The sequence below is a fragment of the Candidatus Krumholzibacteriia bacterium genome, assembly GCA_035268685.1.
In the GTDB taxonomy this organism is placed as follows: Bacteria; Krumholzibacteriota; Krumholzibacteriia; order JAJRXK01; family JAJRXK01; genus JAJRXK01.
Genome location: DATFKK010000038.1, coordinates 1 through 41,916, shown reverse-complemented (window position 1 = coordinate 41,916; position 41,916 = coordinate 1). Strand labels below are relative to the sequence as shown.

General features: G+C 68.9%; 31 protein-coding genes and 1 tRNA gene. 10 read left to right on the top strand and 22 right to left on the bottom strand.

Annotated features, from left to right (window positions below):
• From VKA86_04415 to VKA86_04395, 5 genes are all read left to right on the top strand, one after another.
• Nucleotides 1–409 (top strand): hypothetical protein (locus VKA86_04415; protein HKK70437.1); only part of this gene is annotated, 409 nt, incomplete at its 5' end.
• 70 nt (nucleotides 410–479) lie between these two features.
• The gene (locus VKA86_04410) at nucleotides 480–2,228 is read left to right on the top strand and encodes a serine hydrolase domain-containing protein (GenBank protein ID HKK70436.1); all 1,749 of its coding nucleotides are present in this window, start codon (nucleotides 480–482) and stop codon (nucleotides 2,226–2,228) included.
• A gap of 171 nt (nucleotides 2,229–2,399) precedes the next feature.
• Nucleotides 2,400–3,221, top strand: coding sequence for a type VI secretion system tube protein Hcp (locus VKA86_04405; GenBank protein HKK70435.1), 822 nt, complete (start codon nucleotides 2,400–2,402; stop codon nucleotides 3,219–3,221).
• Nucleotides 3,222–3,262: 41 nt separating this feature from the next.
• Entirely contained in the window at nucleotides 3,263–4,105 is an 843-nt protein-coding gene (locus tag VKA86_04400; protein HKK70434.1) for a type VI secretion system tube protein Hcp, read from the top strand.
• Nucleotides 4,106–4,232: 127 nt separating this feature from the next.
• Nucleotides 4,233–6,374 carry a glycosyltransferase family 2 protein gene (locus VKA86_04395; GenBank protein ID HKK70433.1) on the top strand — a complete coding sequence of 714 codons (2,142 nt, stop codon included), beginning with the start codon at nucleotides 4,233–4,235 and terminating at the stop codon, nucleotides 6,372–6,374.
• Between the two features lie 87 nt (nucleotides 6,375–6,461).
• Here the strand turns inward: VKA86_04395 and VKA86_04390 are convergent, their stop codons facing one another.
• The 8 genes from VKA86_04390 to VKA86_04355 form a co-directional block, all read right to left on the bottom strand.
• Complete coding sequence (locus tag VKA86_04390) at nucleotides 6,462–6,671, bottom strand: helix-turn-helix transcriptional regulator (protein HKK70432.1); 210 nt, start codon at nucleotides 6,669–6,671, stop codon at nucleotides 6,462–6,464.
• On the bottom strand, nucleotides 6,664–6,903 hold the full coding sequence (locus VKA86_04385; GenBank protein ID HKK70431.1) for a hypothetical protein: 240 nt from the start codon (nucleotides 6,901–6,903) through the stop codon (nucleotides 6,664–6,666). Before VKA86_04385 ends, VKA86_04390 begins: the two co-directional genes overlap by 8 nt.
• Before the next feature lie 167 nt (nucleotides 6,904–7,070).
• Nucleotides 7,071–8,288 carry a hypothetical protein gene (locus tag VKA86_04380; protein HKK70430.1) on the bottom strand — a complete coding sequence of 406 codons (1,218 nt, stop codon included), beginning with the start codon at nucleotides 8,286–8,288 and terminating at the stop codon, nucleotides 7,071–7,073.
• A 61-nt stretch (nucleotides 8,289–8,349) separates the two neighbouring features.
• Nucleotides 8,350–9,786 (bottom strand): 4Fe-4S dicluster domain-containing protein, encoded by a 1,437-nt coding sequence (locus VKA86_04375; GenBank protein ID HKK70429.1) that lies wholly within the window; start codon nucleotides 9,784–9,786, stop codon nucleotides 8,350–8,352.
• Nucleotides 9,783–11,066, bottom strand: coding sequence for an FAD/NAD(P)-binding oxidoreductase (locus VKA86_04370; protein ID HKK70428.1), 1,284 nt, complete (start codon nucleotides 11,064–11,066; stop codon nucleotides 9,783–9,785). Before VKA86_04370 ends, VKA86_04375 begins: the two co-directional genes overlap by 4 nt.
• Nucleotides 11,067–11,361: 295 nt before the next feature.
• Entirely contained in the window at nucleotides 11,362–12,567 is a 1,206-nt protein-coding gene (locus tag VKA86_04365) for a multidrug effflux MFS transporter (protein ID HKK70427.1), read from the bottom strand.
• A 266-nt stretch (nucleotides 12,568–12,833) separates the two neighbouring features.
• Nucleotides 12,834–14,903 (bottom strand): chloride channel protein, encoded by a 2,070-nt coding sequence (locus VKA86_04360; protein HKK70426.1) that lies wholly within the window; start codon nucleotides 14,901–14,903, stop codon nucleotides 12,834–12,836.
• 100 nt (nucleotides 14,904–15,003) lie between these two features.
• Nucleotides 15,004–17,697, bottom strand: a complete 2,694-nt coding sequence (locus VKA86_04355; GenBank protein HKK70425.1) for a serine/threonine-protein kinase — start codon at nucleotides 17,695–17,697, stop codon at nucleotides 15,004–15,006.
• Nucleotides 17,698–18,778: 1,081 nt separating this feature from the next.
• Here VKA86_04355 and VKA86_04350 point away from each other — a divergent pair.
• The 3 genes from VKA86_04350 to VKA86_04340 all read left to right on the top strand — a co-directional run bounded on the left by VKA86_04350 (nucleotide 18,779) and on the right by VKA86_04340 (nucleotide 23,153).
• Nucleotides 18,779–21,277, top strand: a complete 2,499-nt coding sequence (locus VKA86_04350; protein HKK70424.1) for a hypothetical protein — start codon at nucleotides 18,779–18,781, stop codon at nucleotides 21,275–21,277.
• A 164-nt stretch (nucleotides 21,278–21,441) separates the two neighbouring features.
• On the top strand, nucleotides 21,442–22,332 hold the full coding sequence (locus tag VKA86_04345; GenBank protein ID HKK70423.1) for a radical SAM protein: 891 nt from the start codon (nucleotides 21,442–21,444) through the stop codon (nucleotides 22,330–22,332).
• Entirely contained in the window at nucleotides 22,320–23,153 is an 834-nt protein-coding gene (locus VKA86_04340) for a metallophosphoesterase family protein (protein ID HKK70422.1), read from the top strand. The genes VKA86_04345 and VKA86_04340 overlap by 13 nt, the downstream gene beginning before the upstream one ends.
• Nucleotides 23,154–23,176: 23 nt before the next feature.
• Here the strand turns inward: VKA86_04340 and VKA86_04335 are convergent, their stop codons facing one another.
• The 5 genes from VKA86_04335 to VKA86_04315 all read right to left on the bottom strand — a co-directional run bounded on the left by VKA86_04335 (nucleotide 23,177) and on the right by VKA86_04315 (nucleotide 29,803).
• Nucleotides 23,177–23,938 (bottom strand): uroporphyrinogen-III synthase, encoded by a 762-nt coding sequence (locus tag VKA86_04335; protein ID HKK70421.1) that lies wholly within the window; start codon nucleotides 23,936–23,938, stop codon nucleotides 23,177–23,179.
• A complete protein-coding gene (gene hemA, locus VKA86_04330) occupies nucleotides 23,935–25,194 on the bottom strand; it encodes a glutamyl-tRNA reductase (GenBank protein ID HKK70420.1) in 1,260 nt (419 codons plus the stop codon). Before hemA ends, VKA86_04335 begins: the two co-directional genes overlap by 4 nt.
• A gap of 5 nt (nucleotides 25,195–25,199) precedes the next feature.
• Entirely contained in the window at nucleotides 25,200–26,033 is an 834-nt protein-coding gene (gene ccsA / locus VKA86_04325; GenBank protein HKK70419.1) for a cytochrome c biogenesis protein CcsA, read from the bottom strand.
• A gap of 173 nt (nucleotides 26,034–26,206) precedes the next feature.
• The gene (locus VKA86_04320; GenBank protein ID HKK70418.1) at nucleotides 26,207–27,436 is read right to left on the bottom strand and encodes a PP2C family protein-serine/threonine phosphatase; all 1,230 of its coding nucleotides are present in this window, start codon (nucleotides 27,434–27,436) and stop codon (nucleotides 26,207–26,209) included.
• 90 nt (nucleotides 27,437–27,526) lie between these two features.
• The gene (locus tag VKA86_04315; protein HKK70417.1) at nucleotides 27,527–29,803 is read right to left on the bottom strand and encodes a GWxTD domain-containing protein; all 2,277 of its coding nucleotides are present in this window, start codon (nucleotides 29,801–29,803) and stop codon (nucleotides 27,527–27,529) included.
• A gap of 141 nt (nucleotides 29,804–29,944) precedes the next feature.
• Here VKA86_04315 and VKA86_04310 point away from each other — a divergent pair, with 141 nt between their 5' ends.
• Both VKA86_04310 and rpmB read left to right on the top strand, forming a co-directional pair.
• Complete coding sequence (locus tag VKA86_04310; GenBank protein HKK70416.1) at nucleotides 29,945–30,379, top strand: hypothetical protein; 435 nt, start codon at nucleotides 29,945–29,947, stop codon at nucleotides 30,377–30,379.
• A gap of 116 nt (nucleotides 30,380–30,495) precedes the next feature.
• Complete coding sequence (gene rpmB, locus VKA86_04305) at nucleotides 30,496–30,732, top strand: 50S ribosomal protein L28 (GenBank protein ID HKK70415.1); 237 nt, start codon at nucleotides 30,496–30,498, stop codon at nucleotides 30,730–30,732.
• 94 nt (nucleotides 30,733–30,826) lie between these two features.
• Here rpmB and VKA86_04300 read toward each other — a convergent pair whose 3' ends face one another.
• From VKA86_04300 to VKA86_04260, 9 genes are all read right to left on the bottom strand, one after another.
• Complete coding sequence (locus VKA86_04300) at nucleotides 30,827–31,888, bottom strand: fatty acid desaturase (protein HKK70414.1); 1,062 nt, start codon at nucleotides 31,886–31,888, stop codon at nucleotides 30,827–30,829.
• 71 nt (nucleotides 31,889–31,959) lie between these two features.
• Nucleotides 31,960–32,637 carry a hypothetical protein gene (locus VKA86_04295; protein ID HKK70413.1) on the bottom strand — a complete coding sequence of 226 codons (678 nt, stop codon included), beginning with the start codon at nucleotides 32,635–32,637 and terminating at the stop codon, nucleotides 31,960–31,962.
• 77 nt (nucleotides 32,638–32,714) lie between these two features.
• Nucleotides 32,715–35,273: a DUF3536 domain-containing protein gene (locus tag VKA86_04290; GenBank protein HKK70412.1), complete on the bottom strand. Its 2,559-nt coding sequence runs from the start codon at nucleotides 35,271–35,273 to the stop codon at nucleotides 32,715–32,717.
• Nucleotides 35,263–36,528, bottom strand: a complete 1,266-nt coding sequence (gene glgC / locus VKA86_04285) for a glucose-1-phosphate adenylyltransferase (GenBank protein HKK70411.1) — start codon at nucleotides 36,526–36,528, stop codon at nucleotides 35,263–35,265. Before glgC ends, VKA86_04290 begins: the two co-directional genes overlap by 11 nt.
• 435 nt (nucleotides 36,529–36,963) lie before the next feature.
• Nucleotides 36,964–37,040: transfer RNA gene (locus VKA86_04280), tRNA-Asp, on the bottom strand.
• 39 nt (nucleotides 37,041–37,079) lie between these two features.
• Nucleotides 37,080–38,465, bottom strand: coding sequence for a glycoside hydrolase family 3 N-terminal domain-containing protein (locus VKA86_04275; protein HKK70410.1), 1,386 nt, complete (start codon nucleotides 38,463–38,465; stop codon nucleotides 37,080–37,082).
• Nucleotides 38,462–39,760 carry a SpoIID/LytB domain-containing protein gene (locus VKA86_04270; protein HKK70409.1) on the bottom strand — a complete coding sequence of 433 codons (1,299 nt, stop codon included), beginning with the start codon at nucleotides 39,758–39,760 and terminating at the stop codon, nucleotides 38,462–38,464. The genes VKA86_04275 and VKA86_04270 overlap by 4 nt, the downstream gene beginning before the upstream one ends.
• Complete coding sequence (locus VKA86_04265) at nucleotides 39,753–40,892, bottom strand: anhydro-N-acetylmuramic acid kinase (protein ID HKK70408.1); 1,140 nt, start codon at nucleotides 40,890–40,892, stop codon at nucleotides 39,753–39,755. The genes VKA86_04270 and VKA86_04265 overlap by 8 nt, the downstream gene beginning before the upstream one ends.
• 25 nt (nucleotides 40,893–40,917) lie before the next feature.
• Nucleotides 40,918–41,916 (bottom strand): hypothetical protein (locus tag VKA86_04260; protein HKK70407.1); only part of this gene is annotated, 999 nt, incomplete at its 5' end.

Sequence of the window (41,916 nt, the reverse complement as noted above, 5' to 3'; positions counted from 1 at the left end):
CGACACCGAGGCCCTGCGCGCCGACCTGGCGTCGCGATTCGTCGCCCTGCGCGACGCCGACGTCACGATCGAGCGACTGCACACCGAGGTCCAGGAATCCCTGTTCGCGAAGCTGAGCCGCGAGGTGTTCGCGATCGAGGTTTCGGGTGCGAGCGACGAGGAGCGCCGTGCGGCGATCATGCAGCAGCTCCACGATGGGGGTCACGGCGACGTCAGCGACGTCCGTGTCGAGACCGGCGGGGGTCGACAGACGTACCAGATCGACATCGAGGGCGACGGTTTCACGGAGGAGACCACCATCCGGATCCTCGGTGACGAGGCACCCACGTCGATCGATCTGCCGACCGGCGAAGTCGAAGGCAAGGGCACGGTCGAGGCCATCGAGGTGAGGAAGAAAGGCCCGGAGTAGGGCATTGCTCACAATCCGGGCAAGTGTGCTTCGCCGCACGCGACCCAGCCACCCACGAACCAGGAGTCCCATGGTCCACTTCGTTCTCACGCTCGTCCTGCTGTGCTCCCCCGCCGCCCTGACCCCACTGGCCCGTTGCGCGGCCGTCGCGAGCCCGCGGGATCCAGCCACCGTCGCATCGCCCGACGCCGCCACCATCGGCGCGCGGATCGACCGCTACCTGTCGGCCATGGAGGCCTTCGGGTTCTCCGGGTCGATCCTCGTGGCCCACGAGGGAGAGGTCGTCCTGCGGGCGGGCTACGGGCTGGCCGATCGCGAGGCGCGCCGACCCTGTACGCCCGAAACGGTCCAGAGCCACGGCTCGATCACCAAGCAGATGACCGCGGCCGCGATCCTGTTGCTCGAGCAGCGGGGCGAGCTGTCGGTCGACGACACGCTCGATCGCTTCTTCGACGACGTGCCCGCCGACAAGCGCACGATCACCCTGCACCAGCTCCTCACGCACACCGCGGGCCTGCACGGCGGCATCGGAAGCGACGAAGATCCGATCGGAGCCGACGCCTACGTCGCGCGCGCGCTGGCCGAACCCCTCGCGCGCGCGCCGGGAACGGACTACGGCTATTCGAACATGGGGTATTCGCTGCTGGGGATCGTGGTGGAGCGCGTGTCGGGGCAGGACTACGAACAGTTCCTGCGCGAGGAACTCCTGCTGCCCGCCGGCATGCGTGACACCGGCTACGTATTGCCCGCGTGGAACGAAGACCGCCTCGCGAAGGGCTACCACAGGGGCGAGCCGTGGGGCCGGGTGTACGGACGCGGATGGCGCGACGACGGGCCGGGCTGGCCCCTGCGCGCCAACGGCGGAATCCACACCACCGTCGACGACATGTACCGATGGTTGAACACGGTCCGTGGCGAGGGAGCGCTCGACGCCGAGACCGCGCGCCGCTGGACCACGGGCGTCGTCGACCAGGGCTACGCCTATGGTTGGGTGGAACGGGACACGGAGTGGGGAACGATGATCTCCCACAGCGGCAGCAATCGGATCTTCTCGGCCGACTACGTCTGGCTGCCCGAAATCGAGTTCTTCGTCTACATCCAGGGCAACACGTCGACGGTTCCGGCCGACCGGCAGCGTGGGCGTCTGCTCGACGCGGCCTTCGATCCCGCCTTCTCGATGCCGCCACTCGTCGACCCCGCCGACGACGCGCGGCCGGAGGTGGCAGCGGAGAGGGTCGGGACGTACCGCCTCGGCGAAGGATCGCTCGAGGTGACGGCCGACGACACGCGGTTGATCGCGAAGCTCTGGGGTCAGTCGACCCTGGACCTGCTGTTCGATTCCACCCATGCACAACGCGCCCGGGCCGGCGAATTGAACGGACGAGTACGTGAGGCGATGGAAGGCCTGGAGGCAGGACGAGAGGATGCCATTGCGACGTTGATCGGCCCCGACGAGGACGCCGTCGAGGCCACCCGTCCGTTCCTCCAGCGCATCGAGCAGATCGGCGATCTCGAGGAGCTGCACGTGATCGGCTCCTTCGAGAACACGCCGGGCTCGCGCCTCGCGCAGTACGGACCGTGGACCACCTTCGTCTACGCGGAATTCGCGAACTGGAACCAGTACTGGAACCTGATCTGGAACGAAGACGGCACCCATCGCGGGAACGCGAGCGGCCCGTGGCCGTCGTTCACCCTGGTTCCGGTCGGCGAAGGCCGTTACCGCGCCGTGCAGCAGGAGACTCCGTGGCGTACCGTGGACCTGCGTTTCGAGGACGGGTGTCTGGTGGTCGGAACGCAACGCGCCTGTCCGGAGGAGTGAGCGCGCGGCTCGAGAACGGCGATCCCTGCTCCGGGGGTCGTGCTGCGACGCGGCGACCGGGACGGACAGCAGGGCGTTTTTTGTCGCCCTTCTTTCCTCACCGATGCGGTACGCTCGCTCGTCGCGTCCGGACTCGATCCGGGCAACCCGTACCCAAGCCCGGAGGCTTTCATGCCCCGCTCGGTCTTCTTCTTGCTGCTCGCCGCGCTCCTTCTGGGCGTCGCCCCGCCGGCGACGGCTCAGCTGTATCTCCGCCTGGCGGGTGAGACGCAGGGGCCCATCGACGGCGACGTCGACCTGGGGCCACTCACGGGCACCATCGCCACCACCAGCTTCCAGGTCGGGTTCTTCGTGCCGATCGATCCCTCGACGGGACTCCCCAGTGGGCCCAGTCAGACCTCGGAGTTGTCGATCACCAAGCAGACCGACGTGGCGACGATCCCGATCCTCCGGGCGTTCGGGAACGCCGAACGCATGACCACGTGCTTCCTGGAAGCCTTCCGCCCCGACGACGTGGGAGGGTCCCAGCTCTATCTGCGTATCACGTTGACCGACGCCCGTATCACGTCCTGGTCCGTTTCCGGGGCGGCGGACGGAGCTCGCGCCGTCGAGGCCCTTTCGCTCACCTACACCGGATTCGAGTGGAGGGACTTCGACACCGGCGAAGTCTACACCGACACCGGCGGAGCGTCGTCGGTCCTGCCGGACGCGCTCGCGGAGAACGTCGCGGTGGCGTCGATGCCGAATCCCACGTCGGGGGCGACGGACTTCCGCTTCCGGGTGCCGGAACAGGGCTCGGTCGCCATCGATGTCTTCGACTTCCGCGGCCGGCACGTCGTGACGGTCTTCGAGGGCGAGACCCGCGGATCGGAGGGCAGCATCTCCTGGGACGGACGCGACAGCGTCGGACGTCCCGTCGCCAGCGGGGTCTACCTCGTGAAGATGCGCTCCGGCGCCTGGCTGACCACCCACAAGATGTCGGTGATGCGATGAGTGCGCGCCGAGACACCCACACCCGCCCCATGGAGGCGCCCGTGCTTCGCATCTTCGCTCTCGTCGTCCTGATCCTCCTGACCGCCGTGCCGGCGACCCACGCCCAGATCTTCCTCGATCTCGATGGGCGCTTCCAGGGACCGATCGACGGTGACGCGACCTTCCCCGGCGAGGAGGGGACGATCGAGATCACGTCGTTCCAGTGGGGAACCGGTCGTGCCATCGAGCCGGACGGCGGACCCGCCGGTCCGATCTCCAGCGCGGACCTCTTCCTGAGCAAGGCGTGGGATTCCTCGTCGATCAAGCTCCTGAGGGCCCAGAGCAATGCAGAGGAGTTCAGCCGGTTCGTCCTCCACGTGTACGAGCCCTTGCCGAAACTGACGACCGGCGGGAGCGACGCGCTCGGGCGTCGCATGTTCCCGCCGGGGGTCTACATGGCGATCGAACTGGTCGGGGCCAGGCTGTCGAGCTACAACGCCTCGAGTGGAGAGGTCGGTCCGGCCGCCGAGAGCCTCGGCCTGGCCTACGATTCGATGCGGATCTTCTACGGCCCCAACGCGGACCTGTACGTCGACTCGCGGCGGACCCCGGCCCGAATGGCCTTGCCTGCGGTCGACGCATCTCCTCCCGGGTCGCGGCCGGCGGCGACGAGCAACGGATTCGACTTCGTCCTGCCCGAAGGCGGCGGCATCGGGATCGACGTCCACGACGCGAACGGCCGGCGGGTGGCAACGGTGATCGGTGACGACACCGACCGCGCCGACGGCGTCGTCCGCTGGGACGGAACGGACGACGCGGGTCACCGGCTTCCTCCGGGCGTGTACGAAGCGAGGATCCGGACCGCCGATGCCGAGATCACGCGGCGCATGGTGATCGGCGACTGAGAGGTGCGGCCGAGAGTTTCGCCCGTGCCATGCAACGCCGTCGATTCCTTGTTATCGTCCTGCGCCTCCCGGCGCGAGGTTCGGATGCCGGGGAGATCCTCCTCCCGAGGGAATCGAATCGCGAGTGGTGAGCACGTTCCGTGGATCCGGACTCCTGGACACGCCTGGAAAGCGCGTCCACGCGGCGATGATCGTCTTCGCCCTGGTCTACCTGGTCGGCCACCTCGCACTGGGGGCGTGGCTGTGCGGCCTGCTCGTGCAGGCCCACTCTCCGGTCATCGCGCTCATGGTCGCGGTGACCGTGATCGTCGCGCTCGGCAACGTGTTCGTCGCCGCGCCCCTGTGGGTCTACGCGGGCGTCGCGCTCGTGCGCGGGCCGCGGCCGATCGTCGAAGCCCCCGAGCCGGTCGAGGAAGAACGGCTGCCCCGGATCATCGTCCAGGTGCCCGGACGCAACGAACCGACCGATCTCGTGGTTCGCAGCATCGATTCCGTCCTGAACGCCGACTATCCCTCCGAACGGATCGCGGTGCAGTTCGTCGACAACAGCGACGACGACCGTTGGCAGGAGGTCCAGGGGATCTACGCCGACGATCCGCGCGTGCAGGCCGTGCATCGGGAGGGCACGGTCGGATTCAAGGCCGGCAACCTGAACCGTGGCTTGCGCATCATCGAGGAGGATCTTCGCGGGCAGGACGTCCTGGTCGGCCTTCTGGACGTGGGCGACACCTTCGCACCGAAAGTGCTGCGTCCGATGGCCACCGAGTTCGTGCGCGACCCGAAGCTCGGCTTCGTGCAGGGCATGTTCCGGATCGGCAATCCCCGCGACTCGATCATCAACTGGTCGGACAGCCACGTCGGTGACGCGGCGCGCCGCTTCACCGAGGGCTACATCGCGCACTACGGTATCCCGACGATGAACGGCCACTGCGCCCTGCTGCGCCTGCCTGCGATCGAAGAGATCGGAGGCTGGAACGAGGCCCGGGTCGCCGAGGACTGGAGCACCGGGATCACGATGATGATCAAGGGCTGGCGGGGGAAGTGGGTCGACTACGCACCCGACGATCCAGCCATGGTGTCGACCGAACTGAGCCCTCCCCACGTCGCCGGACAGCAGAAGCAGAAGCGCCGGTGGGCCACCGGCGGGACCGAACTGGCCAGGCTCCACCTCGTCGAATGGTTGCGTTCGGACCTGCCGTGGAACATGCGTCTGTCGCTCTTCCTGCGCTTCGCCGCCAACGCGAGCGTCCTGCCCGGGCTGGTCGCGCAGTTGCTGTTTCCGCTCTGGATCCTGTTCGTGCTGACGGGCGATGTGTCGCGAAGTGTGCTGGGCTTCGGCATCGTGTCCGTGGTGTTGCAGAGCCCGTTCCTGGTGATCAACAGCGCGTCGGCGATCAACTACGTCCGCGGGGGGGACCCTTCGAAGGCCCTGCGCGTGTTCGTCGCCTACCCGGTGCAGGCCCTGTGGCGTCTTCCGCTGTTCGCGCACGCGGGGATCGGCGTGGCCGAGGGACTGCACCGCGGCCTGAAGGACTTCGTGATCACGCCGAAGGGTGCCCACGGCACGTCGATCGGGGGCATCGTCCGGGCGCAGAGCCTGGTGCTCGTGGTCTCGTTCGTCACGGCGTTCCCACTGTTGATCGCGCTCACGGCCTTCGGCGGCGAGCTCGACCCGACGCTGATGGCCACCGTCGCACTTCCCGTGCTGACCCTCGCCGCGCTCTTCCTGGTACCGATCACCGAGTACGTCCGGCAGACGATCCTGCCCCTTTTCCGGCTGCCGCGGACCGTCTACGCCGATGGCCGTCGCGGCCTGTGGGCACCGTCGGGATGGATGGGCAACTTCGATGCACTCACCGTGGACCCGGTGTGTACCGAATCACCGCACAGCGGCCCGACCTGCCTCGAAGTCACCTACTCGAGCCCGGACGGCTGGGTCGGTGTCGTGTGGCAGCATCCTGCCAACGACTGGGGCGATCGCCCGGGGGGCCTGGACCTGACGGGCGCCAAGCGCCTGACGCTGTGGGCACGCGGCGCAGAGGGCGGCGAGATCATCGACTTCGGCATCGGTCTGCTGGGACGCGGCAAACTCTATCCCGACACCGTCCGGGAGGTCCTGAAAGGCGTCGCGTTGACACGCGAGTGGCAGCGCTACACGATCGAGTTGAAGGGTCGAAACCTGACCCAGGTCAAGTCGCCCTTCTTCTGGCGACTCGAGGGTCAGGGGCGGCCGATCACGTTCTATCTGGACGACGTGAAGTTCGAATGAGGGCCGGTCCGGTAGGCCCCGGTGAAGACGAATCCGCTTGGGAGACCTGGCGCCCTCATGACGTTCTGCCCTCGCGGAGATCGGGTCTCAGTCCTCGATCGAGAAGAGTTCCTCGACCGTGGTGTCGAACTCGCGTGCGATCAGCAGCGCGATGATGGTGGACGGAACGAAGCGCCCCACCTCGATCGTGCTGATCGTCTTGCGGGAGACGCCGATGCGTTGGGCCAGATCGGTCTGACTCCACCGTTTCTCGGCGCGGAAGACGCGAATACGGTTCCGGAGACGGACCTCACGCATGATCGTCTTCCGGGATGCCGTCTTCGTCCTCCGAGCGGTTGAGGACGAAGAACACGACCCCGTGCACCAGCGACATCACCGCGAGCACCGTTTGCAGGAAGAACTCGGCGGGCAGGCCGGTGTCGGTCGCCGATCTCGGCGGGAGTGGGGAGTGCGTGTGCGTCCAAGGATCCTCCTCGGGGGCCAGGGGCAGGGGGCCACGGACTCGCCGGGGCCAAGAATTCACGGACATCTTAACGATACCCTTAGGTGTCATTATATAACCAAAAGGTGTCGCTTCAAGAGTCCGCGCCGCACTGCCCCGGAGCAGCGCTCTTCACGGGGAGCGTCGGTGGCGGGACCCTCGGCCCGCAGCTCCACGGCCTGCTGCGGTCGGACGCGCGCTCGTCGGCATCGGACTCAGTGCTCGGCGTGGTCTGCCGACGGGACCGGAGCGCTCACGGTGGCCTCGGGTCCGTAGATCGCCACGGGAAAGAGGAGAGGGAGAACGTCCCCCGCGATCTGACGCCGTTTGTAGGCCCGGTGCGAGGCGCCGTGGTCGTCGTGGAGCGTCGCCAGATAGGACTCGACCGGGTAGATCTGGAACTCGGCCGCGACGTGATAGGAGGTGCTCCCGTCGACCCCGGCGACGAGGAGGTCGGCCGTGTACTTCAGCACTTCGAAGCCCCGCGCCGAGCGGCCCGACAGCAGACCACGATCGCCTTCGCCGACCAGCGTGTCGGTTCGATCGCGGATCCACAGGGGGCCTCCACAGAGATCGACGAGGCGACGCTCGAGGGCGTAGGCCTGCGCGTGGCTGCCCACGATGAACAATGCGCCCAGCACGTCCTGCACCGCACCGGGGTCGCCGAGACCGCGGGCGAGCATCTTCGACACGATCGACCCACTGCGCCGGCGCGCGGTGGATCGGCCGGGCGTATCGGGACCGGGACTCCGCGAAGGCATCTCGTGCGGAGCGCAGGTCATCGGATCACGCTTGAAGCGCACGTGATGGTGGAAGATCTCGATCGGTTCCTCACCGCGCCGCGCCGGGAGGACCCGCACCTGGAAGTGCCAGCACTGCGCATCGGCGCCGGACGCGTGGATCCTCTCCAGTCTCCCGGCGCCCGCACGATCGGGCACGAACCGGCAGCAGACGTCGACGCCACCGCCGACCTCCGCACCGCCGAGGAGATTGCGTTCCAGGTGCTCCGCGATCAGATCCTTGTGTCGCTGCCCGTCACGCACCGAGGGCCAGTGATCGATCGCGAACAGGAGTCTGGCCAGGTAGAGCTTCCGCTGTGCCTCGAAGCGGATCCGTGGCGCCCCGTGGCGGAAGCAGGCCTGGAGCAGCGAGCGCGCGTCCCGCATCGCGCGCACCTCGGGCCGGACCTCCAACTCCCCGGCCGCGGCACCGGGGACGAACTCGAGCAGGTCGTCGAGATAGGCGTCGGCGTCGACCAGACACGCCGCGAAGGCCGCGACCTCGCGATCGGCACCCCGGCCGTCGGACGGTAGACGCGCGAAGAGATCGTGCTCGGTGATCTCTTCGCGCCCGAGCCGACGGGAGAGCGATCTCCAGAATCGCACCGCCCCGGGATCGGTCCGCGGCAGGAAGGGGTCGAGCAGTCGGTGCACCGGAGGAACGACCGTCGAAGGCCGGACCCGGTGGGCAGAGTGCTCGGACGACCGGCCTCGATCATCGGGACTCATTGTCGTACCGGCCAGCGCTGGGATCGTTGCGCAGACTCGTCAGGAACTCGTCCAGAGGGCGATCGGCCCCGGGATAGCGCGCGGTGACGTCGCCGCCGTTCTCGAGCTTCAGGACACCCCGGGGGCAGACCGCGGCACAGACGCCACAGCCGACGCACGAGGCCCGGACGATGTTCTCCCCCCGCTGCGCGTAGGCCCTGACGTCGATTCCCATCTCACAATAGGTCGAGCAGTTGCCGCACGACATGCACTGGTCGCCATTGGTCGTGATCCGGAATCGCGAGGCGAACTTCTGGAAGATGCCGAGGATCGCGGCCATGGGACATCCGAAACGACACCACACCCGGCTCCCCAGGATGGGGTAGAACCCCACGCCGATCACACCGGCGAACAGGGCCCCGATGTAGAACCCGTACCACTCCCGCAGGCTCGACGACAACGACCCGAAGAGGCCGCCTTCCGTCGCGAAGTCGATCCACAGCGACACGGTGGTCACGGTCACCAGCGCGAGCACCGGGTAGATGATCGCTCGCTCGACCTTCCACGAGAGCGTACTCTTGCTCGAGAGCTGGCGGAACGGATCTCCCATCGTCTCGGCCAGACCACCGCAGCCACACACCCACGAGCAGTACCATCGTTTGCCGTAGCGGTAGGTGAGGATCGGCGTGAGCACGAAGGTCGCGATCGCGCCCCAGAAGATCATGAACACGCCGAGACGCCCGGAATCAAGGATCCATCCCATGCCGGCGCCCGCCGGCCACAGGTACTCGGGCTTCAGCGGCCAGAAGTAGGTGAAGTAGAACTCCGGCTCGTTGAAGGCCTTCAGGATCTGCGGAAGCAGAAAGGCGAAACCGAGCTGGAAGAACATGACCGAAGCGGTCCGGATCTGGTGGTAGCGGCTGTGGCGGTACTTCCCGAACATCCGCACACCGAAGACGAGCACGGCCACCGTGTACAGGAAGCCGTAGAGGAACCACTGGTCGGCGGGTTGCCCTGTGAGCATCCGCGACAGCGGATCGACCAGGTCGATGACACGCGACAGTTGCCCGGGGAACCAGTACAGCAGCACGTAGAATCCGGTCAGCCCTACGCCCAACAGCCACGCGGACAGCCCCCGCGCGCTGATGTGATCGAAGAACACCCCGTCGTGTCGAATTCCCTCGGACTGGGTCCGGTAGCGGTCCCAGAAGTACACGGCCGTCGCGGCACCGAGAACGGTCCACCCCGCCACCAGCATCGCGGGAAGGTCCCACGGACTGCCGGCCGTGGCGCCGAGGACGAGCTCGGTGATCGCGAGGGCGATCGCCGCGAGCGCCACCCGACCCACCAGGGTCCCGTGCGATGGCTTCTGCCTCCGTGGCGGTCGCGAGAAGCCTTCGGCCTCCTCGTCGAAGTCGTGCTGAAGCATCCGCGCGTCGATCATGCCATTGCTCCCTGGAATTGCTCGCGGAGGGATCTGCGGATCTCGGACTCGTGCCGGACGAAGAACTCGGGATCGAAGTTGCCCTCGTGCAGGTGGTCGAGCACGTACTCCACGTCTCGTCCGTCGCGGATCCATTGCTCGCAGGTCCGGTGTCGGTATCGGATCCCCATGAAGTTGAGACCGGTCACGCTCCCGGCGACGTGGACGATCCGCACTGCGTGCATCCCGTCGTCGTGCTCCCAGTAGAGGTTCTGCTCGCCGTCGACGTTCAGGTTCACCCGCCCGTAGACCTGGTACTCGAGATCCAGGAACTTCGCGGAGTTGTACCAGGTTGCGGGCTCGTATCGACGTTCTCGTCCGGCGATCACGTCGCCCACCACCTCGCCCTGTGCCTTGCCCGTGTACCACACCTGCTGGATGAGATTACGCCCTTCGGTGCCGTCGTCGATTTCGGCACAGTCACCGGCCGCGAAGACGTTCTCGACGTTGGTCCGCAGGGAGGGGTCGACGATGATTCCGCGGCCCGTCGCGATCCCGGTGTCGCGCACGAGGTCGAGGTTCGGCGAGACACCCGCCGTCAGACCCACGACTTCACAGGCGATCACGTCGTCCTGATCGGTCACCACCGAGGCCACACGGCCGTCCTCGCCGGCGACGATCTCCCGGAGCTGGGTCTCCAACCGCAGGTCGAAGCCGTGCTCGCGCACGAGGCGGCTGACCATGCGTGCCTCTTCACGCGGCAGCACGTTGTCCCAGTAGTCGCGCTCGCGCACGAGGAACGTCACGTCGATCCCCTGCGTGTGCAGCATCTCGGCGAGCTCGATCCCGATCAACCCGCCGCCCACGATCACGGCGCGTCGGCAGTTCCGCGTGTTCTCGTGCAGGAGGCGCAGGTCCATGAGGTCGTACAATCCCTGGACACCCGGGAGATCCTGTCCCGGCCAACCGAACCGGTTGGACTTGCTCCCCGTAGCGATCAGGAGCTTGTCGAAGTCCATGCGACCGCTGCGTTGCAGGTCCAATCGATTGCGCTCGAGGTCGATACCGACCACCCAGTCGCGTACGAGATCCACTCTCTGCTCGCCCCAGAACGTGTCTTCGTAGGGCTTGGTGTCCTGGTACCGCATGTGACCCATGTAGACGTACATGAGCGCGGGGCGCGAGTAGTGGTAGGTGCTCTCGCCGGAGACGATCGAGATCTTCCAGTCCGGCTGGTGTCGTCGAACGCGGAGCGCGGCGGTGACACCGGTGACTCCGTTGCCGACGATGGCGACGTGCATGAACGACTCTCCCTCGACGTGACTTCCGGATCGGACCCGCAAGGAAGGCTACGGGTCGGCAGCAGTGGCGTGACGCTGGGACTCGTGCCACTCGCGCCCACGTCCCTGTGGAGTCGCGTCACCTGCGTTCGGAAGCCGCCGCTCTCGTGGCCGCGGGCGGGCATTCCGGCATCGGGACTCGACGATGCAACGTCTTCGTGGAGATCTTCGCCTGGTCCGCGGCCGCACACGCGGTGCCCGGCGCAGGTCACCTTCGGACTTCAGGGTCGGAGAGCTGCTCCGGCGACGCCGTACACTACCCCTGCTCCTCCACCACTCCCGCCACGACCGTCGACGTGCGCGACTCCGGCCGCCCCCTCTCCGCCCAGTGCAGGATGCCCAGCGCCGTCACGCTGAGCACCGAGTATCCGCCGACGAACGGCACGAGTGTGCCGTCGAGCATCTGCCCGATCGCCCCGCCGAGCGCGACCGCGATCGCAAGCGACAGCGACGCCACGAGTGCCGCCCCGACGCCCGCCACGTCACCCAGGGTCTCCATGGCCAGGGCGTTGATGTTGCCGAAGACGATGCCGACGAAGAAGAAGGCCGCCAGCAGGTACAGCATGAGCGTGACGAAGGGCGGAATGCCCGCATGGGCCAGCGTGACCGCCAGGTACGCCAGCGACAGCACAGAGATCGCCTGCAGGGCCCGGCGCGTGAGGTGGAACATGCCGTGGCGCGACACCAGACGACGGTTCACCAACGCGGCCACGCCGATCGATGCCGCCACCATTCCGAAGTACAACGCGAACAGGTCACCCACGCCGTAGATCCCGACGAAGATCTGCTGTGACGAGCTCAAATAGCCGATGAACGCCCCCGACGACACCCCGGCCGCCGCGGTGAACCCCATGGCACATCGCTGCCGCAGCACGACCCCCGCACTGCGCCCGAGTTCTGCGAACGACAACGGATGCCGCTTTGCCGGCGTGAGCGTCTCGGGCTGGCGCAGCGCGAACCAGGTGGCCACGCCCACCCCGAGCAGCAGGAACACGGCGAAGATCGCCCGCCAGTCGGCCACCGCGAGGACGGCCTGCCCCAGGAAGGGAGCCAGGATCGGCACGAGAATGAACACCGACATGATCGTCGACATGATCTCGGCCATGGCGCGTCCGGCGTAGAGATCGCGGATCAGGGCCATGGACACGCTGCGCGGTCCGGCCACGCCCAGTCCTTGTAGGAAGCGTCCGACGAGCATGGTCGTGAAGGTCTGCGCGAAGAGCGACAGAAGACAGCCCACCGCGAAGACCACCAACCCCGAGAACACCATCGGCTTGCGGCCGGTGCTGTCGGAGATCGGTCCGTAGAGCAGCTGGCCGAAGGCCATGCCCACCATGAGCGTGGTGATCACCTGCTGGGTCCGGTTCGCGTCCGTCACGCCCAGGTCGGCCCCGATGCGCGGCAGTGCGGGCAACATGGCGTCGATCGACAGCGCCACCAGCGAGACCAGCAGCGCGATCATCGCGACGAACTCACCGTGGCTGGGCTGGCGCGGCGGAGCGGCAGGGGACGGGCTCGACGACATTCCACGGCTCGCGGGTGCGGGGAGCGCCGGCGGCACCGGCAGGCCGAGAAGTTCGGTGCGCGGGGCAGGGTCGGCAAGCCCGGGGGTCGGCAGGACGCGAGGGCGGGGAAGGGTGTCCACCGCAGCCGTCCACCATCACCCTCGCCGGGCGCACGGCGCCCTGCTCACGCCGTCGCCCCGATGCGTCGACACGGGGCCGCCCCTCACCCCTCCCGGCTCGACCGTCGGAAGCTCTGCACCCCGTCGACCGGCCCCACCACGACCAGTTCGTCCTCGGGTTGCAGCACGGTGTCCGCGTCGGGCATCTCGACGACCCGCACTCCGCGCTCCGGGTCGCGCCGGGTGATCTGCAGCACGTAGAAGCCCCAGGTCCGCCGGGGCGCGAGGTCACGCAGCGTGCTGCCCGCATAGGTGGGCGGAACGTGCACGCTGGCGACTTCGAATCCCTCGGGCAATTCGACGAAACGGTCGCGCGCGCGATCCCCCACCGGCCCCAGGCGGCTGAGGAGGTTTCCCTCGCCCAGGATCTCCTGCTTGTACACGCCGATCAGGTCGCGCTTGGAGATCCAGCCGACCAGCCGGCGTGACTTCGTGTCGGCCAGCACGGGCAGACGCTCGGAGTTCTGCGACCAGAACTTCTCCATGGTCGTGGCCAGGGTGTCGTCGGGAGTGGCGAACGCGAAGTCGGTCTCGACGAGATCGTGCGCGACCACCACCTCCAACGTGTCGGCGTGCTCGAGCATCTCCTTGATCTCGTGCAACGGGATCGCGCCGACGAAGGCATGGTCGTCGTCGATCACGTACAAGTGATTGAAGCGATGGCGCAGGAAGGCCTCGACGATCGTCTGGAACCGGGCTGCACGGTGCACCGCCTCCGGATCGTCGTGCATGACGTTCCGCACCCGCAGGCTCTTCATGACGCCTTCTTCCGGACCACGCGGCAGGTCCACGCCTTGTCGATTCAGCGCGTCGACGAACAGCGACTCGCGCTTGATCCGGCGGGCGGTGGCATAACTGATGGTACTGACGAGCATCAGCGGCAGGATGATCTGGTACGAGTCGGTCTGCTCGAAGATCATCAGGATCGCCATGAGCGGCGCGTGCGTGGTGCCGGCGAGCACCGCGGCCATGCCCACCAGGGCGTAGGCTCCCGGGGTGGCCGTCGACTCGGGAAAGAAGGAGTGCAGCGCGGTCCCGAAGGCACCGCCCAGCAAGCCCCCCATCATGAGTGTCGGCGTGAACATTCCGCCCGCCCCGCCGCTCGAGCGCGTGAGCACGGTGGCGATCAACTTGGCGAAGGGGAGCACGATCAACAGCTCGATCGGCAGCTGCTCGTTGAGCGCCAGGTTCACGGTCTCGTAGCCGTTGCCGTACACGTGGGGCAACCAAACGCCCATGCCGCCCACCAGCGCGAATCCGATCGCCGGCGCGAGGAAGCGCGGCAATCGCAGGCGCCCGGCACCCTTGTCGCACCACCCGACGGCCCGGATCACGCCGGCCGAGAACACGCCGGCCACCAGACCCAGCACGAGATAGCCGCCGAGTTCGTAGACCGACACGAGTTCGTACTCGGGCACCACGAAGCGCGGCAGCGAACCCATGGCGTTGCGCGCGATCAACGTCGAGATGATCGACGCCACCACCACCGGTCCGAACACGGGCAGCGCCAGGCTTCCGATCAGGACCTCGAGCGCGAAGAGCGAGGCCCCGATCGGCGCGTTGTAGGCCGCCGACAGACTCGCAGCGGCCGCCGCACAGACGAGGATCCGCAGGTCCTGCGGCTCGAGGTGCAGACGGCGTCCCATCCAGGAACTGACCGCCACACCGAATTCCATCATCGGGCCCTCGCGGCCGAGCGAGCCCCCGAAGGCCACGGTCAGGATCCCGCCCGCGGTCCCCGGCGCGTTGCGCCGCAGCGAGATCACACCGTTCTGCAGCGCCAGCGCCTGGATGATCCCCGGTGTGCCACGGCCCTGCATGCGCACGCGCAGGGCCAGACCGAGCAGTCCGAGCAGGAGTCCTCCCGCGGCCGGGATCAACACCCGTTCCTGCCAGCTCGCTTGCATGGCCCCGGCCAGCAGATCGCTGCCGTGGCCCCAGAGCGGTTCCTGCAGAAGGGCGATCAGGTGTGCGATGCCGATCGACGAGAAGCCCACGACCACGCCCACCACGGGGATGAGCACGAGCAGGGCGCTCTCGCTCGGAGTGCGCCGCTCGGTGCCGGCGAGGAGCCGGCGACGGAGCTGGGACAGCCAGGCCCGGGGAGTCTTCATGATCGGGCGCACTCTAGGCGCGGGAGGCGTTCGTTGTCGATCCCGACCGTGCTCGCCATGGGAATGCGCCGCCGGAAGCACAGGTCGCGCCACGGGCGCTTCAGCGAGGGTCGGACCCTCCGGCGGTGGTGGCTCCGACGCGCAGCGCCAGCTCCTCGGCTCGTCGCGTCCAGTCGTCGTCCGCCCCGTGACGGGCCGCCAGGTCGTCGATCAGTCCCTCGAGCTCCGAGGCCGCCGCGGCATCGCGCCCCAGCGCGTCCAGTGCTCCCGCGCGCAGGGTTCGCAGCTCGAGGATCCGTGCGTGGGTCGGTTCGCGCTCCGCGCGATAGGTCGAGAGCGCGGAGTCGACCAACACGAGCGCTTCGGTGGCGTCCCCCACGTCGAGGAGACACTCGGCGAGCTGGAACTGGACGTCGGCGAAGAGCTGATGGTCCTCGCCGAGCACGTCGCGCCGGATCCGGTGCGCCTCGCGTGCGTGGACCACGGCATCGTCGAAACGACCCTGCGCCCGTCGCAATGCGACGACCGACCCGAGCACGCGACTGGTGAGCATGTGGTCGGGACCGACCGCGCGCAGCGTGACCTCCAAGCCCTTCTCGACGAGGGGCGCGGCGACGTCGGTGTCACCCGCTCGCAGATGCGCGGTTCCGAGCATGGAATAGGCCCGACCGACCACGGCGTGGTCGTCGCCGTGCATCTCGCGACTCACCTCGAGTGCGCGCCGTAGATAGGGCTGGGCCTCCTCGTAGTTCCCGAGACGCGAGTTCACACCGCCGAGGTTGTTCAGGTGGTACACGAGCTCCCAGGGGTTCTGCTCGTCCTCCGGCTGCGTCACGAACAGCTCGTAGGCCGAGCGCAGCCATTCCTCCGATTCCTCCATGCGGTCCATCTTGCTGATCACGTAGCCGATCGTTCCCCGCGTCCATGCGATCTCGCCGATGCGGGGATCCTCGGCGGCTTCCTGCAACGCCAACGCCTGCTTCAGGAGGTCGACCGCCTCCTCGAGTCGCCCCTGCGCCTGCACGTCGACCGCGAGGTCACTGAGGATGACCGCGTAGCTCGGCTTCGATCGTGGGTACAGGCGATCGTGGATGGCCAGGGCCTCGCGCGCGGCGGCCTCTCCCTCGGCGTAGCGACCCTGGTCGTGCAGGTTGACCGCCAACGACCGGTAGGCTTCCATCGTCAACGAGTCGCCGCGCGCATCCCCGACAACCTGCAGGTCGTCGATCGCGTCGACGAGAAGGGTCTCGGCGGTGGCGTAGAGGCCCAGCTGGTGGTGCACGAAGCCGATCGTGTTGAGCAGCGGCCCGCGCAGCTCGGGCTGACCGGCGAGGTCCACCCGTGCCCGCCGTGCGCCCTGCCGGAGCAGCTCGCGCGCGCTGAGATCGGCGGCGTCGCCGCTCACGGGGTCGACCTCGGTGAACAGCTCGGTCAGGAAGGTCGAGATCGCACGGGCCTGCTCCGCCTCGGCACGGGCCCGGTGCTCGGCAGCCACCGCGCGATCGCGTTCCACGCCGAGACGCTGCGCGTTCACAACGAGCAGACCCGCCCCGGTGAGCAGGACCGCGATCGCACCGGCCACGGCGGTCGTCACCACGGGATGACGACGCATCGACTTCTCGAGGCGGTAGGTGAACGAGTCCGGTCGCGCCAGGATCGGGCGACCCTCGAGGAAGCGCTGGACGTCATCGGCGAGGTGGGCGGCCGACGCGTAGCGCCGTGTGCGATCGAACTCGACGGCCCGCAGACAGATCGTGTCGAGGTCCCCCCGCAGGCGACGGCGCCAGCGCTCGACGGTTCCCGTGTCGACGGTCGGAGCACGCGAGGGTGGAGCCAGCGCCGTCGGTTCGCGACCGGCCTGCAGCGCCCGGGTGACCGACTCGACCGCCTCGCCGAACGGGTGGACTCCGGTGAGCATCTCCCAGAGGATCACGCCCAGCGCGTACACGTCCGTTCGGACATCGGCCGAACCGGGATCGCCGTGGAGCTGTTCCGGACTCATGTAGGCCGGAGTGCCGATGCGCTGTCCCTCGACCGTCATCGTCGCGTCGATGCCGGTGGTGTCGGTGTCGAGGGCCTTGGCGATCCCGAAGTCGATCACCGCGGGGACCGCCTCACCGTCGATCTCCTGCACGAGCACGTTGCCCGGCTTCAGGTCGCGATGCAGGACACCCCGCGCGTGGGCGTGCTCGACGGCGCGGCAGACCCGCAGGAAGAGTTGCAGCCGCACCTCCAGCGAGAGATCCGCCGTGTCACAGTACGCGGTGATGGTCTCGCCCTCGATCAGCGGCAGCGCGACGTACGGGCGTTGCGTGGCGTCGTCGGTGCCTGCGTCGAGCACACGCGCGATGTTCGGATGGTCCAGCCGGGCGAGCGCCTTGCGCTCCCACTCGAAGCGGGCGAGCACGCGGCGGCCGTCGAGGCCCGGGCGGAGGACCTTGACCGCGACGTCGCGGGCGACGGGCTCGGACTGCCGGCCGTGGTAGACCATGCCCATGCCGCCCTCGCCGAGAACACCGACGATGGCGTACGGACCGATCACTTCGGGCACGGCGACACCGTCACCCAGCTGATCGATCGTGGCGCGCAGATGCCCACGGGTCCCGGCGCCGAGCACGCCCTCGTCGAGGATCGCGTGGTCGGACTCCTCCTGCGCCAAAAGCTCCTCGACCTCACGGCGGAGCTCGTCGTCGTCTCCGCACCGGGCGGCGAGGAAGCCCGGCCGCGCAGTCGCCGGCTGCTCGAGAGCCTCGAGCAGGACGGACTTGACGCGCCGATAGCGTTCCGCGTCCATGGATGCACGTCTCCGACCGGGGGCAGGCGTTGTCGAGTTGCCGTGGACCGGGAAACCCGGGCGCGGGCGTCACCGGACCTCGTCGGAGACTAGCAGATGGGACGGCCGGGGCTGAACGGGATTCAGGCTTTCGTGGACCACTCGCGAGGAAGCCCCGGTCACAGAGCACCTCGGGGCGTCGTAGATCCAGGTCGTCCCCCTTCGACCGCGGCACCCCGCGTCCGCCGAGAGCACTCCACTTGACCGACGGCTCCACTGCGACGAACCGAACCGCGATCCTGGTGCTCGCCGGGACCGGTTCCGACCGAACCCTCCACCGTGGGCTCGGTCGACGTGGAGCGGCGTCCCTCCGCGAAGCGATGCTCCGGAAGACGATCTCGACGGTGCGGCGCGGACGATCCGGCGCCGAGGTCTTCGTCTCGCTCGATCCCGCGGAGGCCGCACCAGCCGGCACCGTCGCCCTCCCTCAGCGCGGTGAGGACTTCGAGGCCCGCCTGATCGATGCCCTGGAGCGAGTCTTCGTCCGGGGCTACGAGCGGGTCGTGACCGTGGTCACGGACACCCCTTCGCTCCGGGCGCGCGATCTCGAGCGCGCCGTGCGCGCCCCGTGGGACGTCTTGCGACAGGGGCCCGCCCCGGACGGCGGCCTGTACCTCATGACGATCCGGCACGCGCACCTCGATCGGCTCCGGGGCCTGCCGTGGAGAACACCACGCCTCCGTCCGCACTTCGTCCGTGCCCTGGCGGAGACCGCGGACCACGGGTCTCGTCTCCGTTGGTTGCCCTCCCGCGCGGACGTCGATCGCCCCGAGGACGTCCACCGTTTCGACACCGTCCTCCGCGATCTGTGCTCGCGCTATTCCGATCCGCTGGTCCTGTCACCCGCCGATCTCGTGCGGTGCCGCACCCGACCGGCACGCACCGCCCTTCCTTCCTCGATCGCGCGGCAACCCGGATCGCGTCGCGGACCACCGGACGACGGGGCCCCGAGCCCGCTCCGTCGACCGTGGACCGCCCGACGCCAACGGATACGCCGCTGGGATCCGGGTCCCGCGACCCTGACTCGAGGAAGAACTCTCCGATGCACGACATCGTTCTCTGGGGCGCCATGCTCGTCTTCGGCGCCGTGCTCTGGCGGATCTCCCCACGTGTGACGAGTCCCGATCAGTTCTTCGGCGGCCGCGACCGCCGGGGGCGCGACATCGGCCTGGGTGTGCTGGTCGCCTCGATCGTCATCTCCTGGATCTTCGCCAAGTCGATCACGAACGCGGCCAACCTCGGCCGGAGCTTCGGCCTCGTCGGGGCCGTGGCCTACGCGGGTTGGTATCTCTCGATCCCGGTGGCGGGCGTGGTGATCTGGCGAATCCGTCGTTGCACGGACGCGCGGAGCCTGCCCGAGTTCGTCACCGGTCGCTACGGCAGGATGGCGAGTCTCGCCTTCCTCCTGGTGGTCCTCGTCCGTCTCATGAACGAGGTCTGGTCGAACACGGCCGTGGTGGGTTCGTACTTCGGCGCGAGTGGATCGGCGTCGTATCTTCTCGCGGCTCTCGTCTTCACTGCCATCACCCTCGCCTACAGTCTGCGCGGAGGTCTGCGGAGTTCGATCCTCACCGACGTGATCCAGATGGGTCTGGGACTGTTCCTGCTGGTCTTCGTGATGGCCCTGGTGGTTCCGCGCAGCACCCCCGGCCCTCTCCTCGAATCGGGATCGTGGACACTCGCCGGCGGTGTGGATCTCCTGCTCGTCGCCGTGCTCCAGTCCTTCAGCTACCCCTTCCACGACCCGGTCCTGACGGACCGGGCGTTCCTGACCCGGCCGCGGACCATGCTCCGGGGATACCTGCTCGCAGGTCTGGTCGCGGCGACGTTCATCGTCGTCTTCGGACTGGTCGGGGTCCACGCCCGGATCGAGGGGATCGCGGCCGACCAGGATGCTCCATTGCGGGTCGCCCAGGCCTTCGGGATCGCCGTGACCGCGGTGATGACGGTGCTCATGATGGTCTCGGCGGGTTCGACGCTCGATTCGACTCTCAGTTCGGTCGCGAAGGCGCTGGTGCAGGACCTGGGCGGCGCGGGCCGCGCCGGAGGCGAACGCGCGGTCTCGACACGGGTCTTTCGTTGGATCGTGGCGCGCGACTCGGTGGCACTGGGACGCTGGGCCATGCTGGGGGCCGTCGTCGTCGGATCGCTGCCGCTGTTCGCGGGCGCGGCGATCATCAAGGCGACCACGGTCAGTGGCACGATGGTCCTGGGTCTCGCTCCGGCCTTCCTGCTGTTCGCCCTGCCCTGGGCCGGTCCCTGGGCCTTCCATCTGGGATTCTGGCCTGGCGTGGGCATGGGCGTCCTTCACGCGACGAACGCCGTTCCCGGGAGTTGGGCCGTGGGCGAGGGCAGCTACGCCACCCTGCTCGGAGCCAATCTGGTCGGGACACTCCTGGTGTTCGGAGGATTCGGGGTCGGGGCCCTGCTCGACCGCGCACGCTCGCGCGCCCGGACGCGTGCCCTGGCCTCGACCACCGCGCTGATCGCGCTCGTCGGCGTCGTCGCGGTCCCGACGGCACGGGCCGACGGACCCGAGATCGATCTCGGCGGGCAGACGATGCTCCGTCTGACGACGAAGATGCGGGACCTCGATCGTCCCTCCACCGAGGTGTACAACGTCCGGTTGCTGGGCCGTGCCGAACAGGACGCCTGGGATTTCGTGGCCGAACTGCGCTTCCGGCAGACGAAGCTGAGGTCCTACAGCCCGTCGAACACCTGGCTGCAACAAGCCTACGCGCGGTGGACCCATCGAGACGGAGAACTCGACGTCGCCGCCGGCCTCGTCTACGACCAGCTCGGTCTGTTCTGGGACGGATCGTGGTTCGGGAACCTTCCCTACCTGAACGGTCACAAGCTCGATCCGGATCTCAACCTCCAGGTCCACTGGGACCGGCGGCCGTCGGAGGGTCTCGGCTGGGAGATCTGGCTACAGGGAAGCCCCGGCGAAGACGGTCTCAACGGCAGCTTCACCACCGCGGCTCGCGGCGAGCGATTGATCCTGGATGCCCCCGACCCGGAGGTGAGCACGTCGATCCGTGAGGCCCTCGCCCTGCGGGCGCGGATCCGGCCGAGTTGGCGCAGCGGTGACTGGGTGATCCGCCCCGGCGTCTCCGTGCAGCGATCGGTCCTCGATCGCACCGTCGAGACGGACGAAGGTCTCGTGACCGGGCATCAGACCGTCTTCGGAACCGAACTCACGGTGCAGTGGCGAGAACTCCGGGTGTTCGGGGAATTCCTGCACGAGGAGATCGAAGACCTCGGCACGCCGTCCCTCGATCGCGACTTCGTGCTCGCAGGATTCGAGATGCCGATCTGGCACTCCGACGAGGTCGAGGTCCGCGGACTGAACGTCGGAGCGAGCTGGCAGACGGCGGATCACTCCACCGAGGATTTCGAGGAGTGGTTCCTCACCGCACGGGTCGCGACCCGCGTGAACGAGCTACTGGGATTCACCGCCGAGTACGTGCGGTGGGAACTCGGCGACCCCGACCTGACGGTCCTCGATCGGATCGAGTTCATCGTGCACCTCCACTACTAGCCCCCGCGTCCCGACCGGAATCCCGGAACAGGACCGCGAGATCGAGTCTCCACGAATCGAGAGGAAGGATGGAAGCGATGGAAGACCCGAACACGACGACATCGACCAGCACATCGACGGACCGGCGTGCCGTCCCCGTGTCGAGCCGGGAGGCACGGGGTCCGGTGCTCGACTTCGTGGGGCTCGACGTGCTCTGGCTGCAGGTCACGGGGACCGTGTGCAATCTCGCCTGTACGCACTGCTTCATCACCTGCGGGCCGAAGAACGACTCCCACCCGGTGATGGCGACCGACGACGTGCTCTCGAGTCTGGCGCGCGCCGAACGCGAAGGCGTCAAGGAACTCTACTTCACGGGCGGTGAGCCCTTCCTCCATCCGGACATCCTGCTCCTGATCGAGCGTGCGCTCGCCGTGGCACCGCTCTCCGTACTCACCAACGGGGTCCTGATCGACCCACCCATGGCCCGGCGACTCCACGAGCTCTCGGAAGCGAGCGCCTACTCGCTCGAGTTGAGGGTGAGCGTCGATGGCACCACCCCCGAGGAGAACGACCCGGTGCGGGGCCGTGGTACCTACCACGCGATCATGCGAGGAGCGCGGTGTCTGGTCGATGCCGGGCTCCTGCCCGTGTTCACCGTGACGACCGTTCACGCGGTCTACGACCGGAGCGACGGACGCGAGGCCTTCCTCGACCACCTCCGGCACCTCGGGTTCACACGTCCCCGTGTGAAGTTCATCCCGCCCTTCGACATCGGACGGCAGGCCCGCCGCTCGTCCCGATCCGGGGACCGCACGACCACGAGCGGTGTCGCGGACGAGGTCCGCGAAGACTCCCGCTACCTGCGTCCCGACGATCTGCACGAAGGAGAGGAATGGGTTCTGCAGTGCGGGAGTTGCCGCACGGTCACGGCCCGTGGAGTGTACCCCTGCCCGATCCTGATCGAAGAGGACGGAGCGCGCATGTCCGACGACCTCGACGAGACCTTCGTCCCCATCGAACTCAACCACTCGGCCTGCACGACGTGTCACCTGGAGGGATTCTCGTGTCGGACCTGATGACGCTGCCCGGGAACCATCGACGGCTCGCCGTCTTCGGCGGGGTCTACAGCAACCACCGGGCCCTCGACGCCGTCCTCACGGATGCCGCGGACTGGGGAGCCGACCGGGTGCTGTGCCTGGGTGACGTGGGCGGCTTCGGTCCCCACCCCGACCACTCCGCCGATCGACTGCGCGAAGACGGCATCGTCGTGCTGCAGGGCAACTACGACGACAGCGTGGGCCACGGACTCGAGGATTGCCAGTGTGGATACTCCGACCCCCGGGACGAGCACTTCGCCCGTATCAGCTACGCCTACACGCTGGAGAACACCGGTGACGAGAACCGCCGCTGGATGCGGAGCCTTCCCCGACACGTCCGCCTACGGCTGGGAGGACTCCGTGTCCTGTGCGCCCACGGATCACCGCGTCGCGTGAACGAGTTCCTGTGGGAGTCGACGACACCGGAGGGATTCGTGGAACGGCTGCTCGCCGAACACGAAGCAGACCTGATCCTGGTGACGCACACCGGTCTCCACTGGAGCCGCATGCTGGCCGGCGATCCGGGTCGTGGGCTGGTGAACGTGGGAGCCATCGGGCGCCCCGCGAACGACGGCGATCCCGCCGTGTGGTACGCACGCATCGAGGTCCCGGTGGACGACGGAGCCCGCGTTCGGCCCCGGGTCGAGTTCCGGCGCGTGGAGTACGACCACGAAGCCCTGGCCCGCGAGATGCGCGACGAACGATTGCCGCGCGAATTCGTCGAGACGATCGAGACCGGTTGGTGGACGAGTTGCCTCGAGGTCCTTCCACAGAAGGAGAGGGCCCGGGGACGGTTCTGATCTTCCGAACTCGACGGCTCCCGTCAGCGACGGCTCCGTCGCCACTCCGCCACCAGGTCGAGCATCGCGGGCTCCCCCGGGGCGCCGGGGGCCAACGCCGTCTTGAAGCCGGCCTCCCGTGCCGCGCCCGCCGTCGTCGATCCCATGCAGGCAGCCGCCGCGCCGGTGACGTGCCCCCGCGCTTCCGCATCGAGGGTGGCGACGAACTGCACCGCCGACGGACTGTAGAATGCGACCACGTCCAGCGAACCCAGCGCGGGTCGTACTGGCTCCGGCACCCCATCGAGGACCGCGGTCCGATGGACGACCACGTCGACCACCGACCGGCCCGCCCCCCGCAGCACGCGGCCGAGCGCCTCACGCCGGCGGTCACTGCTCGCGAGGACGAAGTCCCGCGGTGCGTCGTTCACCTCCAGGAGCTCGCGGGCGAAGGCCTCTCCCGTGGCGTGCGCGCCGACGAAGCGCAGGTCGAAGCCGGCGTCGCGTACGGCGTCCGCCGTGGCCTCGCCGATCGCCGCGACGGGCCATGCCGCTCCGTCAGACCCTCGAACGCCGAGTGTCCGGGCCAGGTTGTCCACCGCGCGGGGACTGGGAAGGACGATCCAGGGAGAGTCCAGCGCCGCGATGCGCGCGCGATCGTGGTCGTCGAGTGCACGCGGTTCGATCGCGACGGTCGGTGCGAGCACCACGTCGGCCCCGCGGTCGCTCCATGCGACGGCCGAGGCGGTGTCGTGCGGTTCGGGGCGGGTCAGCCAGACGCGCAGTCCGGCGAGCGGGGCACTCACCCGCGCTCCCGCGGCTCCAGACCGAAGAGGGAGCGGAAGTCTCGTAGCTGCTGGTCGGGATCACTCTCGAGGACGCGGCGCTTGAGCTCGGTGGTCGGGCAGTGCAGCACCTTGTTCAACAGGCGACGCGTGACCCGGTCGACGAGCTCGAGATCGGCGTCGTCGCCCAGCTTGTTGCGGATCGCCTCGACCTCGGCCTGGCGCACGCACTCGAGCTGCATGCGCAGATCGTTCAGCGTGGGCACGGCGGCGCGAGCGCGATACCACTGCACGAAGTGACGGACCTGGTCGTCGACGATCTCCTCGGCCTTCAGCGCCTCGGCACGACGGCTGTCCTCGTCGTCGAGCACCAGCTTCTGCAGATCGTCGACGTCGTAGACGAACAGGCCGGGGATCTTCGCCACGTCGGCGTGCACGTTGCGGGGAACCGCGAGGTCGATCACGAACAGCGTGCGCCGGCCGGCCTCCTTCAGGGCGGCCTTCACACGGGACTCCGTCAGCACGGGCTCCGGCGAATGGACGGCCGTGACCACGATGCCGACCTCGCTCAGGTGGTCGTCGAGCTGGTCCCAGGGCACGACCGAGGCGTTCAACTCGTGGGCCAGGGTCTCCGCCCGTGAACGGGTGCGGTTGCACACCCGCAGGTCACGCACGCCGAACATCTGGAGATGACGCGCCGTGCGGGCTCCGGTGTCGCCGGCGCCGATCAGCAGTACGGACTGACCGGCCAGGTCGTCGAAGATCTTTCGCGACAGGCTGACGGCGGCCGACGCGACCGACACCGCCCCCTCGCTGATCTGCGTGTCGGTGCGCACGCGCTTGCCGCAGGCCACGGCCTCGTCGAAGGCCCGGTGCAGGACCTCGCGCGACAGGGCGTGGTCCTTCGCCCAATCGTGTGCGTCGCGGACCTGGGCCAGGATCTGACCCTCACCCAGCACCATCGAGTCGAGCCCGCTCGCCACGCGGAAGAGATGACGAACGGCGTCGTCCTCCTCGCGGAAGTACAGGGTGTCGGTCCAGCTGCTCGACGACACGCCGTGCAGTTCGGCGAGCATGCCGTCGATCCGCGCCCGGCCCCGATGGGGGTCGTCGCTGACCGCGTAGACCTCCATGCGATTGCAGGTCGACAGCACCGCGCTCTCGGTGATGAAGCGGTCGCACATGAGCATCTCGGCCAGCGCGTCACGCTTCTCCGGCGTCACCGCGAGCTTCTCGCGCAACTCGACTGGTGCGGTACGATGGTTCTGTCCGAGCATGCAGATCACGAAGCCGTCACCCCGAATCTGTGCGCCGAGTCGAAGAACCAGGAGATCATCAGGATCCCGACGACGACCGACGAGAATGCCACCAGATTGCTCGCGGCGACCCTTTCGCCCTGCCAGTCGCGCCGGCGTCGCAGCATCATGGCGGCGCCGTAGAGCAACCAGGTGAGCAGCGTGATGCACTGCTTCGGGTCCCAGCTCCAGTACTCGCCCCAGGCGCGATGGGCGAGCAGCGAGCCGAGCACCATTCCGATGGTCAGGAAGACGAAGCCGAGGCGGGTGGCGCGACGCGTCATGCCGTCGAGCCCCTGCAGCGACGGGAGCCGCCGCATCAGGAGACCGGGCTTCTTGTCGCGGAGCTGACGGTACTGGGCCAGGTAGGCGACCGACAGCACGGCGCTGATCGCGAAGCCACTCATGGCCAGGATGATCGCCGAGGCGTGCGGACCGTAGAGATGTTCGCGCAGCAGGGGTTCGACCTCGAGGGCCGGACCGATCGTGCTCGCCTTCACCATGAACGCGATCACCAGCACCAGGGCGAAGGGGCCGAGACCCCGCTCGTTGCCCCGTGCCTCGAGGTACAGATAGACCAGCACCGTGGACAACGCGACGAGCGAAAGCGATTCGCCCAGTCCCGTCGGCGGGCCGAAGCCCCGCCCGAAGCCCAGCAGAGCGAGTCCGAGGAGGTGCGTCCCGGCGGCCACCCAGAGAGCGACGCTCGCGCGCCGACCCACTGCCGCCGCGCCCGCCCGGAACCACTGGACGTAGAACCCGAGCGAGACTCCGTAGAGAGCTGTTGCACCCCAGAACGGCAAGAGTTGTCCGAACTCCACGCGGAGGGCCTCCTCACGATCCCGACGGGATCGTCGGTACCCGCACCCATCCGGGATACCGTGTCAGAAACTAGGCCAACGCGCCCCGCGCCGACCACAACGCTGTTGTGATGCACATCGACCAGGGCTGCCGTCGCCCCTGGGGCCGATTGATACCACAAACCACTGCCATATCATGCGTTACGACGAATCAGAACCAGCGTGACGTCGTCCGACCAGGGCTGTCCCTCCCCGAAGGAACGCAACTCCGCCAGGATCTCTCCCGGAATTTCGCTCAGAGGGGCCCCGCCGGCCAGGGCACGGCGCGTGACCTGCTCGAACCGTTCCAGGCCGAACTCCTCGTCGTCGGCCGGCCGGGTCCGTTCGACGATCCCGTCGGTGTACAGCAGCAGGACGTCTCCGGGATCCATGTGGACCAGCTCGCGGCGGTACTCGGCGTCGGCCAGGGGACCCATGACGATTCCGGTGCTCCGGAGTTGCTCGGTCCGCCCGTCGGTCCGCAACAGCAGGCCGGGATCGTGCCCGGCATTGACGTACACGAAGTTCCCGCTCGGCTCGAGCTCGCCGTAGAGCAGACTGACGAACCGGCTCGTCAGGCCGCTCCGGTGGATCACGCGGTTCAGCCGCTGGATGACCGAAGCGACCTTCAGGTCCTTCTCCACGCCCATGCGCAGACCCGTGACCACGTCGCGTGCCTGCAGAGCCGCGGGCAGTCCGTGCCCCGAGGCGTCGCCCAACGCCACGCCCATGAGGTGTCCGCCCACCGGGAGGAAGTCGTAGATGTCGCCGCCGACGGTCTCGGCCGGCTCCGACAGTCCGGCGAGCTCGTATCCCTCGAAGGGCGGCGCGGTCCGCGGCAACAGGCTGAGCTGGATGTCCTTGGCCTCTCGGATCTGCCCCTCGAGGCTCAGCTCCTTCAGCCGGTGCGCGATCGCGTAGCGCAGCGTGTTCAGGGTGAGCATGACCTCGTTGACGTCGGCGCCCTCGTCCACCCCGAAGGCCGCGATGTACTCGCGGTCGGGATCCAACGCGAAGGCCGCCGAGGTCTGCACACCCAGCCGGCCCTCGATGTCGTGGTCGAAGCGCTCGTCGTCGGGAAAGGTGTAGGTAACGCGCTCGTGGCTCAGCTCGGTGACGATCGGGTAGCTCGACGGCACGCGCTCGCCCAGCAGCGCGCGACCGCGGGCACCGAAGCTGCGCACGATGACGTAGTCGCCGTGGTCGCGTCGGTACAGACGGCCCGACGAGATCCCCGTCTCCGCACCCAGCACCTGGTCGCCGATCCGCGACAGGATGGTGGTGAGCATGGACTCGAGTCCCTGCTCCTCGTCGATCTGACGCAGGATGGCCTCGAGCTCGCGGTAGAAGGTCTTGTGACGGACCGCAGAGGTGTGTTCGGTCACCGAATCTCACTTCCGCGCGCCCCCTCGCGGGACGCGTCGGCGCTTTGGTAGCAGCAAGGACGGTCGTCGGCAAGGAGCCGTCGACCCCGATCAGGAGCCCCGTTTGCGGAAGGGGAGCACGCGGCTCACCTCTCGCTTCGAGATCCGGTCGCGCAGGGTGACCACGAGAACGTAGTCACCCGCACCGAGGTCGGCGACGTCCACGCGGGTTCCCTTGACGACCAGACCCTCGGGCGAGGTTCCCGTCCGCTCCTCGAGGAAGGTCATGGTCATGGGCTCGATCCGCTCCAGGGCGTCGCGCCGGAAGTCTTCGCTCAGCACCGTGAGGTTGCGAACCTCGCGACTGCTCGCGAAGACCTCGTAGGTCACGTCGAAGCGGGTGAGACCGGCCTCGTCCAGTCCGAGGTTGCGAACCTCGAAGTACACCGCGATTGACTTCGACGCGGCGGGCACCCGCAGGTCCGGGGCGGGGATCACCGCCTGCCGGAACTTCACGTAGCGCAGAGGTACGCCCGATCCGGGACGAAACACGTCGAGCGCCGATGCGAGCTGCAGGTCGCTCATCTCGAGGATCGACGGCGGCTCGCTGGGCGGGATCTCCACGTCCAGCGTCAGGGCGTCACGGCCGGCGCCGTCGGGCCCGGTCGCCTCGACCGCGACGCGATACCGTCCTGCGGGCAGACGAGCACCGATCGGGACCACGTAGGGATCCAGCACGTCGCCGGTCCCGGACCAGCCCACCCGATCGTGCAGGAGGTCACGCCGCATCTCGTCGTCGACGACCTCCTTGCGGTAGTCCAGCCGTCGGTTCTGCTCGTCGTACACGGCCCACTCGATCGTGGCGAGGGAGTCGACACCCTCGCCCCCGTTCTCCGAGGGGTCGATCGACGACGCCAGCACCAACTGGTCGGAGGGCCGCAGGCCGATGTAGGTCTCGAGGACGGCCGAGTCGTCCCCACGCGGGAACACGGCGCGGCTCACCGCCAGGCGGAAGGGCGTCGGCGGGTCCGGGGGCTGCGGCAGATGGATCGGCTGCTGCCGGCGGATGACCTGGGCGTTGTAGGCGCTGTCGGTGCCGTAGGTCCAGCGCGCGTTGCGGGACTCGTCGGTGAAGACCAGGCTGAAGGCGAAGCCGCGTTCCTCGTATCCCCACACCCAGATCGGAACGTTCGTCGGGATGGTCTCGCCGGGCGAGAACCGGAAGCCCCGCGCCGACAGGTCGCTGAGCACGCTTCCCGGTCCTCCGGAATCGTAGTAGGTCTTCTCGGGACGCCCCCAGCGCACCAGGGCGTCGCCCATGGGCGTGTCCCAGCCGCGGAGTCCGGTCTCGGGATCGCCGAACAGGACGTCGGCCTCGACCAGCCGCGCCCAGTAGCGTAGGCGCTGGGGATTGAAGATCTGCGCCGGGCGATCGTTCTGCTGGTTCCAGTAGAACTGCACCGTCTCGGCGCGCAGCGTCGAGTCGGTCAGGGCCTTCTCCCAGTCGATCTCTTCTCCGGGGCGCGGATCCTCGCCGATCCTCTGCAGCGCCCGGCGCGCCATCTGCCGCGGGAACCGACGTTCGGCCAGACGTGCCAGGTCCACGGCGTCGAGGAAGCCCGAAGCTGCCTCGAACACCGCGGCGACGGCCGGGTCGGAGCGATCGAGGGCTTCGGTGAAGGCCCGGGTGGCGCCGTCCATGTCGTCGAGGCCGTAGCTGGCCAGCCCCTCGAGGAAGAGACTCGACTCCGCCTGGGGCTCGAGCTGACCGAGGGCGTGGGCCGCGCGCAGGGCCAGATCGTGGTCGCGCAGAGCGACCGCGGACACCGCGACGCCGTACCAGGCCTCCACGTTCGTGTTGTCGGCCTGGACCGCCCGGACGAAGGATCGACGGGCCAGCTCGAAGCGCTCGGTGTCCATGCGGCGACGCGCCTCGAGGTAGTGGAAGCGCCCGAGGAGAGTGTAGGCGCGGGCGTCGTCGCCGTTGGTCGCCGCCAGGTCCTCGATCCATCGGAGCGCGTCGCCGGTGTAGCGCATGCGGTGCGCCGTCGCCGCCCGCAGACTCGCCGCCTCGAAGCGCTTCGTGCCCGCGTGGGCGGCCTCTTCGAGCAGGTCGAGAGCGCGACGGCGGTGCTTGGCCAGATCGGTGGCCAGGTACAGCTGCCCCAGCCGGTAGGCCAGATCACCCCGTCGGCCCTCCTCGGCCCGGTCGTACAGGGTCTGGACACTGTCGAGGCGTGCGAAGAGGGCCTGGTCGCCGAGGCTCTCACCCTCGATCGGCAGCGGGTGATCGCCGAGCGACAGGCTGGCCCGCGCGGGGGCCACACAGGCCACCGCGACGGCCAGGGACAGCAGGGTCGGCCGGATGTACGCAGTCGCGAGCATCATGGGTTCCCGCTGAGGGAACGTGGGGTGGGAACGCGGTCACGATAGACCAGCCCCGCACCCCGGCACAAGCCGCACCCGGCTTTCGGCCGCCGGCGCCGCGGGTTACCATGGCCCGCGAGTCCACAGAGGAGGAGTCCGACCATGGCCGAACTTCCGTCGCGCACGCATGCCCACCTGGTGGTGGCCGCCGTCCGGGTCCTCGATCACACCGAGAACCACCCGCCCACCGACGCCGAGATCGCCGCGCTCCTGCGCTGGCACGAGGACAAGATCCGCGTGGTCACCCACGGGCTCGAGGAGTTCGGCGCGCTCGAGGCCATCAAGAGCCCCTTCGAGGTCCGCTACCGGGTCGGCGACCACACCCGGCTCGACGAGCTGCGCGACGACGACGTCGACGACAGCATCTCGCGCGAGATGAAGGAGTGGGAGCAGCGCTCGAAGAGCGACCAGGAGAACCTCGAGCGCATGTTCGGCTCCATGCCCGGCAGCGGCCCGAAGGAGGACCCCACCGAGGACCTGGAGAAGGACTTCGGCGATTTCGCCCGCCGCAAGCCGAAGAACCCCTTCGAGGGCTGAACCCCCTTGCTGCGGCGCCGGAATGCGCTACACTTTGCCGTCTGTGCCGCGACCCCGTCGCTGCCTGGAACATCCCCGCCCGGCGCACCCGGGCCGTGCCCCGCGAGGTCAGGACCATGTCGAAGCGTTGCCAGGTGACCGGCAAGGCCCCGATCACGGGCCACAACGTCAGCCACGCCCACAACGTGAGCAAGCGCCGCTTCCTGCCGAACCTGCAGAAGAAGCGCTTCTGGAGCCACGAAGAGAAGCGGTGGGTCACGCTGACCGTCAGCGCCCGCGGTATCCGCACCATTTCCAAGCGGGGAATCGACGCCGTGCTGCGCGACCTCCGCGCCCGCGGCGAAAAGGTCTGACCGTCGCCCGCGAAACGGCGAAAGTCCGGTGAAATTGCTGAGCCCCCGTCGGTCGACGGGGGCTCTTCGCGTTCCGGAGCGAGCGGGCCGGCCCTCAGGCCGCCGTGGTGGCCGGCGGCCGCGCCGAGGTCTCGGCCTCCAGATCCCAGTCCTGGTGCGGCGTCCGATTGCGTACGAACCAGTCCCAGAGGATCTCGCCGTAGCCGTGGTTCTCGATCCCGTGCTTCTCGAAGTACGGCCGCAGCAGCCGGTTCAGCGCCGGCAGATTGTAGAACGGCACGCTCTGGAAGTAGTGGTGCTCGAGGTGGAAGTTCGAGTACAGGAACACGAAGTGCCAGAAGGCGTTGCCATCGACACGAGTGCTCCACTCGCGCGGATCGTCGGGATCGATCCGGTAGTGCTGCCCCAGCCGGTTCAGCGTGAAGGCCACCGGGAACACGAGGAAGTACGGCACGAAGTACACCCGCGCGGCCAGCGCCCAGCCTCCGAACACCACCAGGGACGCCGCGATCGCCAGATGACCGACGATGGTCAACGACCGCTCGATCGCAATCCTCCGCTGCAGGGCGGGCTCGTAGGTGGCCGTCTCCTGCTTCGCCGCGCGGAAGTAGATCGGGAACAGCGCCGGCGTCATGTACAGCGCCTTGTACCAGCGCGTGTGCTTCTTCGGCGAGAGGTGCGCCCGTTTCGGGTCTTCCACGTCGCTGCCCAGGTTCTCGTGGTGATCGGTGTGCCAGCGGAAGAACTGCGACGAGCTGATCCCACTGGGGAAGGCGTACAGCCAACCCAGGAAGGCGTTCGGCCGCGGACGGCGCCTGGAGAAGATCGCGTTGTGCACCTGTTCGTGCAGCAGGACCGTGAAGTTGAACACGGTGAAGCCCTGCAACACCGCGGCCGGGATCCACAACCACCAGTGGGTCGTCATCGCGCTGATGGCGATGCACACGCCCAACAAGAGGAACTGCCGCGCGACGATCGCGAAGTGGCGCACGGGATCACGGCGGTGCAGACGCTTGAGTTCGTCCTGCGGGAGTTCACGGCCGAGTTCGCGGCGCAGGTCGCGCGCCGCGCGCGCGTAGCTGCGCGACTTCAGACGCGGTCGCCGGGGATGCGGCGGCGCCGTCGTGGCCTGCGGTGTGGTCGATGTGACGCTCATGGAGTCCGGGCCCCGGGGGTGCGACGGGAGTCACAGTCTAGCAGAGCGCCGAAAGCTCCCGCAAACTCCGGTCAGAACCAGTCGCGGGGAATTCCCTCGGACAGGTGCAGGTGGAACGAGGCCGTGAAGTGCACGAAATTGCCCGAGACGCCGTTCCCGGCGTCGATCCGGCCCACGTCGGCGCCCAGGGCGATCGAGACGTCGTGGGCGATCGCGAACTCCCAGCCCGCGCCCATGAGCAGCAGGACACCCCACTCGTCGCCGGTCAGCGTGGTTCCGGTGTCGTCGTCGACGTCGGCAGCGACCCGCCCGTAGCCCAGGCCGGCCTCGAGCGAGAACCCCGCGTCGAGCGGGTAGAGCTGGGCGGCGAGCACTGCCGAGCCGAGGTAGCGGTCGGTGGGCTCGGTCCAGCCCGGCTCGCTGCTCGCCCCCTCCTCGACCCCGGCACTGTCGGCGCTGCCCACCGCGCGCCGCCAGACGCCGTACTCAGCCGTGAGCAACACGTTGCTGCGCGCGAACCACCCCACGCGGCCGCGCAGGACCCGACCTCCGCCGACCCAGCTCGACGTGGCGCTGCGTTCGCCCTCCTGCACCGTGAACTTGCCGCTCGCACCGCCCACCACGAGGCCCAGGATCCAGCCCTGGCGTGGGGTACGTGGCTCGCGCACGCGGCGTTCGGCATCGGCCGTGTGTGGCCAGACGCTCGCCACCAACGACAAGAGGATGATCAACGCGACTCGACGACGCACGAGAACTCCACCCCGCGAGCCACCGGGTGCGGCTCGAACGCGGCATCCGTCGAGTGTGCAATCGCCGGGCCGGCTGTTCAGGCCTTCGACGAGCGCCGGGCCACGGCGGTCTTCTTCGACATCGTTTCCGCTCGGGCGATCGCTCCGGCGAGGACGCCCTCGGCGAAGCCCAGGCGCTCACCCAGACGATCCAGCCGCGGGATCAGCGCGGTGCCCGGGACCGTCGCCGACACCGGATCGAGCAGGGCGTCGTGGTACGCCAGCTGCGCCGGTCCCAGTTCGAGCTGCAGACGCATCTTCTCGGCCGTGCTCAACAGATCGTCGATCTGCTGCAACGACGCCTCGACGACGGTGGTGTTGCCGTCCCGCAGTGCGTCGCCCATGGCGCGCACCCGTTCCTCGAGCATCCGCTGCAGATGGCGGCGGGCGACGGGCGAGTCCAGACGAACGTCCCGGGCCAGCGCGTCGCGTACGACCTTCACCGCTCGGGCGTGCGCGCGAGGGTCGGTGTCGTCGGCGTGCTGCAGGAACTCCCGTTCGAACTGCTTGCGCAGCGTGAAGGTCGTGGCCGCCCGGAGCTCCTCGGGCAGTTCCATGCCCATCTCGTGCAGCGACCGCAGGACTTCGCGGTTCTCTTCGTAGAGCTCCGAATAGGCCGCACTGAACCGATCGATGACCTCCTGGAAGACCAGCTGGAGCAGGTCCTGTCGTCCCGACTCCAGCAGATCCGCGGCGCCGAACCGGCGTGCACCCTCGAGCGTCTCGACCGCGCGGCGCAGGGACTGGGCGTCGCTCTCCTCGAAGGCGTCGTGCAACGCCTGCTGCATCGTCTCGAAGCCCTCGGGGGCGAAGGGGGCGACCATGGTCACGAAGTCCAGGGCGCCGGTGTGCAGCATCGCGACCTGGAGATCTTCACGGTGCGCGGTGCGCTCGTGCTCCAGGGTGAAGTGACCGGTCACGAGGCGAAGATCACCGCGTTCGCGCAGGTGGAAGGATCGGCGTTCGAAGCGGTGCAGGGCGATCCGCCCCTCCTCCGGCGGTGGTGCCAACAGGGACGCCATGGCGAGATGCGCCACCACGCGCTCGGGCGTCACGCGTACGACGAGCGCGTCGCGACGGAAGACGTCGGCACCGGTGCCACGCCGGCGATCGTTGCTGCGCGCCTTCGACAGTTCGCGCTCGAACTCGGCACGACACGAAGTGCCGCCCAGCTCCTCCCACAACTCCAGTGCCCTCCCGGCGTAGCGAAGGATCTGCACGGTCTCGAGGCCTCCGATGTCGTCGAAGAACCAGCCGCAACTCGTGTACATGAGCATGCACTGGTGCTGCATCTCGAGCAGGCCCAGCACGAGCTGCCGTTCCTCGGCGTCCAGCTCGCGCTTCGCGTGCCGCTCGAAGAAGACTTCACGCGCCACGGAATCGTCGTCGAGCAACAGGGCCGCGTAGTCGTCGCGAGCCTCCCAGGGATCGGTGAGCAGCTCGGCGGAACGCTCGAGGAAGAACGCGCGGCCGCCGTCGCGCACCAGGTCGAGCGCGCGGCGCAACGGACCGCGCCATCGCTGCTGTGAGGGGGCACCGGGATCGATCCGGCAACTGCAGTCACGGATCCACCGCCCCACCCCGTGGGCACAACTCCAGCTCGTCCCCTCGCCGAAGGGTCCTTCGTCGAGCTCGACCTCCCAGGTCGGCGGGTGCTCCGCCAGGAAGGCGCCGTAGTTGGTCACCCTCATCCCCTCGGCGGGGATCTCGAGCTCGAGTGCCCACACCAGGGCCAGGTTCCCGAAGCCGACGTGATGCCCGGCCGTCTCGCCGTCGACCGCCAGGTGGACCAACTGCGGGTGCTCCCGGGCCGGGTCGTAGGCGTGTGCGGCGGCCCGGGCCAGATTCTTGCCGTCTTCGAGTGCCCCGCCGAACGACACCGACTGGGCCAGCGGCCCGTCGTAGAAGAACACGGCGATCGAACGCTCCGATCCGTCGCGATGCACGAAGCGATACGGCCGCGACGGATCGACCCTTCCACCCCGGACGTCGTGCCACCGCGAATGGCCCTCGGCTCGCACGCGCCCGGCCTGCAAGGGGGCCAGGATCACGTACACCAGGCCCTCCTCGATCAGACTCTCGAGGACGTCGTGGTTCGCCGCGGTCTCGGCCAGCCAGAGGGCCTCGGCGCGACGACCGAAACGGTGCTCGAACTCACGCATGCCCCACCGGATCTGGGTGCGCTGGTCGTGCCGGTCGGCCAGGGCCAGGATCATGTGGTTGTAGCACTGCGCGATCGCATTCCCGTGACCACCGTTGCGCCCGGCACTGCGCCGGTCGGCCTCGACGATCCGACACAGGGTCTGCGGGTCGTTGCGCTCCATCCACCGCAGCAGCGTGGGTCCGAAGTTGAACGACACGTGCTCGTAGTTGTTCACGATCCGCAGGATGCGTCCGCGTTCGTCGTGGATCCGGGCCGCCGCGTTCGCGGCGTAGCACTCGGCGTCGATCCGTGCGTTCCAGTCATGGTACGGCCGGGCGCTCGGTTCGCGCTCGACCTCGTCGGTCCACGGGTTCTCCCGTGGAGGCTGGTAGAAGTGTCCGTGGAAGACGAACCACGCGCGGGGGTCGGTGGCTTCGCGCTTGTCAGTGTTCACGTGCGTCTGCGTGCTCCGGCGGATGCGTGGCGCGGGGGACGACGGTGATTCCGGTGTTCGTGACGATCGACCCCGCGATGACGGGATCGTGCTCGGGCTTGATCTGCGCTCCCGCAGGGATCTGCGCGTTCTTGTCGACGATCGCCCGGACGATCTCGGCTCCCGGAGCAATGGTGACGTTGTCCTGGATGATCGACTCGATCACCCGGGCCCCGGCGTCGACGAAGACGTTGCGACCGATCACGCTGTCGCGCACGTAACCCCCGGCAACGATCGAACCGCCGGCGAGGATCGAATCGATCGCCATGCCCCGCCGGTTCGACTCGTCGAACACGAACTTGGCCGGGGGGTCGGCGAAGCTCGCAGTGTGGATCGGCCAGTCCCAGTTGTACAGGTTCAGTCGCGGCTGCACGCGGCGCAGGTCCATGTTCGCGTCGTAGTAGGCCTCGATACTCCCGATGTCGCGCCAGTAGGCGCGTTCGAACTCGCGCTCGCTCGGGATCCGGTTGCGCCGGAAGTCGTAGGCGAACATCGGCTCGCGGTCGAGCAGGTAGGGAAGCACGTCACGGCCGAAGTCGTTGTCGCTGCCGGCGTCGTCGGCGTCGTGCAGCAGGGCGTGCTCGAGGACGTCGGGGGCGAACAGGTAGTTGCCCATCGACACCAGTGCGTGGCTCTCGTTGCCCGGGATCGGGCGCGGGTTCTCCGGTTTCTCCTGGAAGCCCACGATCCGGGCCTTGTCGTCGACCTCGATCACCCCGAACGACGTGGCCTGCTCCACCGGCACCGCCAGGGCGGCCACCGTCACGGCCGCCTTGCGCGCGTGATGGAAGTCGACCATCTGCTCCACGTTCATCTTGTAGATGTGGTCGGCGCCGAACACCGCGACCACCTCGGCCGGGCAGCGTCGAAGCAGGTGCAGGTTCTGGTGCACGGCATTCGCCGTTCCGCAGTACCAGCTCGATCCCGTCTGCATCTGCGCCGGGACGGCCACCAGGAAGGAGTCGCGCCCCTGCATGCGAATCCACGCCCGCTGCAGGTGTTCGATCAGCGACTGCGCCTTGTACTGGGTCAGCACGTAGATCCGGTCGACTCCCGAGTTCACGAGGTTCGACAGGACGAAGTCGATGACGCGGTAGCGACCGGCGAAGGGAACCGCCGGCTTGCTGCGGTCCCGCGTCAGGGGGAGCAGGCGACGCCCCTCTCCACCGGCGAGAACGACGGCGAGGACACCACCAGCGCTGCGGGATCGGACCATGGTGATCGGGGGCCGGGGACCACGGTGACCAGCAGCCGGGCCCGGAGAAGGCGACCGCCAGCAGGCTGTACTCTAGGACACGGGATCGACAGTGCCAACCGCGGACACCACGATCCCGGACGAATCCACGTGAGAGCGTCGCCCCGGCGTGCCGGCGAGCGCGACAGCGGCCAGGCGACGCCAAAGCGGACGGCGCCGGAACGAACGAACCCTCCGGCCGATCCCGGCCGGAGGGTCCCGCAGGAAGCACCGACGCCCCGGTGGAGGATTGGGCGCCCTGCTTCAGGCCGAAACGTAAACACGGGGTCCGGGATTCCGCCAGACGGCGAAACTGTGAACCCGAACACGATTCGCGGCCTTCCGGAAGCACCTGCCCGGAACGATTCCGCGACGAAAAACGGCCCCTCCCCGGAGGGAAGAGCCGCTTCGAAGACGTGGCGGGAGCGACGAGACTTGAACTCGCGACCTCCGGCTTGACAGGCCGGCGTTCTGACCAACTGAACTACGCCCCCGCGAGCAGACGAGCAGTGTAGTCACGCCGAACCACCGTGTCAAATGGCTCCGCTGCGCAGGACACGCTCCAGCAGACGCGGCCGCACCTCGGCGCAGCGAGCCGCCGCCACTCCTGGTCCCACCCGCAGATCGTCGATCGCCGCGGCACCACCCAGGAGCCACGCCGCCGGCCGCAGCGTGGCGATCCGATCGGACAGATCGTCGAAGCGTCCGGACCGGACCGAGAGCAAGGCCACGCCCTCGTCGCTCGTGGGTTCGAGGTCGGCCAGACGCTCGATCGTGATCACGTCGACGTGGTCGGCGATCGGCGCGAGGGCGTTCTCCCACGCTCGGTGTCCGGTGGCATGGCCGTGACCGAGCGGATCGGCCGTGTCGTCGGGAACGCGGAGCAGGCGATCGCCACCGGCTTCGTCGACCACCCACCACCGTCGCGGCGACGGAACCGGCCATTCCCCGTCGCGGCGCAGAGCGAAGTCCCAGGGCACCTCGGACGCCGGTTCGGTCCGGGGCGCAGCGGGCACGTGCCAGGCGTGCGCCGGAGTGGGGTCGAGCTCCCGCACCGCGGTCTCGATCCGTGCGAGCGGTGCCGCGAACAGGACCAGGTCGAGTCCTGCCGACCGCAGAGCGCCCGGGCCGTAGCCGGCGAGCGCCTGCATCTCGATGGCATCGCCCAGCAACGGTCCGTCGAACCCGAGCGTGCTGCGCAGCCGGGCGATGGCGGCCGGGTCCACGCTCACCGGACCGGTCCCGACGGACTGCCATGCCGGCACGCGGAGATGTCCCGTCATCACGGCGTCGACACCCGCGGCGACGGCGTCCTCGAAGGGCGGGGCGTCGACCGCACGCAGCGCGGCGTCGTCGCGGTCGAGAACCGGGAGTTCCAGATGACTGTCCACCCGCGCGGCCCCGTGGCCGGGCCAGTGCTTCACGCAACACGCGACGCCGCCGCGGTGCAGACCGCGCACGGCGGCGGCGACGTGACGCCGGACGTGCTCCGGGTCGCGTCCGAAGGCACGCGTTCCGATCACCGGATTACCGGCCACGTCCACGTCGGCGACCGGCGCGAGTACCAGGTTCACTCCCGACGCCCGCAGTCGTGCCCCGCGGTCGGCGTGGACGGTCTCGGTCAGTTCGGTCCGATCGATCCAGCCCAGGGTGGTCGCACCGGGGCCGGGATCCAGCACGCGGTGCAACGGGAAGACGATCCCGCCCTCGGTGTCCGACGCCACGAGGGGCGTGTCGACCCCTGCGTCACGCAACCGGGCGTCGACTTCGTGGGTCAACGCCCGCAATTGCTGCTCGTCGGTCGCGTTGCGTTCGAACAACAACACGCCCTGCGGTCGCAGGCGCGCCAGCAGGTCGCGTTCGTCGTCGTCGAGTGCGGGGCCGGAGAGGCCCACCAGCGCCGGACGCGGGTCGCTCACCGTGCGAGCTTCCACCCGTCGAGCGAACGCACGTCGACGACGTCGATCCCTTCGTAGTACGCGCGCAGGATCGTGCCTGCGCCCTGACCGGCACGGGCGCGGGCCAGGGCTCCGGTCTGACACATGCCCACGCCATGACCGAATCCGCCACCGCGCAGCACCACCCCCACCAGACGACCGTCGCGCTCGACGTTCTCCACGGTGAACAACGTGCTGCGGAGGATCCCGTAGCGCGACCCGACCGGTCGCAGCACCCAGCGGATCCGATCGCCCCAGATCTCGAAGCGGTCGACGTCGGTGACCACGGCCAGACGCTGCACCCGCCCCGAGTGGTCGCGCGCGACGACGTCGATCCGTTGCAGCACGCCGATGTCCTCGGGTGCGAGAGATCGATCGAGTTCGGAGGACAGGTGCTCGCGAACGATGTCGCCCAGTTCCTTCGCCGACCACGACTCGGTCCACCGGAAGTGCGGCGACGTCCGACACCAACTGCGCCCCCGGGCATCCGCGTCCCGCTTGCCGATCAGGTAGGGTGCGCCCTCGCGGTGCCAGACGTCGACGAGCGTGGCGGTGTGCCCACCGCTGGTCGAGCTGTAGTAGGCCCGGATCAACGCGCCGTCGCGCACCGCGACCCGGTGCGCGGTGGCCCGAATGGCTTCGTCGCAGATCGGCGCCGTACCGCTGAGACCGCGGTACACCTGGTCGCGGACGTCGGCGTGGAGGTCGAAACCGTACTCTTCCCAGCGTCCGAGACGCGCGTAGGTGTAGGTGCGCGCCGCGACGGCCTGGGCCTCGACGGCCGCGCGCGCGTCCTCGCCGGGGCGACCGATCTCCCACGGCACCACGCCGCGCAGGTAGGTCTCGACGGGGAGCGTGTTGACCAGACTCACGGTGCCGTCGTCGTTGCGCCGTACGGTGAGCGAACCTGCGAAGCGATCGCCGTCGAAGCGCCACGGCGCAGGGTCGGCGGCCCGCAGATCGATCGTCGACTTCGCTTCGACCCGTCCGCCCGACGGGGCGGTCAGGACCAGTTCACCCGCACGGACCGTGGCGTGGTAGGCACCGGCGGATCCGCGCCAGCGATCGCCCTCCGCGAACACCCGCACGTCGCCCGTCGCCTCGAAGGTCACCGACGGAGCCGCGAAGGCCAGAGCCACGCGGACGTCGGTCCGCCCGCGGTCGGGCTCGAAGTCCGAGGGATCGGATACGATGCCGTCGGCCGGGGGCGCCGCGCAGGCACTGGTCCAGGCCACCAGCCACAGTACCACCAGGACTCGACGGATCCGTTCACGCATCGGTTCTCCTGATCCCGGTTCGTCCGGGCGCGAGGCTGCCGAGAACGGTGTCGCCCCGCGCGCCCGTGGTCGATTCCACACCCGCGCCGCGTCGTTGCACACAGAGCCCACCGAGCAGCGCGAAGTCCACGGCTTCCTTGGCGTCGGCATCCTCGCCGAGGACCTCGATCCCGTCCAGCACCACACCCGGCAGCGCCCGTTCGAGCGCGCGCATCGCGGCCCGGTTGTGGCGCCCTCCGCCGGTCACCAGCAGGTGCGTGGCGCTGTGTGCCCGCTTCCACCCACCCAGACCCTCGTCGAGCAACCAGGCGAGCGCACGGCTCTCGGCCTCGATCACCGACGCGAGGCGATCGACGAGGCCGGTGCCGGGCGCGCGCGCCTCGATCGAGTCGACCCAACGCGGACCGAATTCCTCGCGCCCCCAGCTCCGGGGCAGCGGAGCGCGGACCCAGTCCTCGGCCAGGATCGCCGCGACGAGCTCCGGCACCACACGGCCCGTCACGGCGAGCGCGCCGTCGCGGTCGTAGCCCGGACCCTCGGGGTCGGCACGTCGCACCATCTCGTCGAGCGGCAGGTTCGCCGGTCCGACGTCGGCGGCCAGGATCACTTCGGCCCCGGCCGGCAGAGCAGTCAGATTGGCAATGCCCCCCAGGTTCAGGACCACGCGGTCCTCGTCGGACGACGCGCGCAGGAGTCGGTCGGCCACCGGAGCCAGCGGCGCGCCGTGACCGCCGAGCGCGAGGTCCGCGCTGCGGAAATCGTGGACCACCGGGCAGCCGAGCCGCGCGGCGAGGGCGGGGCCGGGGAGGAGCTGCCACCCGTGCCCGCCACGTGCGGCGGGAGCGTGCCACAGGGTGACTCCGTGCGCCGCCGCCCAGTCCAGTCGGGCCGGATCGATCGCGGCTTCCGAACAGACCTGCCGCAGGGCACGTTCGTGGTCGTCGACCAGGGCGAAGCCCAGGGCGCTGAGTTCGGAAGCGGTGGTCGCCGCACCCGCCGCGACGGCCCGCAGCCGTTGCGGATCAGCAGCGCGCAGAGGCGAGGTCCGGTGGGCCAGCAGGCGATGGCCGCGCAGGTCGGCGGTGAACTCCACCACCGCGGCGTCCACGCCGTCGAGACTGGTGCCGATCATGAGACCGGCCGCCCGGAAGGAACGATCAACCATCGGTGTCGAGTGGGCGCCGGTTCCAGGTCTCCTCGAGCGCAGCGCGCGGAGTGCGACGACGCTCGACCGCGGCCGCCACGACGTCGTGCAGAGCGGCCTGCCAGGCCGCTGCGTCGGGGCCCAGGGTGGGTGGCAGACAGGCCTGGGGTCTCAATGCGAGCCAATCGCCCCCCGAGCGCACACGCGCTGGGTCGACGTCGCGATGCAGGGCGATGCCCTCCCCCGCGCTCTCGTGCAACAACGCGGCCCGCCCCGGGGCGGCCAGCCAGCGGGCCAGCTGGACTCCCAGATCTCCGTGGTCACCCGCCACGGGCACGACCAGGACGCGCGGACGGGCGATCACGCGACCGTCCTCGGTGTCGTCGGGCCCGGGCAGGGCACGGACGGTGAGACCGGCGGGAAGGCCGTCGCGATGCGTCGAGGCGAGTACGGCCGCCGTGGCGTCCTGCGGCCACGACGCGGTCGACGGCACGACCGTGGCCCGGGCCATCACCCGGCGCAGGAAGGCCAGGGCCTCGACCGCGGTGTCCGAAGTGAGGTCCGCATCGTGCGGGGTGCCCGGCTCGATTCCCACCCCGTCCGCCGCGGCAAGAGCGAGAAAGGCATCGACCTCGGTTCCCTCGACGATCACCAGGCGCTCACCACGGCGGGCCAACGAAGGCCAGCTCGCCGCTCCGTCGACGGCCAGGGCGGTGATCCGCGCGCGCCACGGCAGACCCCAGGTCCGGTCGTCGACCACGCCGGCCGCCCCCAGCCACACACTGGCCGGGGCCGACGCGGGAAACGGGCGCAGGGCGCCGCTGGCGGCGAGTTCGCGCGCCGTGACCACGTCGACCTCGGCCAGGGTCGCGGCGTCCCGGTCGCCGGGGTCGGCCCATCGGATCCGGGCGCGCCGCTCGCCGGCCCAGCCCTCGGCGAGGGTACGCAGGGTCTCGGGAAGGTCGATCGCCACCGTGAGCTGCACGGCTTCTGGAGTGGTGTCCGGTGGTGG

Bases quoted from the DNA above. Each gene is read 5' to 3' on its own strand.
- VKA86_04410 (HKK70436.1), top strand. From the start codon at position 480: ATGGTCCACTTCGTTCTCACGCTCGTCCTGCTGTGCTCCCCCGCCGCC.
- VKA86_04405 (HKK70435.1), top strand. From the start codon at position 2,400: ATGCCCCGCTCGGTCTTCTTCTTGCTGCTCGCCGCGCTCCTTCTGGGC.
- VKA86_04390 (HKK70432.1), bottom strand. From the start codon at position 6,671: ATGCGTGAGGTCCGTCTCCGGAACCGTATTCGCGTCTTCCGCGCCGAG.
- VKA86_04385 (HKK70431.1), bottom strand. From the start codon at position 6,903: ATGTCCGTGAATTCTTGGCCCCGGCGAGTCCGTGGCCCCCTGCCCCTG.
- VKA86_04375 (HKK70429.1), bottom strand. From the start codon at position 9,786: ATGATCGACGCGCGGATGCTTCAGCACGACTTCGACGAGGAGGCCGAA.
- VKA86_04370 (HKK70428.1), bottom strand. From the start codon at position 11,066: ATGCACGTCGCCATCGTCGGCAACGGAGTCACCGGTGTCACCGCCGCG.
- VKA86_04365 (HKK70427.1), bottom strand. From the start codon at position 12,567: ATGATCGCGCTGCTGGTCTCGCTGGTGGCGCTGTCGATCGACGCCATG.
- VKA86_04360 (HKK70426.1), bottom strand. From the start codon at position 14,903: ATGAAGACTCCCCGGGCCTGGCTGTCCCAGCTCCGTCGCCGGCTCCTC.
- VKA86_04355 (HKK70425.1), bottom strand. From the start codon at position 17,697: ATGGACGCGGAACGCTATCGGCGCGTCAAGTCCGTCCTGCTCGAGGCT.
- VKA86_04350 (HKK70424.1), top strand. From the start codon at position 18,779: ATGCACGACATCGTTCTCTGGGGCGCCATGCTCGTCTTCGGCGCCGTG.
- hemA (HKK70420.1), bottom strand. From the start codon at position 25,194: ATGCTCGGACAGAACCATCGTACCGCACCAGTCGAGTTGCGCGAGAAG.
- VKA86_04315 (HKK70417.1), bottom strand. From the start codon at position 29,803: ATGATGCTCGCGACTGCGTACATCCGGCCGACCCTGCTGTCCCTGGCC.
- VKA86_04310 (HKK70416.1), top strand. From the start codon at position 29,945: ATGGCCGAACTTCCGTCGCGCACGCATGCCCACCTGGTGGTGGCCGCC.
- rpmB (HKK70415.1), top strand. From the start codon at position 30,496: ATGTCGAAGCGTTGCCAGGTGACCGGCAAGGCCCCGATCACGGGCCAC.
- VKA86_04300 (HKK70414.1), bottom strand. From the start codon at position 31,888: ATGAGCGTCACATCGACCACACCGCAGGCCACGACGGCGCCGCCGCAT.
- glgC (HKK70411.1), bottom strand. From the start codon at position 36,528: ATGGTCCGATCCCGCAGCGCTGGTGGTGTCCTCGCCGTCGTTCTCGCC.
- VKA86_04270 (HKK70409.1), bottom strand. From the start codon at position 39,760: ATGCGTGAACGGATCCGTCGAGTCCTGGTGGTACTGTGGCTGGTGGCC.
- VKA86_04265 (HKK70408.1), bottom strand. From the start codon at position 40,892: ATGATCGGCACCAGTCTCGACGGCGTGGACGCCGCGGTGGTGGAGTTC.